This window comes from Staphylococcus sp. CWZ226 (genome assembly GCF_018986355.1).
Classification (GTDB): Bacteria; Bacillota; Bacilli; order Staphylococcales; family Staphylococcaceae; genus Staphylococcus; species Staphylococcus simulans.
Map to the genome: position 1 here is coordinate 1 of NZ_JAHMSB010000004.1, position 57671 is coordinate 57671.

Below are 57671 nucleotides of genomic sequence, written 5' to 3' on the forward strand. Positions count from 1 at the left end.
TCCACTTGAGGGAATAAATACTAAAATAAAGCTGATACAGAGAATATCTTTTGGTTATAGAAATTTTGGTAATTTACGCAGTCGTATCATTTTATGTACAAATCTTTTTGCAGCTAATCCAAAAAAAGAGATCAAGCAACTTTATGCTGCTTAATCTCTGTGTTTTAGCTCACCAGTCCTATTTGACAGAGAGCCAAAAAGAGTTGATACTTATTTTTGAATGAAAGTATCAACTCTTTTTCGTCTAATCTATCTTAACATTTAATTTTCTGCTGGATTGAAGTTCACTTTGAATTTCGTTAAAGGCCAGTAACGTAAGCTGACTTTACCGACAACTTGATCTTCTTTAATTAAACCGAATGAACGGCTATCTTTACTCACTTCACGGTTATCCCCAAGGACTAATAATTTTCCTTTTGGAATTTTATTTGTGCCATCTGAGTTAGGCAAGTTTTTAACTTGAAGCGTACCTGTGATTTCATCATAACTTTTATGTTTTTCATTATAATCTAAGTACGGTTCTTTTACTTTTTTACCATTTACATACAATACATCATGTTTGTATTCTACACTGTCACCAGGTGTTCCGATGACACGTTTTACATAGTCGCTGTTTTTATCTGCATGGAAGACAATTACGTTACCTTTATCAAGACCGCCCATTTTAAAGCCAATCACATTGACGATAACTTTTTCACCGTCTTTTAACGTCGGGAACATAGAATCTCCGCGTACAGTATAAGATTTAGCAACAAAATTATAAATCAATAAGATTAAAACCAATGCTATAGCTATGGCTATAATCCATTCTTTCAATTCTTTTTTCACTGTAAAAACACCTCAATTATTCATTAAATGAAATTTTAAAATCACGCCATGGATAATATCTTAAAAACACAGTCCCCACAATATCTTGTTGATGTATCGTTCCGAATTTTCTCGAATCGTTTAAATCAGAGCGATCATCATTCAATATTAAATAGTGTTTAGGTGCTAAGATATCTCCTTCTGAATGTTTAATATTGCGTAATGCTAGGGTTTGAGTAGGATGTTGTACCTGATAACTTTCATGTACTTGTTGGTCATCTCGATACAATTGACCCGCTTTTATTTCGACAGACTCACCAGGTGTCCCAATGACTCGTCCAAAATAGATACGTCCTTGATGACGATACATGATGATATCACTATTATGTATTTGGTTGAAAGTGGTTTGTACTTTACTGACCAAAATACGATCATCCTGATGCAATGCAGGTGACATCTGATTAGAATGTACCACTGCACCGATTAAGATAAAAGCTTGAATCAACATTACAATAATAATCGCAATTATCAAGGAAAGCAAATATTTTACAATTTTTCTCACTATTTATCTCCTTCGTTATTTTATGAAACGACGCTCCAACTTTCTGCTGATTATCCAAAGTCCAGCTAAAATCACAATCACTAACACGACACGAATCGGGCTTTCTAAAATGCTATGCATTTCTCTGCCTAAAATACCTGTTAAAGCCATCGCAATCAAGTTTGAGACAGCTAATATAATGAAGAAAGCCTGACGTTTCATTTGAGACAAGCCAGCCACCACATTCATTAAAGAACTTGGGGTAAATGGAAAGCACAATAAAATGAAAATAGGTGCCACACCTTGATGATTCACAAACCCCAAAAACTTTTGAACTTCTTTTCGTTCTTTGACTTTATCCATGAATTTAGTGTTCGCAAAATAACGTATGATTAAAAAAACAATGAAACTCCCTAAAAATGTGCCCAGCCATGAGATTATAATTCCTAAAAATAATCCGAATGTATCTACATTAACAAACACAAATACGAACATTGGTAAAATAGGAATAAATGATTCTAAAAACGGTAATAAAAACCCTAGTATATCCCCATAGTCCCCCATTGCTCGCATCCACTGTTCAATTTGATGTGCTGACATAACTCCACCTGTCTCTCATTCATCTTCGATTACTACTATTATATAGGGAACAGGTGTATTTTGAAACTAAAAAAAGAACTCCCATATTACTAGTCAGCAATATGAGAGTCTTATATTTATTTCAGAATTATAAACGTTCTTCTAATTCTTGTTTTTTATCTTCGTAACCTGGTTTACCAAGTAATGCGAACATATTTTGTTTATATGCTTCTACACCTGGTTGGTTGAATGGGTTAACACCTAATTGGTAACCGCTCATCGCACAAGCTAATTCGAAGAAGTATACTAAATAACCGAATGTTTCTGGATCAATGCTTGGCACTTTAACCACTAAGTTTGGTACTTCGCCGTCTGTGTGCGCAAGTAATGTACCTTCAAACGCTTTTGTGTTTACTTCATCAATTGTTTTACCAGCAAGGTAGTTCAAGCCATCTAAATCATCTGCATCTTCTTCGATTGTAATATCGAATTTAGGATTTTCAACTTTAACCACTGTTTCGAATAAGAAACGACGGCCTTCTTGTACGTATTGTCCTAATGAATGCAAGTCAGTTGTGTAGTTAGCACTTGAAGGATAGATACCTTTGAAGTCTTTACCTTCAGATTCGCCGTATAATTGTTTCCACCATTCATTGAAGTATTGTAATGATGGTTCATAGTTGATCAACATTTCAGTTGTATAACCTTTAGCGTATAAAATATTACGTAATGTCGCATATTGATATGCGATGTTTTCAGATAAGTCATCTGATTTCAATTCTTCACGCGCTTTAGCAGCACCATCCATCATCGCTTGGATATCAATGCCTGCAGCTGCAATTGGTAATAAACCTACTGCTGTTAATACTGAATAACGGCCGCCTACATCATCAGGTACTACGAATGTTTCGTAACCTTCGTTTGTTGCTAATTGTTTTAAAGCACCTTTTTCTTTATCTGTAGTCGCAAAGATACGAGATTTTGCTTCTTCTTTACCGTATTTATCTTCTAATAACTGTTTAAAGAGTCTGAAAGCAACAGCCGGTTCAGTTGTTGTACCTGATTTAGAAATAACGTTGACTGAATAATCTTTACCGTCAAGGTATTCAATTAAATCATGTAAGTAAGTTGATGATAAGTGGTTACCCGCAAATACGATTTCAGGATATTCATCACTTGTTCTGAATGCTGAACTTAACATTTCAATCGCAGCACGCGCACCTAAATAAGAACCACCGATACCGATCACAACTAATACATCAGAATGTTCTTTGATGCGTTTAGCTGCTTCTAAGATACGAGAGAATTCTTCTTTGTCATAATCTACTGGTAAATCTAACCAGCCTAAAAAGTCGTTGCCTGCGCCTGTACCTTCGTGAATAACACGATGAATTGTTTTTACGATTTCTTGTTGTTGTGTTAATTCGTGTTCGTCAACGAATTTTAAAGCTTTACTATAGTCTAGCTCAATATGTGTCATTTGAACTGCCTCCTGCTTTTTGATTTCACTCATATTTTACTAAATTTCTGATAATACAATCAATAAAACTGTCTATGAAATTGAAGGACTCGTCTTAATTGTGAAAAAATCGTCATTTTTTACTATTTTTCTAGGAAATAAAGTGTTGTACATTCTATAGTTTTTATGAATTTTGCATACATTTAGAACAAGCCTTGCTGTCATAGGGTATAAATGAGTGAGATTTCATCTTTTTGTATATTTATGTAAAATAATGGTTTATTTCTCATCTTCAATCTGCTATGATAATAACATGTTAAAAAATTCAAACTATTCTAACGAGGTGTAAAGATTATGAAGGATAAAATCGTATTAGCCTATTCAGGCGGATTAGATACTAGTGTGGCAGTAAAGTGGCTGATCGATAAAGGTTACGATGTAGTTGCTTGTTGTTTAGACGTCGGCGAAGGAAAAGATTTAGATCAAGTTTATCAAAAAGCATTAGATATGGGCGCAGTAGAATGCTATATCATTGATGCGACTAAAGAATTCAGCGATGACTATGTTGCTTATGCAATTAAAGGTAATTTAATGTATGAAAACACATACCCAGTTGTTTCAGCATTATCTCGCCCATTAATCTCTAAAAAATTAGTTGAAATTGCTGAAAAAACAGATGCAGTAGGTATTGCACATGGCTGTACTGGTAAAGGTAACGACCAAGTACGTTTTGAAGTAGCCATCAAAGCGTTGAACCCTAAATTGAAAGTATTTGCACCGGTACGTTCATGGGGTTGGAGTCGTGAGGAAGAAATTGATTACGCAATCAAAAATAACATTCCAGTGCCAATCAACCATGACTCTCCTTACTCTATCGACCAAAACTTATGGGGCCGTGCCAACGAATGTGGTATTTTAGAAGATCCTTACGCAGCACCGCCTGCAGATGCATTTGATTTAACTCGAGAAATCGAAGATACACCAGATACACCTGATGAAATCGTTTTGAAGTTTGAAAAAGGAATTCCAGTAGAAGTCGATGGAAAAGCATATCCATTAGATGATTTAATTCTTTATTTAAACGACTTAGCAGGCAAACATGGTATCGGCCGTATTGACCATGTTGAAAACAGATTAGTCGGTATTAAATCACGTGAAGTCTACGAAACACCAGGCGCTGAAGTGATTCTGAAAGCACATAAAGCTTTAGAAACTATCACATTGACAAAAGATGTGGCACACTTCAAACCTGTGATTGAAAAACAATTCGCAGAACAAACCTACAATGGTTTATGGTTCTCACCTTTAACTGATTCATTAAAAGCATTTATTGATTCAACTCAAGAACATGTCAGCGGTGAAGTACGTGTGAAATTATTTAAAGGTAATGCGGTTGTAAATGGCAGAAAATCTCCATATTCTCTATACAACAAAGAACTTGCGACATATACAAAAGAAGATGCCTTCAACCAAGAAGCAGCAGTAGGATTCATTGAAATTTACGGCTTGCCGACTGAAGTCAATTCTATGTTGCATGGAGGTTATTCACATGAGTAAAAAAGCCTGGGGCGGTCGCTTCCAAGCAGAACCTGAAGCATGGGTAGATGCTTTTAATGCTTCTATTCACTTTGACCACCTATTAATAGATGAAGATATTCAAGGAAGTATTGCACATGCGACGATGCTTGCACAACAAGGCATCCTTACTTCTGAAGAAAGCGACACCATTATTAAGGGACTCCAGGACATCCAACAAGATTACCACGATGGTAAAGTTGAATTTACAGAAGCTTTAGAAGATATTCACTTAAACATCGAACATGAATTAATCGAACGTATCGGCCCTGTCGGCGGTAAGTTGCACACTGGCCGCAGCCGTAATGATCAAGTCGCAACAGACATGCATCTCTATACAAAGAAAGCAGTCAAAGAAATCATTGAATTGATTCATTCTTTACAAGAGACGATTGTTTCACTTGCAGATAAACACGTCGATACGATTATGCCAGGTTATACGCACTTACAACGTGCACAGCCAATTTCTTTTGCACATCATGTCATGACTTATTTCTGGATGCTTGAACGTGATAAAGCCCGCTTTAACGATGCTTTAAAACGTATCGATATCAATCCATTAGGTGCTGCTGCTTTAAGCGGTACAACGCATCCGATTGATCGTCAGAAAACACAAGAACTGTTAGATTTCGCATCACTTTATGAAAATAGTTTAGACGCTGTAAGTGACCGTGATTATATTGTCGAAACAATCAATGCGATTTCGCTTGTCATGATTCATTTATCACGTTTCTCTGAAGAAATTATTTTCTGGTCAACAGATGAAGCAAAATTCATCACTTTATCTGATGCATTTTCAACAGGTTCATCTATCATGCCGCAGAAAAAGAATCCAGATATGGCAGAATTGATTCGTGGTAAAACTGGCCGTACTACTGGCCATTTAGTCAGCATGCTGATGACATTAAAAGGTTTACCATTAGCTTACAATAAAGATATGCAAGAAGATAAAGAAGGTTTATTTGATGCGGTGCATACAGTCACAGGCTCATTACGTATCTTTGAAGGGATGCTCGCTACATTGACTGTGAATACAGACCGTTTAAACGAAACCGTACACAAAGACTTCTCAAACGCAACAGAACTTGCAGATTATTTAGTGGAAAAAGATATTCCATTCCGAGAAGCACATGCGATTGTAGGACAAATTGTTTATTGGTGTATTCAACACGATTGCTATTTACTCGATGTGCCACTTGAAAAATATCAAGAATTCTCACCTACTATTGATGAAACGATCTATAGTTATTTAAAACCTGAAAATTGTTTGAAACGTAGAAAAAGTTACGGTTCAACAGGACAAGAATCCGTACGTCATCAAATTGAAGTCGCAAAAGCTTTATTATAATACGAAAAACCATTACCCGAGCGTTATCAGGTAATGGTTTTTTCATTCGTTATGATTTATAAAATTAAAAGTAAAAAAAGACCCTACCAGTTTTCACTGATAAGGTCTTAATTTCGTTATGAGCTATAAATTTAAGCCCAACCACGATAGCGTGCTGCTTCTGCAGTACGTTTAATACCGATAATGTATGCTGCTAAACGCATGTCAATTTTACGGTTTTGTGCTAATTCATAAATATCATTGAATGCTGTGATTAATTTATCACGCATTTTTTCGTTTACTTCATCTTCTGTCCAGTAGTAACCTTGGTTGTTTTGAACCCACTCGAAGTAAGACACAGTTACACCGCCGGCACTCGCAAGTACGTCTGGTACTAATAAGATACCGCGTTCGTGTAAGATACGTGTTGCTTCTAAAGTTGTAGGTCCGTTTGCTGCTTCTACTAAGATATCCGCTTTAATGTTTGGTGCGTTATCTTTTGTAATTTGGTTTTCAATTGCAGCTGGAATTAAGATGTCGCAATCTAATTCAAAGAGTTCTTTGTTAGAAATTGTTTCTTCAAATAAGTTTGTTACTGTACCAAAGCTGTCTCTACGGTCTAATAGGTAATCGATATCTAAACCTTCTGGATCAGATAATGCACCGTATGCATCTGAGATACCGACAATCTTAGCGCCTTTATCAAATAAGAATTTCGCTAAGAAGCTGCCTGCGTTACCGAAACCTTGAATTACAATTCTTGCTCCATTTAAATCAAGGTTTTTAATTTTAGCCGCTTGTTCAATCGCAATAACTACCCCTAATGCTGTTGAACGGTCGCGTCCTTCAGAACCGCCAAGCACAATCGGTTTACCAGTGATAAATCCAGGTGAGTTGAATTTATCTAATGCACTATACTCATCCATCATCCAAGCCATGATTTGTGAGTTTGTCATTACGTCTGGTGCTGGAATATCTTTAGAAGGTCCAACAATTTGTGAAATTGCACGTACATAACCACGAGATAATCGTTCTACTTCATGAATACTCATTTCACGTGGGTCACAGATGATACCGCCTTTACCGCCGCCGTATGGTAAGTCGACAATACCGCACTTCATTGTCATCCACATTGATAATGCTTTTACTTCATCTACGTTAACGTTCGGATGGAAACGAACGCCACCTTTAGTAGGTCCGACTGCATCATTATGTTGTGCACGATAGCCAGTGAAAGTTTTAACAGTACCGTCATCCATTCTTACTGGAATACGAACTTCTAAAAATCTTAAAGGTTCTTTCACTAAATCATACATACCGTCATCAAAACCTAATTTATGCAAAGCTTCTTTGATAATTTGTTGTGTCGATGCCACTAAATTATTGTTCTCAGTCATAATCCTTCTCGCCTCTTTTTCCTAACAATGATTTCGCTTTCATTTGTATTGTAACATAAGCGCTACCTTTTTAAAGGGTTTTCATTCCTTTTGTTACAACTTTTTGAACTCAGCTGAAAACCTTCTTAATTCTCTCTAATGCGTCATCAATTTCTTCCTTAGAAATAATCAATGGCGGCGCAAATCGAATCACCGTTTCGTGTGTTTCTTTGCACAATAATCCTTGTTCTTTTAATGCTTCAGCATATGGTCTCGCATTCTCTTTTAGTTCTAAACCGATGAATAAACCACGACCACGTACCTCTTTAATAGCTGGGTGATCAATCTTTCTTAATTCTTCTTGGAAGTAATCACCGAGTTCTCTTGAACGTTCTGCGAGCTTTTCATCTACTAACACATCTAATGCCGCAATAGAAACTGCTGCAGCTAATGGATTACCACCGAATGTAGAACCATGTGAACCTGGTGTGAAGACATCTAACACTTCATGATCAGCTGCTACAGCTGAAATTGGCAATACCCCACCGCCAAGTGCTTTACCTAAAATGTACACATCTGGTTTTACATCGTCCCAGTCTGTCGCAAACATTTTACCTGAACGACCTAAGCCAGATTGGATTTCATCTGCGATAAATAAGACATTGTGCTCATCCGCAAGTTCACGAATCGCTTTCATATAACCTTCAGGTGGTACATTAATACCCGCTTCACCCTGAATCGGCTCTACTAAAATCGCAGCTGTATTTTCGTTAATAGCTGCTTTTAATGCATCGACATCTCCGAAATCTACTTTTTTGAATCCCTCTAGTAAAGGACCATAACCGCGTTGATATTCCGCTTCAGAAGACAATGATACCGGCGCCATCGTACGTCCATGGAAGTTGCCGTTAAACGCGATAATCTCAGCTTTATCTGGATCAATACCTTTAACTTCATAAGACCAACGACGTGCAGCTTTAACCGCTGTTTCAACTGCTTCTGCACCTGTATTCATTGGTAAGATTTTTTCTTTGCCTGTTAATTCACTGACTTTCTCGTACCAGTCCCCTAAATTATCACTGTTGAACGCACGAGAAACGAGTGTCACTTTATCCGCTTGATCTTTTAGTGCTTGAATAATTTTAGGATGACGGTGGCCTTGGTTAACTGCTGAATAAGCCGCTAACATGTCCATGTATTTATTGCCTTCAGGATCTGTTACCCAAATACCGTCTGCCTCAGAAATGACAATTGGAAGTGGCGTATAGTTGCGCGCCCCATAGTGTTCTGTTTTTTTGATAATATCTTCTGTTCTTGTCATAAATGATTCCTCCTCTATATCCCTTTGTTTTTATTTTCTTATAGAATGTCACTCCATTGTATAGTTTCCACACTTTAAAATATTTTTGAAAAAAATCACATTATAGATACCGCATAATGCGACTAGAGCTATAATGTGATTTGTGTTGCTTACTTCAATCTTCTTTCAAGTTGTTTATATTGTTATATTTTATAGGTGTTCAGATACTGTACGACCTTGTAGGTGAAGCACTAGATAGTCTGGGCCACCTGCTTTAGAGTCTGTACCTGACATTTTGAAGCCGCCGAATGGTTGGTAACCGACAACTGCACCTGTACAACCACGGTTGAAGTAAAGGTTGCCGACCATGAAGTCGCGACGTGCTTGTTCGAGTTTGAAGCGGTTATTAGAAATAACTGCACCTGTTAAACCGTATTCAGTAGCGTTCGCATATTCAATCGCTTGATCGAAGTCTTTCGCTTTACTGAAACCAACAACAGGTCCGAAGATTTCTTCTTGCATCACACGGCTGTCATAAGCTAAGTCCGCAAATACTGTCGGATATACAAAGTTTCCGACTTCATCGTCTACTTTACCGCCAGTTACTAAACGACCTTCATCTTCGCCGACTTTCAAGTAACTTTTAATTTTCTTCAATGCTTTCTCATCAATAACAGGGCCCATAAAGTTATTGTAGTCTGAAGCATCACCGACTGTTAAAGCTTCAGTTGCTTTTTGAACACGTTCTAATAAGTCATCGTAAATATCTTCGACTGCGATAACACGTGAACAAGCTGAACATTTTTGTCCAGAGAAACCGAATGCTGAGTAAACAATCGCATCAGTCGCAACATCTAAATCCGCTTCACTATCAACCACAATTGTGTCTTTACCGCCCATTTCTGCAATGACACGTTTCAAGTGGTTTTGACCTTCTTGGATTTTAGATGCTTTCTGCATAATGCTTGTACCGACATTTTTAGAACCTGTGAATGAAATTAAACCGACATCTTTATTTTCTACTAAGAAGTCACCGATATCACTAGAATCGCCAGGAATCCAGTTTACTACCCCTTTTGGAAGTCCTGCTTCTTCTAATACTTCCATAAATTTGTATGAAATAACCGGTGTGTTTGATGATGGTTTTAATAATACCGTATTACCTGTTACTACAGGTGCTACTGTTGTACCTGCCATAATCGCATACGCAAAGTTCCAAGGAGAGATAACGACAGAAACCCCGATTGGTAAATAATCAAATTGGTTGTATTCTCCTGGACGAGAGTTGACAGGTTTACCGTCTTTCAGTTCTAACATTTGACGTCCATAGTATTCCATGAAGTCAATCGCTTCTGCAGTATCAGCATCTGCTTCTTTCCATGGCTTACCGCCTTCTTTTGTAAGCAATGCTGAAAATTCGTGTTTACGACGACGTGTAATCGCAGCAGCTCTGAATAAAATATCTGCCCTAACTTCAGGAGCTACAGTACGCCATGTTTTAAACGCTTCTTTCGCCGCTTCTAATGCTTTTTCCGCTAATTCTTTATTCGCCTTAGAGACATAACCGATTGTCTCTTCTCTATTCGACGGGTTAAATGATCTTACTTTATCGTCTGTATAGATACGTTCACCATTAATAATGAGCGGATACTCTTTACCTAAGTCTTCTTCGACTTTTTTGAGCGCTTTTTCATAAGCCTCTCTGTTCTCTGCTTTTTGGAAATCTGTAAATGGTTCATGTTTGTACGGAATCATTTTTAATCCCCCTTTGTTTAATATTAAAAATGGTATAAGAAAGCCCTTACATTTCTAATAATTACATAAAACTCCTATGATGTAAAAGGAAAAATGCTTAAAATTACGAAAATTTAAAATAGTGTGATTGCGCAAGACTGTCACGACAGGAAAAAGAAGATTCTACACAAAAATTAAAAAAGACCACACGATTAATACGTGCAGTCTTATATATAAATCTTAAACTTCCATATAATATGATTTCATTTCACTTACCAATAAATTAATGTTCACCTTTTTCTGGTAATGGATAGAAACCATTATCAAATTGTTTCCATAAGTTTGGTGGTAAATTATGATTATCTTCACGAGTCGGATCAAAGTAAGAAATAATATCTTCTGTACGTCCTTCTTTAATCTTCTCAATGAATTCAGCATCTAACAAGATTTCTCGACCTAGCGCAATGAATTGTACACCTGTATTTAAAGCGTCTAGGGCCTCATCAGCGTTGAAGATTGAACCGATACCTACTAATGGGATTTTATCGTCAATCCACTCACGAATGAGCTCAATACGCGTTTTACCTTCATATGTGCCCTCTCTAGTTTTAGAGTGGATGTCCATCAGTGAAGCATGAAGATAATCTAGTGGTTTGCTAGATAAGTAACCTAATAATTCTTTAGTTTGTTCCATTTTAATGCCGTCTTCTTCTGGATCTTCTGGTGAGAAGCGGTAGCCGACAATAAAGTCTTTATCTGCGAATTTACGAACTGTGTTCAGCACTTCATCTACCACAGCAAGCGGATATTTATAAAGCTTGCTCCACTCATCTTGACGACGATTGTAGTGTTGTGAAACGAATTGGTGAATTAAATAATGGTTCGCACCATGAATTTCTACACCATCAAAGCCTGCTTCAATAACACGGCGTGTCGCTTCACCGAAAGCTTTGATTGTTTCTTCTATTTCTTCAGGTGTGATTTCACGCGCATGATGTTCTTCTTGTTGGCCGAAACTCTTCAATGAAATCGGACTTGGCGCTACGACATCTCCTTCTGGTGTTAAGTTAGGTAGAGATTGCGCACCAGCATGATGAATTTGTACAAGTGCTTTTGCGCCATTTTTCTTCATGACTTCAGCTAATTGTTTTAATCCTTCAATATCTGAGTCATGCGCCACTGAAGGCTGACCTGGGAAACCTTTACCAATGTCTGTCACATTACTCGCAGCACTGACACTGATTCCTACATCTTTAGAACGTAACTCCATATGTTTCAGCTCATCTTCTGAGATGGTACCATCTTCATTGGATGATACATGTGTCAATGGTGCAAGCACAAAACGATTTCTAATCTCTACTCCATTTGGCAGAGTATATGATTCAAACAATGGTTCATATTTCTTATCCATTTATACGTGCCTCCTAATTTATCTTTGTGCATTCATTTTAAAGCACCGATAAATAAATTAAAAAAGAATCGCTCAAATCATTTTGAAGACAAAATAAATAAAAGACCAATATACCACATGCTTATCATGTCGTATATTGACCTTCATATGAGATTAGAGTTTATTTTCTCTAATCATTCTCTTAGACTGCGCAATCCAAACCGGTAAACGTTCTTCTAATGTTTGAAACCCGTATTTTTCGTTTTCTTTGATCTCATCCAAAACAGATTTTTTCTCTTTCTTACGTTCATAATTTTTAAAGTAGTCATTATCTTTTAATGACAAATTGAGTTTACCTTCTTCATCTATAGACAATATCTTGGCTTTGACAATTTGTCCTTCAGATAAGAACCGATTTAAATTATGGACATAATCATTCATGATTTCTGATATATGAATGAGTCCTTCCGTGTTGTCAGGGGTTTCTACAAATGCGCCATAAGGTTGAATACCAGTCACTTTAACTTTTACGTGTTGTCCTGATTTATAGTGATTATTCAACTTAATAACCCCTTAATTTCGTATTATTTCTAACAATAACATCATAGCATAAATTAAAGAGGCTCACTAACCGTAACGGTATGATATTTTCGAATTTTTTGATTTATAGCGCAAATTTCACTGAAATAAATAAGATAAATCTCTACCTTAAAATTCCAATAAAAACACAAAAGCACCCCTGCTTTCGATATCAAATCGATCGCAGAGGTGCACACTTACTTAATCATTCTTTTGAAAGAACGGATTATTTTTCAGTGTTATCTTTGTCTTCATTTTTACGTTTTCTGAAGAACATCATTAAACCACCAATCGCAAACATTAATGAAGCATATTGTGGGTCGATAGATGAAACATCTTGACCTGTTTCTGGTAATGCTTTTGCTTTATTTTTGCCTGCATTTTCAGCTTTAGCTTTAGTTTCTCCAGCTTTTTCAGCTTTTGTACCTTTTGTATCTTTTGTAGCTTTAGATGTTTGTTTATCTTGTGCTTTCACATCAGATTTTGTATCAGATTTAGCTGTACCTGGTGTAGATTCAGTTGTTTTTCCTGTTTCTTTCGCAGGAGCTTTAACTTTTTCTAGACCATTCAATGCAGTTTCAACAGCTTTAGTTGCTTCTTTAATATCTTGAACAGAAACATTATCTGCTTTTTCAACAATGACTTTTCCATCTACAACTGCTTGATCTAATTTTTCAACAGATTCTGGAGTGTATTTAGATTTATCAATTGTTTCAGTTTTATCTAATGCTTTTTCAAGTTCAGCTAAAGCGTCTGCTTTGGCTTTCGCAACTGCATCTGCTTTATCTTGAGCCGCTTTAGTTTCAAGTGCTTTTTCTAAATCAGATTGTGCTTTGTCCACAGATTCTTGAGTCGCATTTTGATCTGCTTCAACAGTCACTGCTGTATCTAATGCATCTTTTACAGCTTTGTCTTCTTTATCAGTTACATTCAAATCTAAACCTTCAGCAGTTTTAATCACTTTTTCAAGTTCTGATTTATCTGCTTTAGTTACTAAGCTTGATTGTGTTGATTTCAAGACTTCTGTTGCTTTGACAACTTGTTCCACTGTTACAGATTCTGGATTGTTTACGATACCTTGTGCCACCGCTTGTGCATCTTCGAATGGAGCAACACTGTTTGGTGTGAAGTTATCTTTAACCACTGTTCTTGAGCTTGCAAGTTGTACTTTCAATGCTTCAAGTGCTTTGTTGAAGGCATCTACTTTATCTTGAGTCACTTTATTTTCGATTGCTTTTTCTAACTCAGAAGTTGCTTTGTTCACAGACTCTTGCGTTGCATTTTGATCTGCTTCAACAGTTACTGCTGTATCTAATGCATCTTTTACAGCTTTGTCTTCTTTATCAGTTACATTCAAGTCTAATCCTTCAGCAGTTTTAATCACTTTTTCAAGTTCCGATTTATCTGCTTTGGTTACTAAGCTTGATTGTGTTGACTTCAAGACTTCAGTTGCTTTGACAACTTGTTCTACTGTTACAGATTCTGGATTGTTTACGATACCTTGTGCCACTGCTTGTGCTTCTTCGAATGGAGCAACACTGTTTGGTGTGAAGTTATCTTTAACCACTGTTCTTGAGCTTGCAAGTTGTGCTTTCAACGCTTCAAGTGCTTTGTTGAAGGCATCGACTTTATCTTGAGTCACTTTATTTTCGATTGCTTTTTCTAACTCAGAAGTTGCTTTGTTCACAGACTCTTGCGTTGCGTTTTGATCTGCTTCAACAGTTACTGCTGTATCTAATGCTTCTTTTACAGCTTTGTCTTCTTTATCAGTTACATTCAAGTCTAATCCTTCAGCAGTTTTAATCACTTTTTCAAGTTCTGATTTATCTGCTTTGGTTACTAAGCTTGATTGTGTTGATTTCAAGACTTCTGTTGCTTTGACAACTTGTTCCACTGTTACAGATTCTGGATTATTTACGATACCTTGTGCCACCGCTTGTGCATCTTCGAATGGTGCAACGCTGTTTGGTGTGAAGTTATCTTTAACCACTGTTCTTGAGCTTGCAAGTTGTGCTTTCAACGCTTCAAGTGCTTTGTTGAACGCTTGTACTTTTTCTTGATCAACTTTGTCTTGAGCTGCTTTATTTTCAAGCGCTTTTGCTAAATCAGCTTGAGCTTTGTCGACTTCTTCTTGTGTTGCGTTGAAGTCTTCTTGTACTTTGATTGCTTTATCTAAAGCATCTTGAACCGCTTTGTCTTCTTTGTCATTAACGTTCAATTCAGTATTTTCTGCTGTGTCGATCACTTTATCAAGTTCAACTTTGTCAGCTTTTTCTACTAAATGTTTTTGCGCTTCTTTCAAGTCTTGTGTTGCTTTATTGATTTCTTCAACTGTTTTACCAGCAGAATTTTTCGCGATAGCTTGACCTGTTGTTTCAGCATCTGTAACTGGTTTAACACTATTAGGAGTGTAGAAGTCTTTGTCGATAGTTTTTACTTTTTCAAGTTCTGCTTTCAATGCATCAAGCGCTTTGTTGAATGCGTCTACTTTATCTTGAGTTGTTTTAGCTTTTACTGCATTTTCAAGATCAGTTTTAGCTTTATCAACTGTTTCTTGTGATGCGTTTTGATCTGCTTGAACTTCTTTAGCAGTATTTAATGCATCTTGAACCGCTTTATCTTCTTTATCAGCTGGATTAAGCTCTAAAGTTTCTGTAGTTTTAACAACTTTATTCAATTCTTCTTTATTTGCTTTAAGTTCAAGTTTATTTTGAGCATCAGTAATTGTTTGTGCTGCTTGTTTCAACTCTTCAACAGTCTTAGTAGCATCAGCACGAGCTGTTTCACCAGCTTTAACAGCTTCTTCTAATGGAGTGACTGTATTTGGTTTGTATTCATCTTTAACTACTGAATTTGCTTCTTTAATAGCTTTTGTTAAAACATCTAAAGCATCTTGACGTTCTTTTGCAGCAATCGCATCGTTAATTTCTTTTGTTGCGTTAGCAACTTGTTCTTGTGTTACATTGTGATCTTCGTTAACAGCTTCACCTGCTGTTACTGCATCTTGAACGACTTTGTCTTCTTTGTCAGTTGCGACTAAGTCACCTAAAGTTTTTGCTTTTTCAAGAGCTTTCACAAGTTCTGTTTTATCTGCTTTTGAAACTAAGTTTGCTTGAGCATCTTTCAATGCTTTTGTTGCTTCCTCAATTTCTTGAGTTGTTTTATTAGCTGCATTATCAACTACATTTTGTCCTGCAGTTTCAGAGTCAGTTAAAACTTTTACGCTGTTTGTAGTGTAAAGTTCTTTATTAACTGTTTTTGCTTTTTCAAGCTCTGCTTTCAATGCATCTAAAGCATTTTGTTTTTCAACAGCTTCTTTAGTATCTTGTGCTTTTTTAGCATTTAACGCATTATCTAATTCAGTTTTAGCTGTATTCACTGCTTCTTGCGTTGCATTTTGATCAGCTTGTACTGTTTTAGCTTTGTCTAAAGCGTCTTGAACAGCTTTATCTTCTTTATCATTTGTATCAAGCGCACCTAAATTTTCAGCTGTTGTAACAGATGTGTTCAACTCTGTTTTGTCTGCTTTTTTATCTAATGCATTTTTAGCATCAGTGATAGCTTTTGTAGCTGCTTTTAATTCTTCAACTGTTTTAGTTGCGTCATCTTTCGCAGTTTCACCAGCTGTGACTGCTGTTTCAAATGGTGTTACTGTATTTGGTTTATAGTCATCTTTGTTGACTGTTTTTGCGTCTGTGATGGCTTTATTCAATTCATCTAAAGCATCTTGACGTTCTTTTGCGGCAACTGCATCGTTGATTGCTTTTGTAGCTTTTTCAACTTGTTCAACTGTTGCATTGTCATCAGCTTTAACAGTATTACCTGCTTCTACAGCATCTTGAACCGCTTTATCTTCTTTATCTGTTGCTGCTAAATCAGTGAAAGTATTCGCTTTATCAAGTGCTTTTTGTAATTCTGTTTTATCTGCTTTTTTCACAAGAGCATTTTGGGCATCTTTCAATGCTTGAGTTGCTTGATTAATTTCTTCAGTTGTTTTAGCTTCAGGTGCTGCAACAATATCATTACCAGCAGTCTCTTTTTCAGTTAATGTTGTGACTGTGTTTGGAGTATATACAGTTTTATCTACTGCTTTCACTTTATCAAGTTCTGCTTTTAATGCATCTAAAGCTTCTTGTTTAGCTTGTGCATCTTTCGCGTCTTGATCTTTCTTAGCATTGACTGCATTATCCAATTCAGTTTTAGCTGTATTCACTGCTTCTTGTGTTGCATTTTGATCAGCTTGAACTGTTTTTGCTTTATCTAAAGCGTCTTGGACTGCTTTATCTTCAGCATCTTTAGTATCAAGTGCACCTAAGTTTTCAGCTGTTGTAACAGATGTGTTCAATTCTGTTTTATCCGCTTTTTTATCTAGTGCATTTTTAGCATCAGTAATGGCCTTTGTAGCTGCTTTGATTTCTTCAACTGTTTTAGTTGCGTCATCTTTTGCAGTTTCACCAGCTGTGACTGCTGTTTCGAATGGTGTTACTGTATTTGGTTTGTAGTCATCTTTATTGACTGCTTTTGCGTCATTGATAGCTTTAGTTAATTCGTCTACAGCATCTTGACGTTCTTTTGTGGCAATCGCATCATTGATTGTTTTAACTGCGTTAGCAACTTCTTCAGTAGTCGCATTACCGTCACCATTTACTTTTTGACCTGCAGTAACTGCATCTTGTAATGCTTTGTCTTCTGCATCATTAGGATTTAAATCACCATATGCAATTGCTTTATCTAAAGCATTGCCAAGTTCAGTTTTATCTGCTCTTTCTTTCAAAGCATTCACTAATTCTTCAATTTGTTTTGCTTTCGCAAGTGTTGCTGGTGTATCAGCAGATGGAGGGTTGTTGATGATTTTTTGTCCTTCAGTCATTGCAGTTTTTAACAGTTCATACGTATTTGGTGTATATTTCGCTTCATTAAGTTGCTCAGCTTTATTTACAGCTGATTTTAAAGCTTCAATCGCGTCTGCTGCTTTTTTGTTATTGATTTCATCTTCAAGATTCCAAGTTGCTGTTTTGATTTCTTCAGGTGTCGCATTTGGATTATTTTTAACAGTTTCAGCTGCATTTAAAACATTTTTCAATAATTGATCTGTATTAGAATCAGTTAAAGGTTCTAAAGCTTTCGCTTCAGTAATTGCTGTATCTAATTTTGATTTATCTGGTACAAGTTGTGCAGTAGCATCTTTCACAGCTTTAGTCGCATTATTCAATGCTTCAACTGTTGATGTGTTATCGCCAGCTGCTGTTTTACCCGCTTCTACCGCTGTATCAAATGGTTTAACAGAATCAGCAGTATAATCTGTTTTATCTATTTTGGCAGCATCTTCTAATGCTTTATTCAATTGATCCAAAGCATCTTGATGCGCTTTTGTAGCAACAGCATCATTGATGGCTTTTGTTGCATCTGCCACTTGTTGTGGTGTTGCATTGTCATCTTTGTTGACTGTTTGTGCAGCATCAATAGCATCTTGAACTGCTTTATCTTCAGTATCAGCTGGATTTAATGGTAATGCTTCAGCTGTTTTAACTGAATTATTTAAATCGTCTTTATTAGCTTTTGGAACTAAAGCATTTTGAGCGTCTTTCAATGCTTTTGTTGCGGCATTGATTTCTTCAGTTGTTTTAGTATCCGGTGCATCAGCAATGGCTTGGGCTGCTGTTTGTTTTTCAGTTAATGGTGTCACTGTATTTGGTGTATATGTTGCTTTGTCTAAAGCTTTAACTTTATTCAATTCATCATTTAATGCATCAAGAGCTGCTTTTTTTGCAGCTGCATCTTTAGCGATTTGATCATCTTGAGCTTTTTTAGCTGTAATCGCAGTATTCAAATCATCTGTAGCTGTTTTAACTTGATCAGCTGTTGCATCACCATTTGTATTAACCGCATTTGCTGCTGCTAATTTATCTTGTAATGCTTTATCTACAGGATTATTTGGATTTAGATTGTTATAACCATTAGCTGTGTTAATTGCTGTTTTAAGTGCTGTTTTATCTGCTTGAGGAACTAATACATTTTGTGCATCCTCTAATGCATTTGTAGCTGCTTTAATCTCAGCAATTGTTTTAGAACCTGGTGAACCTAAAATAGTTTTAGCATTTGTCAAAGCTTCAGTAAACGCTTTCTTACTACTTGTTGTAAATATAGCTGGGTCAATAGCTTCAGCATACTCTAATGTTTGTTTTAATTCATCTAAAGCATTTTCTTTATCCAATTCATCTTGTAAATTTTTAGCTGCTATCGCATTATCTAAATCAGTTTTCGCTTTATTAACTGCAGGTTGATCGATATTTAAATCACCTTGAACAGTTTTAGCAGTTTCTATTGCTGTTTTAAGCGCATCATCTTCAGGATCTCCAGCTTCTAATGGTTGAAGAGCTTCTGCTGTTGTAATAGATTGATTCAATGCTGCTTTATCTGCTCTTGGAACTAATGCATTTTTAGCATCTTTAATAGCTTTTGATGCATCAGTAAATTGTGCATTCGAACCATTTTCAGGTTGACCAGCTAATGTGCCACCCGCTGTTACTTTTGCTTCATATGCTTCAACACTTTTTGGTGTATAGCTATCTTTATTTACAGTGGCTGCATCTGCTACTGCTGCTTTCAAATCTTTAAGTGCAGCATTAGGCTGAACAGTAATATTAAATGTTGAAGTAGCTGGTTCACTCGCTTCTTGTGTTGCTGTAACTGTAACATTAAATGTTCCTTCAGCTGTTGGCGTACCTGTAATTTGTTTTGTAGCCGCATCAAACGATAAACCTGCTGGTAGACCCGTTACTGCTACAGTTGGAGCTGGATTTAAATCCCCTTCAACATTTACAGCGATTGGAGTAATTGGTGTATAAGCTTCGCCTGTTTGTGCATTGATTGGTGTGATTGTAGGTGCTTGAGCTCCTGCTACAGAAATTTTAAATGTTTTAGTAGTTGTATTCCCAGCCATATCTGTTGCTGTTACTTCAACAGTTGCATCTCCAGGTGTTGTTGGAGTACCTGTAATTTGTTTTGTTGTTTCATTAAATGATAAACCAGTTGGTAAACCTGTAACTGCTATTGTGTCAAAGTGTCCACTATTATCCGTAATATCCAAAGTGATTGGTGTAATAGCTTCTGAAACATTTGTAGTAACATCTGTAACCTCTGCGATTGTAGGATTTTGAATATCAACGACTGTATAAACAAGTTGTTGTGCATCATTTTCTAAAATGACAGTTTCAGCAATTCCATCGTAACCATTTGCATGAGCTTCATCTCTGACTTTTTCGGGCCCAAATTCATAACCTTTCTCAGCTAAATATTCAGCGTGATCTTTTAATGTGATTTTTTCGTTAACATCGCCCGCAGTACGAAGAGGTTTATCAATTGCTTCTTCTGTATCGTCATCAATAAAGTATTCATCTAATACAGCTGAAGCTGTAAATCTGAACTCATCTAATTTGATTTGTTGTAAATTATAATGATCTGTAGTTGAAGCTACAATTGAAAAAGCAAATGAATCTTTACGTGAATAGTTAATATAGTCTTGAATGTTTTGAGTCCATGTTTGCGTACCATACGTAATTGTCATCACTTTAGTTGTACCATTATAATTAAATTTAAAAGGTACTAATTGATTGTTTGGTTGTTCTTTTAATAAAGCCGCATTTCCTGAAGCATTTGGATTTATTATTACAGTATTAACTAGACCTGTGTCTGTAGTGTAAATAAATGCGCCAAAAGCACCTTTATTCTCAAATTGAATAGTATCCGAAAATGCTTTGCTTTTATCATCATTAGCCTTGTTAACAAATGTATCTAATTTAAAACCAAAACTAGATGATTCGCCACCAATACCAAACCCTTGCCCTGTTAACCCAAGGGTATAGGTCTTACCTGGGTTGAATGTAATTGCTAGACCTTCTCCACCAGTTACTCCATCTTTTGGATGAGCTTCATATTTATCACCAAGATTAACCGCTCCAGAAAAACTGAAATCTTTAGTTAAATTTAGTTTAAAATCTAAAGACATAGCTCCACTTTTGTTCGCTTCATTAGTCGTTAATGTTACAACACCGCTTTGAGAATCATAAGTTGCATCATTTAATGTTTTAAAATATTCACCAAAATTTTCTTTAGTTACAACAATTTCTTGGCTTGCAGCTTCTTCAAGATCAAATGCTCTTGTTGAATAACCTGAAGCTTCTTCACCTGTTCTTGGTAAAGTTGCTTGAGGGCTAAATAAGTCTTTTTGAGCTGATGCTTCTTCAAGTAAGAGTCTTAATACTTCTGATTTTAATTGTTCTGGTGTTAAGTCAGTAGTATCAATAACTGCTAGAACTGCATCCACTTTGGCACTGTCATAGTCATTACTCAAGTCTGCTTTTACTTTTTCTACTTTTTGTTCTGGAGACAATACAGGTGTTTCAGTTACTGTTTCAACCGCTTTTTCGACTGCTGGCTCAGTTGCAGGAGTGACTACTGATTCAGGAGCTTCTTCCTTGTTTTCAGCAACAGGTTCTGATGCTTTCTCAACAGTTGCTTCTGCTTTCACTGGTTCAGCTTCAGTAGTAGGTGTTTCTTTTGTTTTTTCAACAGTTGCTTCTGTTGATTCTTTTGAATTTTCAGTTTTTTGTGTTTGAATTGACTCTTCTTTTTGTGCAACTGCTTGTGCTGCTGCTTTAGCTTTTTCAACTATAGCGTGGACAGTTGATTCTGAATCTGCTTGTTGTACTTCTAGAGTATAACTGTCAACTTCTTCTTTGTTTAAATTTTTAAGTGAAGTAATCTCTGTAGTAGCTTGTTTTTTTACTTCTTCTAATGCATTTTGCGTTTGTGCTTTATTATCAGTTTGCTGTTGTGTAGCATCAACTGTTTTTTCAAGTGACGTTTTGTTATTTTCCTCAGGTGCTTGTTGTGTCGTACTACTATCATTAGAAGCCTCTACAACTGTATTGTTATCGTTTATATTCTCTGCTGCTTTGGCTTCGCCGCTATGACCTAAGAATAATAGAGATCCGATTAGAATAGATGCTGTGCCTACAGTAAATCTTCTAATAGAGTATCTATTTCTTAAGTTAGGCAAAAAGTCCAATTTTTTCATATGATGTCCTCCGATACTAGTATATTTCTACTACATCTTTATTATAATATTGTATTGCCCAATTGTATATGATATAAATTTTATGTTTTAGTAGTAAAATATCGTTAAATTCATTCTTTTTTATTTGGGAAAACAATGCAAAATTCATATAGATTGTTGAAAACACAGGCGTGAATACATACCTCCGTTATCAAAACCGACCATTCTTCTCACATTTAAGGTTCTAAACCATATATTTTAACTCAGTTTTTTAATTTCATTTTTACAATTATGTAATGAGAACTTAATAGACAGAAACATAAATCTGTTAAAAGTACATAAAATCAATGTATCCTTGTCATATAAATAATTCATATTGATGCATTCTTCAAAACTTAATAAAAAGCAAACACCCCTAGCTGGAGATTATTCCAACTAGGGGTGAATACTATCTTAAATCTTTTACTGTTTAGTGCTCAAAAGTTGATTCGATTATTTTTCTGTATTATCTTTATCTTCTTTTTTACGTCTGCCGAACAATGCCATTAAACCACCAATTGCTAACATTAATGTAGCATATTTAGGATCTGCTGGAGTTTCTTGACCTGTGTTTGGTAATACTTTGGCTTTATTTGCTTTAGTTTGTGCTTTTGAACCTTCTGATTTCTTAACTGCTTTATCAGATGTTCTTACAACTGATTTACCTGTTGTTGATTTAACTTCGTCAGTTTCTTTTTCAGTTTTAGGAGATTTAATTACTTCTAAAGCTTTTAATGCATCTTCGATAGCTTTTGTTGTTTCTTTAATATCTTTGATTGATACTTCTTTAGAATTTTCAACAACCGCTTTACCAGTATTTACTGATGCATCTAATTTTTCTACTGATTCAGGTGTGTATTTAGTTTTATCTGTTGATTGTGCTTTATCTAAAGCTTTTTGTAATTCAGCTAATGCATCAGCTTTATCTTGAGTTGCTTTAGCTTCAACTGCTTTGTTCAATGCATCTTTAGCAGCGTCAACTTCTGTTTGTGTCGCATTAGCATCTGCTTGAACAGATTTTGCATTTTCTAATGCATCTTGTACTGCTTTATCTTCTTTATCTTTTGGATCTAATGTTAAACCTTCTGCATTATTGATTGCTTTTTCAAGTTCTGTTTTATCTGCTTTCGCAACTAAACCTGCTTGTGCATCTTTTAATGCTTGTGTTGCTGCTTTGATTTGATCAACAGTTACAGATTCCGGATTGTTCACAATACCTTGTGCGACTGACATTGCGTCTACTAATGGTTCAACACTATTAGGAGTAAACTCATTTTGATTGATTGCTTTGGCTTTTTCAAGTTCTGCTTTCAACGCTTCAAGAGCTGCATTGACTGCGTCTGCTTTGTCTTGAGCAGTTTTAGCGTTAATTGCATCTTCTAAAGCTGATTTCGCTGCGTCTACTTCTGCTTGTGTCGCATTTGGATCTTCTTGAACGGCAATTGCTTTGGCTAACGCATCTTGGACCGCTTTATCTTCTTTATCTGTTGGGTCTAATGTTAAACCTTCCGCATTATTGATTGCTTTTTCAAGTTCTGTTTTATCTGCTTTTGCAACCAATCCAACTTGTGCATCTTTCAACGCTTGTGTAGCTGCTTTGATTTGATCAACAGTTACAGATTCCGGATTATTCACAATACCTTGTGCCACAGCCATTGCATCTACTAATGGTTCAACGCTGTTAGGAGTAAAGTCCGCTTGGTTGATAGCTTTCGCTTTTTCAAGTTCTGCTTTCAACGCTTCAAGTGCCGCATTGACTGCGTCTGCTTTGTCTTGAGCAGTTTTCGCTTCGATTGCTTTGTTCAACGCATCTTTAGCTGCGTCTACTTCTGTTTGTGTCGCATTAGCATCTGCTTGTACTGCTTTTGCTTTGTCTAATGCTTCTTGAACGGCTTTATCTTCTTTATCTTTTGGATCTAACGTTAAACCTTCTGCGTTATTGATTGCTTTTTCAAGTTCTGTTTTATATGCTTTCGCAACTAAGCCTGCTTGGGCATCTTTCAATGTTTGTGTTGCTTCTTTGATTTGATCAACATTTACAGATTCCGGATTATTCACAATACCTTGTGCCACAGCCATTGCATCTACTAATGGTTCAACACTGTTAGGTGTGTAATCGTCTTTATTAATTGCTTTGGCTTTTTCAAGCTCTGCTTTCAACGCTTCAAGTGCTGCATTGACTGCGTCTGCTTTATCTTGAGCTTTCTTAGCTTCAACCGCTTTGTTCAACGCATCTTTCGCTGCGTCTACTTCTGCTTGTGTCGCATTAGGATTTTCTTGAACGGCAATTGCTTTGTCTAACGCATCTTGGACCGCTTTATCTTCTTTATCTGTTGGGTCTAATGTTAAACCTTCCGCATTATTGATTGCTTTTTCAAGTTCCGCTTTATCTGCTTTCGCAACTAAGCCTGCTTGGGCATCTTTCAATGCTTGTGTAGCTTTTTTGATTTCTTCAACAGTCTTATCTTTCGGAGCATCAACAATTGCTTGACCCACTGTTACAGCATCAGTTAATGGTTTCACACTATTTGGTGTGTATGCATCTTTATCTACTGATTTCGCTTTTTCCAGCTCTGCTTTTAATGCATCAAGTGCTGCTTGTTTTTCAGCTGCTTCTTTTGCATCTTGAGCTTTCTTAGCTTCAACCACTTTATTCAACGCATCTTTCGCTGCATCCACTGCTTCTTGTGTCGCATTTGGATCTTCTAAAACAGCTTTTGCTTTATCCAATGCGTCTTGAACTGCTTTGTCTTCTTTATCTTTTGGATCTAATGTTAAACCTTCAGCTTCAGTAATAGCTTTGTTCAATTCATCTTTATTCGCTTTCGCTTCAAGATTATTTTTAGCATCGTTAATTGCTTTAGCCGCTTCTTTTAACTCTTCTGGAGTTTTAGTCACATCTGCTTTTGCAGTTTCACCCGCTTTAATTGCATCTTCTAAAGGTTTCACTGTGTTAGGTTTGAAGTCATCTTTATTAACAGCTTTTGCATCTTCGATTGCTTTATTCAATTCATCTAAAGCATCTTGATGTTCTTTAGCCGCAATTGCATCATTAATTGCTTTCGTAGCATCTGCCACTTCTTGCGGTGTTGCGTTGCCGTCAGCTTTTACTTTTTCACCTGCTGCAACTGCATCTAAGATTGCTTTATCTTCTTTATCATTCGCTTCAAGATTATCAATTGCGTTAGCTTTATCGATAGCATTTTGTAACTCTGATTTATCTGCTTTTTGAACTAAACCAGCTTGCGCATCTTTTAATGCTTGTGTTGCTGCTTCTATTTCTTCTACTGTTTTGCCAGTTGGTGCATCGACAATTGCTTGACCCGCTGCTTCTGCATCAGTTAACGGTTTTACACTGTTTGGTGTGTAATCGTCTTTATTGATTGCTTTCGCTTTTTCAAGCTCTGCTTTCAATGCGTCAAGTGCTGCATTAACTTTGTCTGCTTTGTCTTGAACAGTTTTCGCTTCAATTGCTTTGTTCAACGCATCTTTCGCTGCATTAACTTCATCTTGAGTTGCATTTGGATTTGCTTGAACAGCTTTTGCTTTGTCTAATGCATCTTGTACGGCTTTATCTTCTTTGTCAGTCGGATCTAATGTTAAACCTTCCGCATTATTGATTGCTTTATCAAGTTCCGCTTTATCTGCTTTCGCTACTAATCCAGCTTGGGCATCTTTCAATGCTTGTGTAGCTGCTTCTATTTCTTCAGTTGTTTTACCATCTGGAGCATCAACAATTGCTTGGCCTGTTGTTTCTGCATCAGTTAACGGTTTTACACTGTTTGGTGTGTAATCGTCTTTATTGATTGCTTTCGCTTTTTCAAGTTCTGCTTTTAATGCGTCTAATGCTGCTTGTTTAGCATCTGCTGCCTCTTTAGCTTCTTTTGCATCCTGGGCATTTTTAGCATTAATTGCATCTTCTAAAGCTGCTTTTGCTGCATCTACTGCGTCTTGAGAAGCATTAGGGTCTGCTTGAACTTCTTGTGCTTTAGCTAACGCGTCTTGAACTGCTTTATCTTCTTTGTCAGTCGGATCTAATGTTAAACCTTCTGCATTATTGATTACTTTATTCAACTCATCTTTATTAGCTTTTGCTTCTAAAGCTTTTTGCGCATCAGTGATAGCTTTAGCCGCTTCTTTCAACTCTTCTGGAGTCTTAGTCGCGTCTGCTTTCGCTGCTTCACCCGCTGCAACTGCATCTTCTAATGGTTTCACTGTATTTGGTTTGAAGTCATCTTTATTGATTGCTTTTGCTGCATCGATTGCTTTTTGTAATTCATCTAAAGCATCTTGATGTTCTTTTGCTGCAATCGCATCATTAATTGCTTTTGTAGCATCTGCCACTTGTTGTGGTGTTGCGTTGCCGTCAGCTTTCACTTTTTCACCAACTGCTACTGCATCTTGAAGTGCTTTATCTTCTTTATCAGCAGCATCAAGGTTACCTAAAGCATTTGCCGCATCGATTGCTTTTTGTAATTCAGCTTTATCAGCTTTTTGAACTAGACCAGCTTGAGCATCTTTCAACGCCTGTGTTACAGCTTTGATTTCTTCTGTAGTTTTTGCATCTGGAATAGCTACAATTGCATTACCTTCGATTTCTTTATCTGTTAAAGGTTTCACACTATCAGGTGTGTATTGATTAAGGTCGATTTTTGCGACTTTCGCAAGTTCTGCTTTCAACTCATCAAGCGCTGCTTGTTTTGCGTCTGCTTTATCTTGAGCAGTTTTATCTTCAATTGCTTTGTTTAATGCATCTTTCGCCGCATTAACTTCATCTTGAGTCGCATTTGGATTTGCTTGAACTTCTTTTGCTTTTTCTAAAGCATCTTGTACAGCTTTATCTTCTTTATCAGCTGGATCTAAAGTCAATCCATCAGCAGTTGTGATAGCTTTATCAAGTTCTGTTTTATCTGCTTTTGCAACTAAACCTGCTTGAGCATCTTTTAATGCTTGTGTAGCAGCTTCAATTTCTGCTGTTGTTTTATTGTCAGGTGCATCAACAATTGCTTGTCCTGTTGTTTCTGCATCAGTTAATGGTTTCACACTATTAGGCGTGTACTCATCTTTGTTGATTGCTTTTGCTTTTTCAAGCTCTGCTTTCAACGCATCTAATGCTGCTTGTTTGGCATCTGCTGCTGCTTTCGCTTCTTTTGCATCTTGAGCATTTTTAGCATTAATTGCATCTTCTAAAGCTGCTTTCGCTGCATCTACATCTGCTTGTGAAGCGTTAGGATCTGCTTGAACTTCTTTTGCTTTAGCTAATGCGTCTTGAACAGCTTTATCTTCTTTGTCAGTTGGGTCTAAAGTTAAACCTTCTGCAGTAGTGATTACTTTGTTCAATTCATCTTTATTAGCTTTTGCTTCTAAAGCTTTTTGCGCATCAGTAATTGCTTTTGCTGCGTCTTTCAACTCTTGTGGAGTCTTAGTCGCATCTGCTTTTGCAGTTTCACCTGCTTTAACCGCATCCTCAAAAGGTTTCACTGTATTTGGTTTGAAGTCATCTTTATTAACAGCTTTTGCATCTTCAATTGCTTTATTTAATTCATCTAAAGCATCTTGACGTTCTTTCGCTGCGATGGCATCGTTAATAGCTTTTGTAGCATCTGCCACTTCTTGTGGTGTTGCGTTGCCGTCAGCTTTAACTTTTTCACCCGCCGCTACAGCATCTTGAACGGCTTTATCTTCAGCATCAGCAGGATTCAATTCACCTAAAGTGTTCGCTTTATCAATCGCTGCTTGTAAAGCGGCTTTGTCTGACTTAGCTTGTAATGCATTTTCTGCATCAATTAATGCTTGAGTTGCTTCTTTGATTTCTTCAGTTGTTTTCGCATCTGGATTTGCAACAATCGCTTTACCAGCTTCCTCTTTTTCAGTTAATGGTGCAACTGTGTTTGGAGTGAAGTTGTCTTTGTTAATTTTAGCGACTTTTTCTAACTCTGCTTTTAATGCATCTAAAGCGTCTTGTTTAGCTTTCGCTGCTGCTTGAGCTTCTTTTGCATCTTGTGCATTCTTAGCGTTCACTGCATTTTCTAAAGCTTCTTTTGCCGCATCAACATCTGCTTGAGAAGCATTAGGATCTGCTTGAACTTCTTTCGCTTTATTTAAAGCATCTTGGACTGCTTTATCTTCTGCGTCTGTTGGATCTAAAGTTAGACCGTCAGCATTTGTAATAGCTTTGTTTAACTCATCTTTATTAGCTTTTGCTTCTAAAGCTTTTTGAGCATCAGTGATTGCTTTGGCTGCGTCTTTCAACTCTTGTGGAGTCTTAGTCGCATCCGCTTTTGCAGCTTCGCCCGCTTTAACTGCATCTTCTAAAGGTTTAACTGTATTTGGTTTGTAGTCATCTTTATTGACTGCGTTTGCTGCGTCGATTGCTTTATTTAATTCATCTAAAGCATCTTGATGTTCTTTCGCTGCGATAGCATCGTTTAATGCTTTTGTTGCTTCTGCTACTTGTTGTGGCGTTGCATTATCATCAGCTTTAACTCTTTCAGCATCTGCTAATTTATCTTGAACCGCTTTGTCTTCTGGATCATTCGCGTCAAGGTTACCTAAAGTATTAGCTTTATCGATTGCTTTTTGTAACTCAGCTTTATCAGCTTTTTGAACTAAGTCTTTTTGAGCATCTTTCAATGCTTGGGTTGCTGCTTCAATTTCTGCTGTTGTTTTATTATCCGGTGCATCAACAATCGCTTGTCCTGCTGTTTGTGCATCAGTTAATGGTTTCACACTGTCTGGTGTGTACTCATCTTTGTTGATTGCTTTCGCTTTTTCAAGCTCTGCTTTCAACGCATCTAATGCTGCTTGTTTTGCGTCAGCTGCTGCTTTCGCTTCTTTCTCATCTTGTGCTTTTTTAGCATTAATTGCTTCATCTAACGCTGCTTTCGCATTATCAACTTCAGTTTGTGTCGCATTAGGATTTTGTTCTACTGCTTTAGCTGCTGCTAAGGCATCTTGAACGGCTTTATCTTCTTTATCAGTTGGATCTAATTGACCTAAACCTTCTGCAGTTGCAATTGATTTTTCTAGTTCAGTTTTGTCCGCTTTTGCGACTAAACCTGCTTGTGCATCTTTCAAGTCTTGTGTTGCTTTATTTATTTCTTCAACAGTTTTACCTGTTGGAGCATCAACAATTGCTTGTCCTGCTGTTTCAGCATCAGTTAATGGTTTCACACTATCTGGAGTGAATTTATCAGTTTGAACAGCTTTCGCTTTTTCAAGCTCTGCTTTTAATGCATCAAATGCTGCTTTGACTGCATCTGCTTGATCTTGAGCAGTTTTTGCTTCGATTGCTTTATTTAATGCATCTTTCGCTGCATTAACTTCTTCTTGAGTTGCGTTAGGATTTGCTTGAACTTCTTTTGCTTTATTTAATGCATCTTGAACGGCTTTATCTTCTTTATCATTTGGATCTAAAGTTAAGCCTTCTGCTGCAGTGATTGCTTTATCAAGTTCTGCTTTATCCGCTTTTGCAACTAAACCTGCTTGTGCATCTTTCAATGCTTGTGTTGCTTTTTCAATTTCTTCAGTTGTTTTATTTTCAGGTGCGTCAACAATCGCTTGTCCTGCTGTTTGTGAATCAGTCAATGGTTTCACACTGTCTGGTGTGTAGTTGTTTTTATCAACTTGTGCTGCTTTAGCCAACTCTTGTTTCAATGCATCTAACGCTGCTTGTTTTGCGTCAGCTGCTTCTTTAGCTTCTTTTGCATCTTGTGCTTTTTTAGCGTTAATTGCATCTTCTAATGCTGCTTTTGCTGCATCGACTGCTGCTTGCGTAGCATTTTGATCTGCTTGAACTTCTTTAGCTTTTGCTAATGCATCTTGGACCGCTTTATCTTCTTTATCGTTTGGATCTAAAGTTAAGCCTTCTGCAGTAGTAATTGCTTTGTTCAATTCATCTTTGTTAGCTTTCGCTTCAAGATTGTTTTTAGCATCAGTGATTGCTTTAGCTGCTGCTTTCAACTCTTCAGGAGTCTTAGTCGCATCTGCTTTGGCTGCTTCGCCTGCAGTAATAGCTGCTTCAAATGGAGCTACAGTATTTGGTTTGTAGTCATCTTTCTTAACAGTTTTCGCATCGTCTAATGCTTTTTGTAATGCATCTAATGCATCTTGACGTTCTTTTGCTGCGATAGCATCAGTGATTGCTTTTGTTGCTTCTTGAACTTGTTGTGGTGTTGCATTTCCGTCCGCTTTGACAGCTTCACCTGCAGTAACTGCGTCTTGAAGAGCTTTATCTTCTTTATCAGTAGGATCAAGTTGACCTAAAGCATTTGCTTTATCGATGGCTGCTTGTAATGCCGCTTTATCAGATTTAGCTTGTAACGCTGCTTCTGCATCTTTTAATGCTTGTGTAGCATCTTCAATTTCTTTAGTTGTTTTATTTTCAGGTGCTGCAACGATAGCTTTACCTGCATCCTCTTTTTCAGTTAAAGGTGCAACTGTATGAGGCGTAAAGTTATCTTTATCATTTTTAGCAACTTTAGCAAGTTCTTCTTTCAATGCGTCTAATGCTGCTTGTTTTGCGTCAGCTGCTGCTTTAGCTTCTTTCGCATCTTGTGCTTTCTTAGCATTAATTGCGTCATCTAATGCTTTTTGAGCTGCATCTACAGCATCTTGTGAAGCATTAGGATCAGCTTGAACTTCTTTCGCTTTGTTTAAAGCATCTTGGACTGCTTTGTCTTCTTTATCTGCAGGGTCTAATTGACCTAAACCTTCAGCTGTTGCGATTGATTTTTCAAGTTCTGCTTTATTTGCTTTAGCTTCTAAAGCTTTTTGAGCATCTTTGATTGCTTTGGCTGCTTCTTTCAACTCTTGTGGAGTCTTAGAAGTATCAGCTTTCGCTGCTTCACCAGCTTGAACTGCTGCTTCGAACGGTGTTACAGTATTTGGTTTGTAGTCATCTTTTTTAACAGCTTTTGCATCGTCTAATGCTTTTTGTAACTCATCTAATGCATCTTGACGTTCTTTAGCCGCAATTGCATTGTTTAATGCTTCTGTTGCTTGTTGAACTTCTTGAGGTGTCGCATTTTGATTATCATTAACTGTATTAGCTGTTGCTAAAGCATCTTGGACTGCTTTGTCTTCTTTATCTGCAGGGTCAAGTTGTCCTAAACCAGTTGCTTTATCGATTGCTTTTTGTAACTCAGCTTTATCAGCTTTTTGAACTAAATCTTTTTGAGCATCTTTTAATGCTTGAGTAGCCGCTTCAATTTCTTTAGTTGTTTTGCCATCTGGTGCATCGACAATCGCCTGTCCAGAAGTTTCTGCATCAGTTAACGGTTTTACGCTGTCTGGTGTGAAATTATCTTTTTGAACAGCTTTCGCTTTTTCAAGCTCTGCTTTCAATGCTTCTAAAGCTGCTTGTTTTGCATCCGCTGCTTCTTTAGCTTCTTTTGCATCTTGTGCTTTTTTAGCATTAATTGCGTCATCTAATGCTTTTTTAGCTGCATCGACTGCTGCTTGATCAGCATTTTGATCTACTTCAACTGCTTTCGCTGCTGTTAAAGCATCTTGAACAGCTTTATCTTCTGGGTCATTTGCATCCAATTGACCTAAACCTTCCGCTGTCGCGATTGATTTTTCAAGTTCAGCTTTATTTGCTTTAGCTTGTAATGCGTCTTGCGCGTCTTTGATTGCTTTGGCTGCGTCTTTCAACTCTTGTGGAGTCTTAGAAGTATCAGCTTTCGCTGCTTCACCAGCTTGAACTGCTGCTTCGAAAGGTGTTACAGTGCTTGGTTTATAATCATCTTTCTTAACTGTGTTAGCTGCATCTAATGCTTTTTGTAATTCATCTAATGCATCTTGACGTTCTTTTGCTGCGATGGCATCGTTAATTGCTTTTGTTGCCTCTGCCACTTGTTGTGGTGTTGCATTACCATCAGCTTTAACCGCTTCACCAGCAGTTACTGCATCTTGAAGTGCTTTATCTTCTTTATCTGCAGGATCAAGTTGACCTAAAGTTTTTGCTTTATCGATTGCTTTTTGTAATTCTGCTTTATCAGCTTTTTGAACTAAGTTATTTTGCGCATCTTTCAATGCTTGCGTGGCTGCTTTAATATCTTCAGTTGTTTTGTTGTCTGGATTAGCCACAATTGCTTTACCATCATTTTCTTTTTCATTTAATGGCGTAACTGAATTTGGCGTGAAACTATCTTTATCAAGTTTTGCAACTTTCGCTAGCTCTTCTTTCAATTCATCAAGCGCTGCTTGTTTTGCATCCGCTGCTTCTTTAGCTTCTTTCGCATCTTGAGCTTTTTTAGCATTAATTGCATCATCTAACGCTTTTTTAGCTGCATCGACTGCTGCTTGATCCGCATTTTGATCTGCTTGAACTTCTTTAGCTTTATTTAATGCATCTTGAACTGCTTTGTCTTCCGGATCATTTGTGTTTAATTGACCTAAACCTTCAGCTGTCGCGATTGATTTTTCAAGTTCAGCTTTATTTGCTTTCGCTTGTAATGCATTTTGCGCGTCTTTGATTGCTTGTGCTGCTTCTTTCAACTGTTCTGGAGTTTTAGAAGTATCAGCTTTGGCTGCTTCACCAGCTTGAACGGCTGCTTCGAACGGTGCTACAGTGCTTGGTTTGTAGTCATCTTTCTTAACTGCGTTAGCTGCGTCTAATGCTTTTTGTAATTCATCTAATGCATCTTGACGTTCTTTTGCTGCTAAAGCATCAGTTAATGTTTTAGTTGCTTGAGCGACTTGATCAGGTGTTGCATTGGCATTATCATTTACAGTTTTAGCTGCTACTAAAGCATCTTGAACTGCTTTGTCTTCTTTATCTGCTGGATTTAAATCTTTTAATGCTTCTGCTTTGGCAATGGCTGCTTGTAATGCTGCTTTATCTGCTACAGGTTGTAATTGATTTTGTGCATCAGTAATTGCTTTAGCTGCCGCTTTTAATTCTGCAGGTGTTGCATTTGTATCTGCTGCTTTCGCTTTACCATCATTTAAGGCTGTTGTGAATGGTGCAACTGAATCTGGAGTAAAGCTATCTTTGTTAACAGCTTCTGCTGCTTTAATTGCTTTATTCAATTCATCTAATGCGTCTTGACGTTCTTTCGCTGCTACAGCATCGTTTAATGCTTTTGTAGCTGCTTGAACCGCTTGAGGTGTAGCATTAGCATCTTCTTTAACAGTTTTAGCTGCTGCTAAGGCGTCTTGAACTGCTTTATCTTCTTTATCCGCTGCATCTAAGTTTGGTAAGGCTTCTGCTTTTTCAATCGCAGTTTGTAATGCAGTTTTATCCGCTCTATCTACTAAACCGGCTTCTGCTTCTTTAAGCGCTTGCGTTGCCGCTTTAATTTCTTCAGTTGTTTTAGCTTCTGGTGCTGCAACAATGGCTTTACCATCTGCTTCTTTTGTATTTAAAGGCGCTACACTGTTTGGTGTGTATTGATCTTTATTAAGACCAGCCACTTTTGCAAGTTCTGCTTTTAAAGCATCTAATGCATCTGAATGTTCCTTAGCTGCTATGGCATCATTTAATGTTTTTGTAGCTGCTTGAACTTCAGCTTGTGACGCATTTGGATTATCATTCACTTTTTTAGCTGCTGCTAAAGCATCTTGGACTGCTTTATCTTCTGCATCTGCGGGATTTAAACCTGTTAATGCTTCTGCTTTATCAATTGCTGCTTGTAATGCTGCTTTATCAGATTTAGCTTGTAATCCTTTTTCAGCATCTTTCAACGCTTGTGTTGCTGTTTTAATTTCATCAACTGTTTTATTTTCAGGGTTAGCAACAATCGCATTGCCTGCTGTTTCTTTTTCAGTTAATGGTGCAACGCTATCAGGTGTAAAGTTGTTTTTATCAATTTTAGCGACTTTTGCAAGTTCTGCTTTTAACTCATCAAGTGCTGCTTGTTTTAATGCATCTGCTGCATCTTGTGTTTGTTTTGCTTTAATTGCATTGTCTAATTCGACTTTCGCTGCATCTACAGCTGCTTGGTCAGCGTTTTGGTTCGCATCAACTTGTTTTGCTTTGTCTAAAGCTGCTTTAACTGCGTCATCTTCAGGATCTCCTGCTTTTAATGGTTGTAATGCTTCAGCCGTTGCGATTGATTTTTCAAGCTCTGCTTTATTTGCTTTTTGTTTTAACGCATCTTTCGCAGTTTTAATTGCTTGCGCCGCTGCTTTAAGTTGTTCTGGTGTTGCATTTGAATCTGCTGCTTTTGCTTTACCATCTGTAACTGCTTTTTCAAATGGTGTCACAGTTTCAGGTGTGTAATTAGCTTTTGTAACAGCTTCTGCATCTCTAATTGCTGCATTTAATTCATCCAAGGCATCTTGGTAAAGTTTTTTGTCGATTGCTTTATTTAAAGTATCTGTTGCTTCTGCCACTTGTTGTGGAGTTGCATTACCATCTGCTTTGACTTGGTTTGCTTTTGCTAAAGCATCTTGAACTGCTTTGTCTTCAGTATCAGCTGCATTAAGTTGACCTAAAGTACCCGCTTTTGCAATAGCTTTTTCTAATTCTGTTTTATCTGCTTGTTTCACAAGTGCTTTTTGTGCATCTGTTAATGCTTTTGTTGCTGCTTTGATTTCTTCTGTTGTTTTAGATTTTTCAGCTGCAACTACTGCATCTCCAGCTGTCACTTGTGCATTTAAAGCATTCACACTATCAGGCGTGAATGGTGCTTTATCTAACGCTTTGACTTCAGCTAATTTTGCTTTTAAAGCATCTAATGCATCTGCATGTTCTTTAGCTGCAATTGCATCATTAATAGCTTTTGTCGCATCAGCTACCTGTTGTGTTGTTGCGTTCGCATTGTCTTTAACACCTTCACCTGCTGTTAGGGCATCTTTGACTGCTTTATCTTCAGCATCTGCTTCATTTAACGCACCTAATGCTTTGGCTTTATTAATTGCCGCTTCTAATGCTGATTTATCTGCATTATGTTGTAATTGTGCTTTTGCATCAGTGATTGCTTTTGCTGCTGCATCTAATTGTTCAGGTGTAGCTGTTTTATCTGCTGCTTTCGCTTCACCTGCTTTAATTGCTGCATCAAATGGTGTCACTGAAGCTGGTGTGTAATCTGCTTGGTTTACACCTTTCGCATCCTTAATTGCCGCATTCAAACGATCTAAAGCATCTTGATAAAGTTTTTGATCAATCGCTTTATTTAAATCAGCTGTCGCTTGATCAACTTGTTCTTTTGTGGCATTGCCATCTGCTTTAACTGTGTTTGCTGCTGCTAATTTATCTTGAACAGCTTTATCTTCAGTATCTGCTGGATTTAATGTACCTAAAGTACCTGCTTTATCGATTGCTTTTTGTAATTCTGTTTTATCTGCTTGGCGTACTAAACCAGAAATACTATCATTGATGTCTTTTGTCGCTTGTTCGATTTGTTCAATAGTATATTGTTTACGTACTGTTGGATCATCAGACATAGACGCTGTTACTAATGGATTTACTTTTTGAATCGTATCTTTAACGGCTTGTAAGCTGTTTGGTGTATAACCATCTGTTTTTGCGACTTGTACACCTCTCATCACAGCTTGTTGTAGTTTTTCATATGCATCCGCTCTTAATTTTTCTTGGATAGCGTTATTTAAACTATTTTTACTGTCGTCTACTGCTTTTTGAGTCGCATTTTGATCTGTATCTGTATTTTTCGCATTAGCTAAAGCTGTAATTAATTGTTGATCCATTGGTTTAGTTGGATCTAAGTTTGTATATTTACTTGCTTCTGCAATAGCTTTTTCTAAGTCTGTTTTATCTGCTTTACGCACTAATTGATCTTTTGCTTGTTTAACCTCTTGAGTTTTCGCATTAAATTGATCTGTTGAACCATTTTCAGGATGAGCAATTAATGCTTCTGCCTCAGTTAACTTCGCATCTAATGCTGCAACACTATTTGGTGTGTAGTCATTTTTATTTACAGTTTTCGCATCTGCGACTGCTGCTTTTAATGCTTCAAGCGCTTTATTAGGCGTTACTACAATATTAAATGTTGAAGTACCAACATTTGTTGAACCATCAGTTGCGCTAACTGTTACTGTAGATGTACCAACAGTTGTCGGTGTACCTGTAATTTGTTTTGTTGTTGGGTCAAATGATAATCCAGTTGGTAAACCTGTTACTGCTAATGTCGGTGCAACTTTAGAGTTATCTTCAGCATTTACAGTAATTGGTGTCATCGGTGTATATGCTTCAGTTGTTTGATCTACAACCAAAGTAACATCTGGCGCTTTTGTATCTACTACTGTATACGTAAATGTTTTAGTAGTGCTTAAACCAGCATGGTCAGTTGCAGTTACAGTTATTGTTGACGTACCCACTGCAGTCGGTGTACCAGAGATTGTATTTGTAGCTTCATCAAATGTTACACCTGCAGGTAAACCTGTCACTGTTTTCGTTTTAAGATGCTTACTATTATCAGTAATATCTAAAACTAACGGTGTCATTGCTGTATTAACATCAACTGTTGGCGCTTCTATATCACCAATTTTCGGTGCTTCAATATCTTTAACATAGTAAACAAGAAATTGACTCGCATTAGTTAATTTAATTGTCTTTTTAGCTGCATCATAAGTCGGCGCATATGATGTATCTTCACTTACAAACTTATAACCTTTTTCTGCTAAATATGCATTGTGGTCTTGTACAGTAATAATCTTATCAACATCACCTGATGTACGGAGTGGTCTATCGATTAATTCTTGTAAATCTGTATCTACAAAATCTTCTTCTAATAAGGCAGCTGCAGTATATGTGAATTTTTCAAGTTTTACTTGTTGTAGGTTATATGCCCCACCTGTTGTAGCTGCAATAGATAATGCATACTCATTTTTATGCGTATATTTAAAGTAATTGTTCATATTTTGTTTCCAAGTTTGACCTGCATACGTGATGGTCATATCTTTCGTATCACCACTATAGTCAATAGTAAATCGTTGGAATTGGTTGTTTTCTGGTTGAACATCTAATAATGCGGCCTTCCATCCAGTTAAACCTGGTTGTGTTGATACAACACCTGTTGAATCCGCAAATACAAACGCACCAAAGGCACCTACTTTATTAAATTGCGCTGGGTCAGGTTTAGCTTTACCTTTTGGATCATACTGAGTATTCACATAAGTATCTAATTTGAAACCAAAAGCATATTTAAGTCCGCCGACACCTAATGCTGAACCGTATAATCCTAACTCATGGGTGTTACCAGGGTTGAAGATAAAGGCAATCCCATCACCACCTGGAGCACCTACTTTAGGATGTCCTTCATATTTATCACCAAGATTAATCCATCCAGAAAAATGGAAATCTTTATTAACATTCATTTTTGTATCTAGAGAGATTGAACCTTTTTGACTTGGCCAGTTTTGCGTAAGTGTTGCAGTACCTGAAGATGGATCATAGTATGCGTCATCCACTAAAAAGAAGTATTGATTAAAGTTCTCAGGCGTTACAACGACTTCATTTTTTAAAGATGTATCAACTGAAAATGTTCGTACTGCTGTCGTTGGTTCTTCTACTGCTGATCTTAATTTTGTCGCTTGTGGGCTGTATAAGTCTTTTTGTGCTGAACCTTGCTCAAGTAAAAGTTTTAACACTTCTGCTTTAATTTGGTCCTCTGTTAAATCTGTAGTATCGATAACAGCTAATGCTGCATCTACTTTTGAACTGTCATAATCTGAGGCAAGTTCAGTTTTCACTTTATCTACCTTTTGTTCGGTAGATAGTGGTGTTGATTCTATTGTTGGTGTTGCTTGGTCTGTTGAAGTCACTGTTTTAGCTTCTGAAGTATTGTTTGTTTCAGAAGTTGTTGCTGATGTTGTATCAGCTTTAGTTTCTTCTTTAACTGACTCAGTTGTTGATTTAGGAACTTCAGTAGTAGCTGCTGATTGTTCTTTTGTAGAATCAACTGTTTTCGTTTGTTCGGCTTCAGCTTGTTTCACTGCTTCAGCTTCTGCTTTTTGTGCTTTGTCAACAACTGCTTGAACGTCAGCTTCAGTTTGAGCTTGTTTGACTTCAGCAGTATATTGTTTAACTGTTTCTTCAGTTAAATGTGTAAATGTAGAAAGTTTAGACAATGCGTCTGTCTTAACTGTCTCCAATACATTTGATGTAGTTTGAGTGTTTCCAGCTTGTTGAGTAGTGTCTGTTGTTTTATCTTGTGGCACTGTGTTCTCTACCGGTTCTTGTTGGGATGTACTTGTATCTTTAGATGCCTCTACAACTGTGTTATCGTTTGTGCTCTCCGCTGCTTTGGCTTCGCCATTGTGACCTAAGAATAAAAGTGATCCAATAAGAATAGATGCTGTACCTACAGTAAATCTTCTAATTGAATAGCGATTTCTTAAGTTAGGCAAAAAATCCAACTTCTTCATTTGATGTCCTCCGATATATTAAATTTTGAACTACTTTATAATTATAAAACAGAGTGACGCAATTGTATATAAAATAGGTTTCATGAAGTTTTAATGGTATTTTATAGTATTCAGTTATGTATTTTAAAAATAATGGTGCATAATACATATAAACTACGGTTGCATCTACTATTACCGGCATATTTTAATGTGCACAATAAGACTTTCAACATTATAGTTTATAAGCATCAACATAATTTCTACATGTAAAATTTACAAAAACGTAACATAAACGTAATAAAACAAAGCGAGATTATAGTATACTTTAAGGGTTAAACCTTATAGCACTCTATAATCTCGCTTATTTTTAATAAATATAATGTTTTTTAGTTTAAGCTTACTGTCTATTTATAACCCGCATGTACCTTCTAATGACAATGCCGCTTCAGCTTGTTTCTGACATTCTTCTATAGGAAGTTTTTCTTCAAATGAATACATAAAGATATCCTGGAACTTTTGTGCTAATGCCTGTGTATCGTCAATTTGATGAACTGCATCCATCATTTCATACACTTCAGCATCCCCCATCGTTTGATCCTGAAAGTTCATCGGATTCCAATCTGCGAGTTGTTGATATAACGCAATATTGACCTCGTTCTTTTCCACTGAGAATTAACCTCCTTTATCTTTTCTTAAAATAAGCCCGATTTGCGTCACCACAAATCGAGCTGCATCATCTATTTGAAATGCTTGTCTACTTATTTTTCTTCAACATCAATTGATTCAATAACTACATCATGAACTGGTTTGTCTTGAGGACCTACTTTAGTATTTGCGATATCTTCTAAAGTATTTTCACCTTCAACAAGTTGACCAAATACTGTGTGTTTTTGGTCTAACCAAGGTGTTCCGCCTTTTTCACCGTATGCTTCTACGATTGGTTTTGGCCAACCGCCATCAGCTAATTGATTCAACATGTTTTCAGGTACTTCTTTCATTTGTACGATGAAGAATTGTGAACCGTTTGTGTTAGGACCAGCGTTCGCCATTGATAATGCGCCATATAAATTGAATGCTTCCATAGAGAATTCATCTTCAAACGCTCCACCGTAAATACTTTCACCGCCCATACCAGTTGCTGTTGGGTCGCCGCCTTGTACCATAAAATCGTTGATAACACGGTGGAAAGTAATGCCGTTATAATAACCATTTTTAGCATGTGTCACAAAGTTTTCAACAGTTTTTGGTGCTAAATCAGGAAATAGTTTAAAAGTCATGTCACCTTTATTTGTGTGCATTACGACTTTAATTTCATTATCTTGGATTTCTTTATTTAATTGAGGATAGTTTGCCATAATTAATACTCCATTCATGTTAAGATTGATGTATCTCAATATTAACATATACCACAGAAAGGAAGTATTAAAATGTTATATCGTTTTTCACATAAAACAGGAAGCTATGGTGTTTCAATTGTAGAAGAGAAAGACAACGGTGAAGTCTTAGTTCAAGTTGAACAAGTCATCAAACATCCTAAACAAGGTGATTTACATGATCCAACAGCAACAGAGGGCGTCTTCTTCCATGAACGTCGCGCACTCAGTCATTATGAAAAAAGATTCACACCTAAATCAAAATTACGCGAATTCAATGTTGAACCTTTAGATTATGTAGATTCTTTACAACAAGCGATTACAAATTATGAAGAACAATTAAAACAAGAAAATACTGAACATGCGAAAATGTCTTTACACAATTTAAATACGCTAAAGAATGATTATGGCATTCAGTACAAACAAAATTTTAAATAATTTATTATGGGTTTCTTCTTATTTAAAAGACCCCCGAAATGTAAGCGTGTTACCGGAAAACAAGGTTTTTACACACTTCACATTGATGTATAATGAGGTTATCTTATATTCAAAGGAGGACAAATAATGAGTTGGTTACATGCAGCGGTATTGTTGCCGTTCATTTTTGCACTCATTATCCCTATTGTTTATCGTTTCATTAAGCGTATACATATAGGATGGTTCACATTACCTGTCCCCGTCGTTTTATTTATTTATTTCTTAACTTATATTTCGACAACGATGTCAGGTAAAACACGTTTTGCGGAATTACCATGGATGCCGCAAATTGGTATGAACTACAATTTATATGTTGATGGATTAAGCTTATTGTTCAGTTTATTGATTACAGGTATCGGTGCTTTAGTTACCTTCTATTCAATTAGCTATTTAAGCAAAAAGGAACAATTGGGTAATTTCTATTGTTATTTATTACTCTTTATGGGTGCAATGCTAGGCGTCGTGTTATCAGATAACGTCTTTATGCTGTATTTATTCTGGGAAATGACATCATTTTCTAGTTTCTTATTAATTTCATTTTGGCGCACTAGAGAGGCTTCACTCTACGGTGCTCAAAAGTCATTATTAATTACAGTATTTGGCGGCTTATCTTTACTCGGCGGCTTTATCTTAATGACACTTTCAGGACATTCAACAAGTATTCGCCATCTTATTGCACATGCCTCTGAGATTCAATCAAGCCCGTTCTTTATCTTGGCTATGATTTTAATACTCTTTGGTGCAATGACAAAATCAGCGCAATTTCCATTTTATATCTGGTTACCAGATGCAATGGAAGCACCTACGCCAGTCAGTGCTTATCTGCACTCTGCAACAATGGTCAAAGCGGGCATTTACTTAGTTGCACGACTTACACCAATCTTTGCATTATCACAAGGTTGGATTTGGACAGTCACTGCAATTGGATTAGTCACATTATTCTGGGCATCTTTAAATGCGACAAAACAGTCAGATTTGAAAGGTATCTTAGCTTTCTCAACTGTTTCACAACTCGGTATGGTCATGTCAATGCTTGGTATCGGAGCTGTCAGCTTCCACTTCCAAGGTTCACAAAGCCAATTTTATGCAGCCGCGTTTATCGCAGCAGTCTTTCATTTAATTAACCATGCCACATTCAAATGTGCACTCTTCATGGTCGCAGGTATTATCGATCACGAAACCGGAACACGTGACGTACGTAAACTCGGTGGTTTAATGACAATTATGCCGATTTCATTTACAATTACAGTCATTTCAGCGTTAAGTATGGCTGGTGTGCCGCCATTTAACGGTTTCTTATCAAAAGAGAGCTTCCTTGAAGCAATGATTAATGTTACACAAGCACCTCTTTTCAGCTTGAACACGTTAGGTGTCTTGATTCCAATTGTTGCGATTTTAGGTAGTATCTTTACATTTGTATATTCAGTCAGATTTATCGGTCAAATTTTCTGGGGTTCATACAAACCTGAATCTTTACCACATAAACCACACGAACCATCAGTGTTAATGTGGATTGCTCCTGCTTTCTTAGCAGTATTAGTAGTGGTATTCGGTTTATTCCCAACATTATTAGCAAAACCGATTATTGATCCGGCAAGCCAAGCAATACGTAATGCGAAGTTGCCAGATGCAGAATTCCATTTATTCCATGGATTCACACCTGCATTCTTCTCAACTTTAGTTATTTACGCAATCGGTATTCTATTAATCTTCACTTATCATAAGTGGGTTAAAGTTCTAGAGAATATCCCAGAGCGTCTCGAACTAAATCATTTCTATGATCGTTCAGCAGACAACTTACCGGTATTCTCTAAACTAGTGACACATACTTATATGAGCGGATTTATCCGTAATAAACTTGTTGTCATTATGGGCAGTTTAATCGTATTAACTGCTGTTACTGTACTTGCATTGCCATTTGCATTTGATTTCAGTCATGTCAGTCGTGTACGTTCATATGAAGTTATCATTGTTGTGATGATTTTAGCAGCTGCAATTATGTTAGTCTTTGCATGTTCAAGACTGTTCAGTATTATCATGCTGAGTGCTGTGGGTTATTCTATGGCGATATTCTATATCTTCTTTAACGCACCAGACTTAGCATTAACACAATTCGTAGTTGAAACAATTTCAACCGCATTGTTCTTATTATGTTTCTACCATTTACCAAACTTGAACCGTTATAACGAAACGACTTCATTTAAAGTAACAAACGCCGTAATCGCGACTGGTGTCGGTATCGCAGTAACAATCCTTGGTTTAATCGCATATGGTAATAAACATTTCGATTCTATTGCGGCTTACTACAAAGAAAATGTCCATAGTTTAGCACATGGTAACAACATGGTTAACGTTATCCTTGTTGACTTCCGTGGTACCGATACTTTATTCGAATCATCTGTATTAGGTATCGCTGGTCTAGCAGTTTACACGTTAATTAAATTACGTTCTAAACATAAAAATGGTTATGAAAGGGTGGATGAAAATGAACAAACAGAAAAATGATATTATCTTTCAATACTCAACGGTAGTCATTTTCTTCTTAATTGTCATGTTCGCCTTTTCACTATTTCTAAATGGACATTACCAACCCGGTGGCGGATTCATTGGAGGTTTACTTGTTTCAAGTTCATTAGTACTCGTTGCGGTGGCCTTCGATGTGAAAACAATGCGTAAAATTTTCCCGTGGGATTTTAAGAAGCTGATTGCGATTGGTCTTACATTTTGTGTTATGACACCTGTTGCAAGCTGGTTCTATCACAAAAACTTCTTTACACATAAAGTATTCGAAGTACCGCTTCCACTCTTAAAACCTATGGAAATCCATACAGCATTATTCTTTGACCTAGGCGTATTATTAGCCGTTGTCGGTACAGTAATGACAATTATTTTAGCGATTGGAGAGAATGAGTAATGGAAATAATTATGATTATTGTTTGCGGTATCTTAACATCAATCAGTATCTATCTCATTTTGTCTAAGAGCTTGATTCGAATCATTATTGGTACCGCAGTTCAAACACATGCTGCAAACTTGTTTTTAATCACAATGGGCGGCTTAGGTGAAGGCTCTGTTCCAATCTTTAAATACGGAACAAAAAGTTATGTCGACCCTATCCCGCAAGCGTTAATCTTAACTGCGATTGTTATTTCATTCGCGGTTACAGCGTTCTTCTTAGTACTTGCTTTCAGAAGCTATAAGGAACTTGGAACTGACAACGTAGAACAAATGAAGGGAGTGCCAGAAGATGATGATGCTAGATAACTTAATCGCTGCGATGTTGATTACACCTATGATTACTGCAGTGATTCTTGTATTTATCGGCAAGCGTCCTTTCATTAAACGTTATGTCGCTTTAGGCGGATCTTTAATCGCATTAGGTCTTGCCATTTGGAACTTTATCAACGTATGGCACCATGGACCTTTGAAATTAGAATTAGGTTCTTGGAAAGCACCATACAGTATCGTATTTGTACTTGATTTATTCAGTGCAACATTAGTAATTACTAGTTTAATTGTAACTATATTGATTATTTTGTTCTCATATCAATCAATCGGTTTACACCGTGAAACATATTATTACTATTTCGCAGTCATGTTCATGGAAACAGGTATTATCGGTGCATTTATCACAGGTGATATCTTCAACATGTTCGTATTCTTCGAAGTATTCTTGATTTCTTCATACTCCCTACTCGTTATTGGCGGTACGAAGATACAATTACAAGAAACAATCAAATACTTACTTGTGAACGTGGCATCTTCAGCCTTCTTCGTAGTGGCTGTCGGTATCTTGTACGCAGTAGTCGGAACATTGAACATGGCAGATATCAGTCAGAAATTAGGACACTTATCTGATACACAAAGCGGACTTGTCAGCATTGTATTCGTGATGTTCCTCTTTGTATTCGCAACAAAAGCCGGTGCCTTCCCTATGTATGTATGGTTACCTGGGGCTTACTACGCACCTCCGTTTGCGATTATCGCATTCTTTGGTGCCTTGCTTACGAAAGTCGGCGTTTATGCGATTGCGAGAACATTAAGTTTATTCTTTGCACACACACTGACATTCTCGCACTACACAGTACTGATCTTAGCGTTATTAACGATTATCTTCGGTTCTATCGGGGCAATCAGCTTTAATGATACGAAGAAAATCATTTTATATAACATCATGATTGCGGTTGGTATCATCCTAGTTGGTGTAGCAATGATGAATGAAGCTGGTATCATCGGCGCGTTATATTACACAGTCAATGACATGTTGATTAAAGCAGCATTATTCTTCTTAATCGGTGTCATGCTTAAAATCACTGGTACCACAGATATCAGAAAGTTCGGTGGATTGATAAAACATTATCCTGTTTTAGGATGGACATTCTTTATCGCATGTTTAAACCTTGCAGGTATTCCACCTTTCAGCGGTTTCTACGGTAAAATGTATATCGTTCGTGCCGCATTTGAACAAGGATTTTATATCAGCGGTATTGTCGTCTTATTATCTAGTCTCTTAATTTTATATTCTGTGATGAAGATTTTTATCAGAGGATTCTTCGGAGAGTCAAAAGGTTATACATTTAATCCGCATTTACACTACCGCGGCCTATTAAGTGTCGCAATTCTAGCTGTTGCGCTATGTGTGGTCTTTAGTTTCGCAGCGGAATGGTTGTATCCATTCGTTAAAGAAGCAGCTGTCACATTCTATGATCCTAAAGCATATATCGACAGCGTACTGGGGGTGAAATAATATGGCAATTCAAGTACTCGTGAATCTATTACTTGCTATATTTTGGCTGTTCGTTAATGACAGCTACACTCTTAATAAATTTGTATTAGGATACGTCTTCGGTTTATTACTCGTATTCTTAATGCGTAAGTTACTACCTGGACGTTTCTATGTGGTTACACTTTATTACGTAATCAAATTGATGATTATCTTCTTAGTTGAACTCATCAAAGCGAATATTGATGTAATCCGCATTGTCATTAAACCGAAAATGGATAACGAACCTGCATTCTTTGTCTACGATACAGATTTAAAAGAACCATGGGAAGTTGTCGTATTAAGTACACTCATCACCCTTACACCAGGGACTATCGTTCTTGGCGTCAGTGATGATAACAAGAAAATCTATATTCATTGTTTAGATTTCAGCACGAAAGAAGAGGAAGTTGAAGGTATTAAATCTTCCTTAGAAAAAGCTGTCAGAGAGGTGGGAGAAGCATAATGTTTGCCTATAATGTCGTTATTATAATCGCATTGATTGTCGTTGCACTTTCGATACTCGGTATGTTGGTACGTGTGATTCTCGGCCCTTCTCTTGCCGACAGAGTCGTAGCTTTAGATGCGATCGGTATTCAATTTATGGCGATTGTTGCTCTGTTCAGTATCTTCCTAGATACTAAATACATGATTGTAACAATCCTGTTAATTGGAATCATCGCATTCTTAGGTACAGCTGTCTTCGCGAAATACATGCAGGAAGGTAAGGTGATTGAACATGATCGACGCGATAATGATTAGTTTGTCATTATTCTTTGTAATTGTCGGTGCGATTATCAGTGCCCTTTCTGCCATTGGTCTTTTACGTTTGAAAGATGTTTATGGCCGTGCACATGCTGCTGGTAAAGCAGCAACCTTAGGTTCAATGAGTTTATTATTAGGTGTCTTCTTATTCTTTATTGGCCATGATCATTATGTGAATCCACAATTGATTATTGGGATTTTATTCATCTTGATTACTGGACCTTTATCCAGTCACTTAATTATCAAAGCATCTTATAAAATTAAAACACCTTACTCACGTTCGACTAAGTTAGACGAAATGAGTGAATTACAAAAAGATAAGCCAAAAGCAGCTGACAAATCTTAATGGATTCAGACGCCGTAAAGTACTGTGACAACAGTATATTACGGCGTCTTTTCTTTTGACTTCAGCTTGTGATGCAAAAAGAAATGTGCTATATTAATTAAATCGAAACTATTACGATTTAAGAAGGTGACGCTATGTCTTGGACAATTATCGGCGGTGGTATTCACGCCGTTACTATTGCGATTAAACTCCGTGCTTCAGGTTTAGCAGCTGAAGACTTAACAATTATAGATCCTCATAATTCACTATGCGAACAATTTGATGATTTCTCTTGCCGTATCGGTATGCCGTTTTTACGCTCACCACATGTACACCATGTTCATCCTGACCCTTTCCACTTGAAACATTTTGCGAAAACAAATCAATATACAGGTGCCACTTATGGCAAATATCAACGTCCACAACGCGATATGTTTATGGACCATGTGCATAAAATGCTGCATGAATTTGATTTAAACAGTCGTCATATTAAAGATGTGGCTGTTAATATAGACCGTGTTGATGGTCAATGGCAAGTCGATATGAAAGCACACGACACTGTCACAAGCGATTATCTCCTTCTCGCTATCGGCAGTAACAATATTCCGCATATTCCAGATATGTATATCAATCAGCCTGATGTGAAACATATCTTTGATGATGAAACAATTCCTTATCAAGATGCCTCACATGTCATAGGCAGCGGTATTTCAGCAGCCCATTTAACATTAAAATTGATTGAAGAATCAAAAGCTGAAACGGTTCACTTATGGATGAATAAGCCCATTGAAGTCTATGACTTCGATGCAGATCCAGGTTGGTTAGGCCCTAAAAACATGACACGCTATCGTGAAATCGATTCATCTAAAGAACGATTAAGTATTATTGCGCAAGAACGTCATAAAGGTTCTATGCCTAAAGAGTTATATTTACGTCTAAAAAAACACGTACAAGATGGACAACTTCAAATCCATGTGAATGAAATTCAAGCAGTAAAAAATCATAGAATTATTACTGAAAATGAAAGTTATGAATATGACCATATACTGCTTGCGACAGGCTTCAAAAATAACATTATGCAAATGCCTGTCATTCAAAGCTTTGTGGAAAATACACAAGCACCTTTAACAGAAACAAAACATCCTGTCTTAAATGAAAGTTTAGAATGGTTGCCAGGTGTATTTGTTTCAGGCGCACTCGCTGATATTGAATTAGGTCCATTTGCGAGAAGTTTTGCGGGAGGCAGAGAAGCTGCAAGCCGTATTTCAAAAGCATTTATCAATCAAGAAGAGAAAGTTTCTTAATATAAAGAAAAGGTTCCCTCGTCATTTGACCAAAGGGAACCTTTTTCTATCTATTTATCTTTATAATCACGCATCGCGTTTTTATATTTCCTTACACACTAAAAAAGCAGTAAAGTTACGCTTCTCAAAGTAACTTTACTGCTTAAATATAGTCATCTATTTACGTGGTTTCAACATCATCGTTCCACGCATGACACTAATTAATTTGTCTTGATCATCTACAAGGTTGATATTCCAAACTTGTGTCGAGCGACCTCCATGAATCAATTCCGCAATCGCATATACATAGCCGTCTATAGCTGAACGGATATGATTCGTATTCATTTCAAGCCCTACTGGAATGACCTTATCCGTATCTACCATGTGTGCAGCACCAATAGAACAAGCTGTTTCACCGAGTGCCATGGTTGCGCCACCATGAAGGTAGCCGAAAGGTTGTTTTACTTTATCACTGACAGGCATTTTCATTTTAACGTAACCTGATTCGACTTTAAGCACTTCCATTTCTAATGTTTCTAATAAATTCGTCATCCCATTCTCTCCTATCGACTAGATTACTTCTATAATATCATAGCCGCAATCGTACCGAAGACCATTAACGGTATGTTATAGAATACGAAAGTCGGAATACATGTATCTCTAATGTGATCGTGTTGGTTATCTACATCAAGTCCTGCAGTCGGTCCTAAAGTTGAATCACTGGCTGGTGAACCTGAGTCACCTAAGGCACCTGCTGTACCGATGAGTGCGATTAATGCCATTGTGCTCATACCAAGTTGTTCACCTAGTGGAATAAACAGTGCTGCGATAATTGGAATCGTCGCGAATGATGAACCGATACCTAATGTGACGATTAAACCAATTACATACATTAAAATAATCGCGATTAATTTATTATCTCCAGTCATGTTGGCGATACTTTCTACTAAACCTTTAACATCGCCTGTCGCATTCATAATCCCTGCGAAACCATTCGCAGTTAAAATAACGACACCAATGTAAGCCATGATTTTAATACCTTCTGTAAATTGTTTGTCCAATTCAAACCATTTGAATGAACGAGAAAGGAACAAGACCATCACACCGGCTAACGCACCGAAAATCATTGACTCAGTGAATGTTTGAACTAAGAATGTTGCTAAAATCGCTACAATTGTTACACCTAAAACATATGGTTTTAATTCCTTAGGCGCATTTTCAATTGCTTTATCTTTTTTATATTCACGTGGTTTTCTGTAATAGAACATACCTAAAGCTAAACCGACGATATATCCTAATGATGGAATCAATAATGATTTCCAGATCATGTCAAATTCAATTTGGTGGTGTGCTTTGGTAAATCCAGTTTGAATAATTTGGTGATAGATTTGACCAAATCCATAAGGAAGTAATAAATATGGAAAACACAAACCGAAACTGATAACTAAGGCAATTTGACGTCTATCAATATTTAATTCATTAAATAAACTTAATAACGGTGGAATTACAATTGGGATGAACGCAATATGTACAGGAATCAAGTTCTGACTACTCATACTTAATAATAATAAAGCAACAATTAAAATAACTTTAATCGTAGAGCGAGAAACTTTCGTATTCTCTGCTTTGATTAAGTTGATGATTTTACCTACTAAGTAATCTGTAATGCCACTATAAGAAATTAATGCCGCGAAGCCTCCTAATAAAGCATAGCTTAAGGCTACTTCTGCCCCATCTACGATGTTATCCGTAAAGACATGGATGACTTTTTCTACTGACATCCCTGCGACTAGACCGCCAACTAATCCGCTGACGAACAGACTTAAAACAACGTTCAGTCTGAATAAACATAAAACAATCATTAATAAAACTGCGACTACTACTGCGTTAACCATTTTGCGTTACCCCTTTACTACATTATCGAACTAAAGTGTTATGTTAGTATAATAACAGTCCACTTTAGAGATGTCAATACAACATTATGTATTTCTAACACAATATAAAATACCCATCTCAATCAAAATTGAGACAGGCATTTTATGGTAGTTTAAATTTTAAGATTGTCTTAACCAATCTACTATACTATGGATTAAATAACCCGTTGGCCCTTTAGGACCATTGTAGTCTGATTTAGATGTCGTTGCTGGACCTGCAATGTCAAAATGCAAGTGCGGTGTACCAGCACTGAAGTGCATAATAAATGCTGCCGCAAAGAGCGCTTTGCCCATGCCATTTGTATGATTGACTAAATCAGCGACTTCACTGCGTTTGATTAAACTGCGCTCAGTAGCCGTAACAGGCAATTCATAAGTCCATTCCCCATTACGTTGTGTCAGTGCTGTAATAGCATCTAACGGTGCGTTGTTATTATTTTTAAAGACAGCTGCTTTATCAAAGCCGAGTGCCGCAATAGCAGCTCCAGTAAGTGTCGCAAAGTCTAATATGACTTTAGGTTCATGTTGTACTGCTTGGAAAACAGCATCGCCTAATACGAGACGCCCTTCAGCATCAGTATTTAATACCTCTACAGTTTCTCCGCTCATAGCTGTAAAGACATCATCTGGTTTCATAGCCGCTTCATTAATCATATTTTCAGCAGATGCAATAATACCTACGATATTCACAGGTAAAGCTAATCGATGTGCCGCTTCAATCATCCCTACTACATTTGCCGCGCCACACATATCAAATTTCATCTCTTGCATACCAGGTTTAGATTTAATAGAGTACCCGCCTGAATCATAAGTGATACCTTTACCGACCAATACGATTGGTGCTGCGTCAGGGTCATCTGCACCTTGATAAGTCATTGTGATTAATCTAGGACCATTTGCGGAACCTTTACCGACAGCATGGATTAAACCGAACCCTTCCGCTTGTAACGTTTCTGCGTCTTTCACATCAACTTCTACTGCCGTTTCTGCGAAATGACCTGAAATAAGTTCTGCAAAATAAGCAGGAGTTAAAATGTTAGGCGGAATATTACTTAAATCTCTCGCAATTTTAATGCCTTCTCCAACTACTTCACCATCTTTAATGGCAGTAATTTCGTCTGGTTCTGCTTGATGTAATTTTAGATTTAAGTGATACGGTACTTTCTTATCTGATTTATAATTATCAAAAACATATAATGCTTTTTTACCTTGTAGGCCGAATAATTCAGCCATTTCATTTTTAGAAATCGCTTTTGATGCGAATGTTGAGAATAATACATCCGCTTCTGTTACATGTTCTGCTTTTAAATACTGCAGTAAGTTTCCGTATACTTTCATTGTTTGAATACGATCTAACTGCTTCAAATTGCCAAGTCCTACCGTAATCAAACGAACTTTAATGTCTCCTGTTTCAAAGAACGTCGAACTGACTTTACCCACTTCACTATGAATCATATGATGGTGCTTATATGTATCTAAAGCATCCGATAAATCATGACCTTGAACTGTGACTGTTCCTAATTGATTCAAGTGATCTGGCAAGCCGAGTACTAACGTGTTGCTGATTAATTCATTTTGTTCGTCAAATGTTATTTGTATTGGCATAATGTCTCCTCCATAAGATACAAAAGAGGTTGGTAAAAGCTGTTTATCAACAGTTTTGCCAACCTCTTAAAGTCTATATTAGCCGGCTTTTATGCATATAGCCGTATTATCATATTAGGTTAATATTAGAATTTACCTTTTTTGAATGCTAAGCCGATACCGCCAAGTTTGAAGATTGAACGAGTATCGATAACTTTTTTCATGAATGCTGCTTTTTTACCTACGATATTTTTACCGTAAACAACACCAATACCGTCATTAGCGCCTAATGAGCATACTGTACCACGGTTTACGTAGTTGAATGGCTCTTTAGGTTGACCATGTAAGATATTTTTGATGTTTTGAGCAACGTTTTCACCTTGTTGCATTGCGATTTGTGCAGTTGTTGGTAATGGACGTTCTTCACCTTCAGGAATGTAAGCTGATACGTCACCGATTACGAATGTTTCGCTATAACCTGGTGCAGTTAAGTCTTGGTTTACAACTAAACGACCACGTTTAACGCCATCGAATGATTCTTCCATTAATTTGCTTCCGCGTACACCAGCAGCCCATACTGAAGTGTTCGCTTCTAATTGTTCTTCTTTGTCGCCGACTTTAACTACGAAACCTTTTTCGTTTGCGCCAACAATCGGTGTACCGATTTTGAATTCAACGCCGCGTTCTTCTAAGTAGTTAACAGCGTGGTTAACTAATTCGTCGTCGAACATTGGAAGCATTTTAGGTGCTGCTTCAACACAAGTGATTTTAACTTTGTCACGGTCTACACCGTATTTGTTTGATAATTCATCAACGCGTTCAGTTAATTCACCTAAGAATTCGATACCAGTGAAGCCTGCACCACCTACTAAGAATGCAAGATCTTTAGGATCTTTTTCTTTTGAAGATGCATAGTTCGCAAATTTATCTTCGATGTGACGAGATAATTCACGTGCAGTGTGGATGTTTTCGATTTGGTAAGCATGTTCTAACATACCTTTGATACCGAATGTTTCACTGATGAATCCTAAACCAACCACTAAGATGTCATAGTTGAAACGACCATTGTTTGTTTCTACTACTTTAGCTTGTGGATCGATTTTTGTTACTTCTGCTTTAAGGAATTTCACTTTATCTTGCTTGATTACACTTTCGATTGGGAAGATAATATCTTCATAGTTTACAGTACCTGCTGATGCTTCATGTAAAAGTACTGATTCATAGTGATAATCATCTCTATTGATTAAAGTGATGTCAGCTTCGCCAGCTGGTAAAATCTTTTGTAATTTTGTTACAGTTTGCAAACCTGCATAACCTGCCCCTAAAACAATAACTTTTTTTGTTTCAGCCATTTTATTCACCTATGCTTTCTTAAAATTTTTGTTAGTATACGCTATCTTAATATATACCCCATTTGATTGAAAAAATGTCAAAATAAAGACAAATGCCATTCCTCTTAATTCTATAATTAACCAAACACTTTTTCAAGGTAATACTAAGAAAACAACTGATAATTTCAGAATTTACTGATTCTCAAGTACCTTTATTATGGTCATAGTTAGTTGGAATTTTAAAGTAAAAACATTTTCCAACTAAAAAAGAGTTGAGGAATATCCCCAACTCTGAATTGTATAAATGAAAATTGATTAACAATCTTCAGGTTGTCCAGCTACTTTCGCTGTTCTAAATGAGCTGCCGCAACCGCATGATGCAATCGCATTTGGATTATCAATTTGGAATCCGCCGCCCATTAATGATTGTTTAAAATCAATTGTTGTACCTTCAAGTACTGGTTTATCATATTTGTCGACTAATACTTTAAGACCGTAGAATTCGATAACTTCATCGTTCTCCCCTGGTTCTTGTTCTGCTGACATGCCGTAAGTTAAACCTGTGCAACCGCCGCCGTTCACTTTAATTTTCAAGTATCCATCTGGCATATCGTTGCTTTCTAACATACTTTTGACTTCATAAGCTGCAGCTTCTGTCAAAATCACTGTAGACATATTATATTCCTCCTTGTAACACGTCTTTCTATTGAATAAAACTTAGAAAATCCAAGTTTCCTCTATATGCTTATAAATATTTTGCAATAAATCGTCTGGTGAATCTCCTTCAACAATATCACCATTCACTAATGCATACAAGCCACTCGAACATACACCACAGTTTTGCAGACAACCATATTCTAAGACATCTACACCTGGGTCTTGGTCCAACTGATTGTATACATAGTCTCCGCCTTTTGCCATGTTTGAAATGCAAAATTCTACAATTGGATTCATAATGCACCTCTTCATATTTTTGAGTCATACAATTATAACATATTTCACTGACTTTCTCTTGGGTTTGAACAGATTTTTTCCTTTTAGAACATTGTTTGTCTGAAATGTGAAAAAAGATTATAATAAATGAAAGCGTATTTTTAGAGAAAGCTTCTAAAATGACGTTGGTTACAATTCAACATAGCTTTCAGTCATCAAGCAGTGATGCAGCGTTATATAAATCTTGATAAGAGGGGTTATCGGAATGAAGAATTTAGTAATGTTAGGTGGCGGTTATGGTAACATGCGTGTTTTATCGCATATTTTACCAGATGCATTACCAAAGGACTACACTATCACTTTGATTGATCGTATGCCTTATCACGGTTTGAAACCAGAATATTATGCTCTGGCAGCGGGGACCAAATCAGATAAAGATGTACGATTACAGTTTCCGGAATCTGAGAAACTTAATGTTGTTTACGGGGAAATCTCAGCTATTGATTTAGATGACCAAATTGTTTCTGTCGGTGATACCAAAGTAGATTATGATGAACTTATTATCGGACTTGGGTGCGAGGATAAGTATCATAATGTACCAGGTGCTGATGAATTCACTTACAGTATTCAAACACTATCTAAATCTCGTAAAACTTACCACACGATTAACGAATTGCAAGCGGGGGCAAAAGTCGCAATTGTGGGTGCTGGACTTAGCGGTATTGAGCTTGCAAGTGAGTTGCGTGAAAGCCGTTCAGATTTAGACATCAAACTTTACGATCGCGGAGAACGTATTTTAGCACGTTTCCCAGAAAAATTAAGCCGCTTTATTGAAAAGTGGTTCCGTAAGCATAACGTGACAGTCGTACCAAATTCAAATATCAATAAAGTAGAACCAGGTCTGATTTATAATCATGATGAACCTGAAGAAGTAGATTTAGTCGTATGGACTGCAGGGATTCAACCTGTTTCAGTGGTGCGAAATTTACCTGTAGATGTAAATAAAAACGGTGCAGTGATTATTAACCAATATCACCAAGTACCGACTTATCGCAATGTCTATGTCGTTGGTGATTGCGCAAACTTACCGCATGCACCAAGTGCACAACTTGCTGAGGTTCAAGGAGACCAAATTGCTGATGTGTTGAAGAAACAATGGCAAGGTGAAGCATTACCTGATAAAATGCCTGAACTTAAAGTACAAGGCTTCCTAGGGTCACTTGGAGACAAACAAGGTTTCGCTTATGTGATGGACCGTCCACTCACAGGACGCATCGCCTCTATTTTGAAATCAGGTGTCTTATGGTTGTATAAATATCATAACGGTTAATAAAAAGATGATTATAAACAAACGCTCAAGTACTGAAATACATGTACTTGAGCGTTTTCAAACTAAAACAAGCCCTCTTTTGTTTTAGCTGTTGATTCTATTGTGCTACAAAATGTTCATCAATGAATCTTGTAATTGGTTTAAGTTGTACATAGCCGTCTGCCACATACATATCGTTCATTGTAACTAATGGATAAAATAATTCATCATTTTCAATTTGTTCGATAAATTGTTGATCGTGATCAGTTAAATTTTCAGTATCTTTTTCAAAATCAATATATGTGTATTCAAAGTTGATATCAGGATATTTACGTTCTAACAAGGCTTTCAGCCAATCATACGTGTCTTGAGATGTTGGCGCATTCACACAACTTGCGCATACTACATCTGCCCCATAAACTACTACGCTAACTTTAGTCATTTGGTTCCCCTCCATAGATTTTTTTCTCTAAGTCTATTATAATAAATAAACAAGCAAAATATGAAATTATATACTTGGAAGGAGATATATCCATGCCAACTGAAAATACAACAATGTTTGATCAAGTCGCAGTAGTAATCGAGCGTTTACGTCCATTCTTATTAAGAGATGGCGGAGATTGTACATTAATCGATGTGGAAGACGGTATTGTTAAATTACAATTACACGGTGCATGCAATACATGCCCAAGTTCTACAATCACATTAAAAGCAGGTATCGAGCGCGCATTGCTTGAAGAAGTACCTGGTGTAGTTGAAGTAGAACAAGTCTTCTAATCAACTTAAATAAATCGCATGACGAGATAGGCACAGTCTGTTTTAACAGCTGTGCTTCTTTTTTATTCTGTATAAGCTTTAATAATCTGACTTAGGCATTCTGCTGCGTCTTGTTTACCTACTAAATCATCATAATATTTTTTGAATCTATCATCTGTTATATAAAGCTCAGCCATAGCTTGATGATAACCTTCACTATATTGACCACTCATCAATTTCAACCATTGACGATGCGCGTTAAATACCGCTTCAGCATCTGAACCTTGTACATCAATTTGATTATGTTCTAATAATTGATTTAGTTTTTCTTTGATAATTTGTTCTTGCTGTTGTGCTTGTTCATATTCTAATTCTGAAAGATGACTCAAGTGATGTTCTGCCTTATCTAACGCTTCCTCACCATAACGTTCGATCACTTCTTCACCATATTGTTCACGATTGTCGGTTATTTCCTTTTGTTTAAACACTTCAAACTTTTCTTTATCTGGCATCATAACTTCCTCCTGTTCTATTTTATTAATCCACTGAATTAAAGATTGAATTTCCTGTTGTTTCTCCAATAACTGTCTCTTTTGTTCTGCTAAAAGCTGTTGTGTATTTGTATTTTGTGCTAATACTTGTTGAATCTTCGATAACGGAAAGTCTAATCGACGTAGCAACATGATTATAGACAATGTATCTAAATCCTCTGATTGATACACACGGTAGTCATTCTCTTTTATTCTACGTGCTTTAAACAAACCAATATCGTCATAATACCGTAACGTCCGTTTGCTTAGTCCTGTTAATTCAGACAGCTCACTTACTGTATACTGCATGTTTTTCACCTCCTGATACTTACATTAAGGGTTGACGTAACGTGAAGGTCAACTCATTTTCCAATATTTTTCACATTTAACAATCAATTTCAACATTTTTAACAAACTAAAAAACGCAAATGATATTCACATACCATTTGCGTTTTGATTCATTATTTTTCCTTCATGTGTTGTGCGATACGCTCGTCGATGTAGACCCAGCCTTTCCAGCCGATGTGGACTGCATCTGTGATGACATAAGGTTCATAGTCCTTATCTGTCAGGTCATAAATTTGGCCACCGTTTTCAGTAACGACACGGTTGATTTTTTCATAAACAGGTTTACGTTTCTCTAAATCAACACCGATGTGATCATACCACTTTCCATTTGCGGGAATACTGATATATTCAACATCTGCCCCTGCTTCTCTCATTGTATCTACAAGTAATTTCAAGTCATTAAACTCTGGTGAGTTGATATTGAATTCATAGTCACGTTTAACACGACGTTTATTCGCTTGAATTAATTTCCAATACTTATCTCGGATATGGTATTCATTCGATTTCGAATGCGCTTCGCCATATTGTGTCGCAACATCTCTCATTTCTGACCATGATGCTTTTTCACTTGTTACAGGTTTTACATGTTCTAAAGGAACGTCTTTAAAATTAGCTAAACTTTTGATTGCTTCAATTTTAACTAATTGATTCTCTTTAAAATTAGAAATATAATTGCCATCCGTTTTGCCATTATGCTTTACTGTTGCTTTTAAAAAGTCTTTATTGTGGACGTGTTTGAATTGCAGCAATCGTTTCGCATAGCGTTGTTTCAGTTCATCACTCATATTTTTTTGGTGGAACAATTGATTGATTTGGTTTTGGGAAACACGTGCATCAAAGTTTTGATTCGTCAAACCATGATTTGTGAACCATTGCGGTGAAATAATGAAAGCAATTTTCTTTCCTTTTAATTCATCATAATTTGATGCAAGTTCAATACCATTGACTAAATCTGTATTCCCACCGGTACCGATTAAGAAAGGTTTACGTGATGCATTATGTGAATTTAATGCAATCGCCGGGTTGAATGGATCATCTTTCTCTAATTCACTTGAACCATAAATCGGGTAAAATTCATCGTTGTGTTTAAATAAACGCTGCTGTATTAAAGTTCCTTTTAATACTTGGTCAGTCAATGACACACGATTTTCAGCAAGTGTTTTTTGATTAACGAGTCCAGTAAACCAGCTCGCTGGCAGCAATACAAAGATAATAAAAATGGCACCGCTGATTAATATCGGCAAAAATGGCTTTATTTTTGAACTCATTTAAGTTCTTCTAAAGCTTCAACAATTTTATTAGGAGTCGCCCACTCATCACGATCAAAGTCCATAATTGAAACTTCGATACCTAATTTATTTTGAATTTCTAATAGTAAGCCTACTGTTTGGAATGAATCGATAATACCTTCTTCAAAAATTTCAACATCTGGATTTTCTTTAACGATATCGTTCTCTGCTACTTCTGCTAATAAGTCTAAAACTTGTTCTCTAAATTCCATAATATTATTAAATCTCCTTTATTAAATCAATTTACCTGAAAAGATTAAGAATCCGAAAGTGACAAAGTGGAATGTGATAATAACACTGAGTGCTGTTGTGAACTTGTTATTAAAGCGAGGCGGATGTGTCTTACGCCAACGTTCATAATAACCATAACCAATAAAGCCTGCCGCATGGTATAAACCATAAACAATGTAATAAATTTCGATGCCATGCCAGATACCCATGATAAAGAAGTTGATAAAGAACGCGACATTCGACATTGCGAATTGACTCTTTAATAATTTCTTTTTAGACATGTAGAAGAGCGATCTCATATAAATACAATCACGGAACCAGAATGATAACGTCATATGCCATCTGTTCCAGAAGTCTTTAATATTC

Annotated in this window: 38 protein-coding genes (1 of these 38 running past the window's edge); 14 read left to right on the forward strand and 24 right to left on the reverse strand. The window is 36.8% G+C overall.

Annotated features, from left to right (window positions below; all coding sequences use genetic code 11):
- Positions 1-154 (forward strand): transposase (locus tag KRR19_RS04285; RefSeq protein WP_207021333.1); only part of this gene is annotated, 154 nt, incomplete at its 5' end.
- 107 nt (positions 155-261) lie between these two features.
- On the opposite strand, the gene lepB (KRR19_RS04290) is transcribed toward KRR19_RS04285, so the two are convergent.
- The 4 genes from lepB (KRR19_RS04290) to KRR19_RS04305 all read right to left on the reverse strand — a co-directional run bounded on the left by lepB (KRR19_RS04290) (position 262) and on the right by KRR19_RS04305 (position 3407).
- Positions 262-828 carry a signal peptidase I gene (gene lepB, locus KRR19_RS04290; protein WP_002481872.1) on the reverse strand — a complete coding sequence of 189 codons (567 nt, stop codon included), beginning with the start codon at positions 826-828 and terminating at the stop codon, positions 262-264.
- Positions 829-844: 16 nt separating this feature from the next.
- Positions 845-1369 carry a signal peptidase I gene (lepB, locus tag KRR19_RS04295; protein WP_070625802.1) on the reverse strand — a complete coding sequence of 175 codons (525 nt, stop codon included), beginning with the start codon at positions 1367-1369 and terminating at the stop codon, positions 845-847.
- A gap of 15 nt (positions 1370-1384) precedes the next feature.
- Complete coding sequence (locus KRR19_RS04300) at positions 1385-1948, reverse strand: TVP38/TMEM64 family protein (protein ID WP_156666736.1); 564 nt, start codon at positions 1946-1948, stop codon at positions 1385-1387.
- 127 nt (positions 1949-2075) lie between these two features.
- Complete coding sequence (locus KRR19_RS04305) at positions 2076-3407, reverse strand: glucose-6-phosphate isomerase (RefSeq protein ID WP_002481869.1); 1332 nt, start codon at positions 3405-3407, stop codon at positions 2076-2078.
- A 333-nt stretch (positions 3408-3740) separates the two neighbouring features.
- Here KRR19_RS04305 and KRR19_RS04310 point away from each other — a divergent pair, with 333 nt between their 5' ends.
- Positions 3741-4943, forward strand: a complete 1203-nt coding sequence (locus tag KRR19_RS04310) for an argininosuccinate synthase (protein WP_002481868.1) — start codon at positions 3741-3743, stop codon at positions 4941-4943.
- Positions 4936-6309: an argininosuccinate lyase gene (gene argH / locus KRR19_RS04315; protein WP_156666737.1), complete on the forward strand. Its 1374-nt coding sequence runs from the start codon at positions 4936-4938 to the stop codon at positions 6307-6309. Before KRR19_RS04310 ends, argH begins: the two co-directional genes overlap by 8 nt.
- Positions 6310-6440: 131 nt before the next feature.
- On the opposite strand, the gene KRR19_RS04320 is transcribed toward argH, so the two are convergent.
- The 9 genes from KRR19_RS04320 to KRR19_RS04360 all read right to left on the reverse strand — a co-directional run bounded on the left by KRR19_RS04320 (position 6441) and on the right by KRR19_RS04360 (position 39430).
- Positions 6441-7685: a Glu/Leu/Phe/Val family dehydrogenase gene (locus KRR19_RS04320; protein WP_002481866.1), complete on the reverse strand. Its 1245-nt coding sequence runs from the start codon at positions 7683-7685 to the stop codon at positions 6441-6443.
- Positions 7686-7794: 109 nt separating this feature from the next.
- The gene (locus KRR19_RS04325; protein WP_023015791.1) at positions 7795-8985 is read right to left on the reverse strand and encodes an ornithine--oxo-acid transaminase; all 1191 of its coding nucleotides are present in this window, start codon (positions 8983-8985) and stop codon (positions 7795-7797) included.
- Between the two features lie 189 nt (positions 8986-9174).
- Positions 9175-10719, reverse strand: coding sequence for an L-glutamate gamma-semialdehyde dehydrogenase (gene pruA, locus KRR19_RS04330; protein WP_002481864.1), 1545 nt, complete (start codon positions 10717-10719; stop codon positions 9175-9177).
- A 262-nt stretch (positions 10720-10981) separates the two neighbouring features.
- Entirely contained in the window at positions 10982-12109 is a 1128-nt protein-coding gene (locus tag KRR19_RS04335; RefSeq protein WP_156666738.1) for an NADH-dependent flavin oxidoreductase, read from the reverse strand.
- A 153-nt stretch (positions 12110-12262) separates the two neighbouring features.
- Positions 12263-12649, reverse strand: a complete 387-nt coding sequence (gene ygs / locus KRR19_RS04340; RefSeq protein WP_002481862.1) for a S1 domain-containing post-transcriptional regulator Ygs — start codon at positions 12647-12649, stop codon at positions 12263-12265.
- 244 nt (positions 12650-12893) lie between these two features.
- The gene (locus KRR19_RS04345) at positions 12894-21746 is read right to left on the reverse strand and encodes a lectin-like domain-containing protein (RefSeq protein WP_216733466.1); all 8853 of its coding nucleotides are present in this window, start codon (positions 21744-21746) and stop codon (positions 12894-12896) included.
- Between the two features lie 471 nt (positions 21747-22217).
- Entirely contained in the window at positions 22218-38096 is a 15879-nt protein-coding gene (locus KRR19_RS04350; RefSeq protein ID WP_216733470.1) for a lectin-like domain-containing protein, read from the reverse strand.
- Between the two features lie 387 nt (positions 38097-38483).
- Positions 38484-38741, reverse strand: a complete 258-nt coding sequence (locus KRR19_RS04355) for a DUF1871 family protein (protein ID WP_002481859.1) — start codon at positions 38739-38741, stop codon at positions 38484-38486.
- A gap of 92 nt (positions 38742-38833) precedes the next feature.
- Entirely contained in the window at positions 38834-39430 is a 597-nt protein-coding gene (locus tag KRR19_RS04360) for a peptidylprolyl isomerase (RefSeq protein ID WP_002481858.1), read from the reverse strand.
- A gap of 72 nt (positions 39431-39502) precedes the next feature.
- On the opposite strand from KRR19_RS04360, the gene kapB reads away from it, so the two are divergent.
- From kapB to KRR19_RS04405, 9 genes are all read left to right on the forward strand, one after another.
- Positions 39503-39886 carry a sporulation phosphorelay system protein KapB gene (gene kapB / locus KRR19_RS04365; protein ID WP_002481857.1) on the forward strand — a complete coding sequence of 128 codons (384 nt, stop codon included), beginning with the start codon at positions 39503-39505 and terminating at the stop codon, positions 39884-39886.
- A 126-nt stretch (positions 39887-40012) separates the two neighbouring features.
- Entirely contained in the window at positions 40013-42430 is a 2418-nt protein-coding gene (locus tag KRR19_RS04370) for a Na+/H+ antiporter subunit A (protein ID WP_216733472.1), read from the forward strand.
- Positions 42411-42839: a Na(+)/H(+) antiporter subunit B gene (locus tag KRR19_RS04375; RefSeq protein ID WP_002481855.1), complete on the forward strand. Its 429-nt coding sequence runs from the start codon at positions 42411-42413 to the stop codon at positions 42837-42839. Before KRR19_RS04370 ends, KRR19_RS04375 begins: the two co-directional genes overlap by 20 nt.
- A complete protein-coding gene (gene mnhC1, locus KRR19_RS04380; RefSeq protein WP_002481854.1) occupies positions 42839-43189 on the forward strand; it encodes a Na+/H+ antiporter Mnh1 subunit C in 351 nt (116 codons plus the stop codon). Before KRR19_RS04375 ends, mnhC1 begins: the two co-directional genes overlap by 1 nt.
- Positions 43176-44672, forward strand: a complete 1497-nt coding sequence (locus tag KRR19_RS04385; protein ID WP_031262781.1) for a Na+/H+ antiporter subunit D — start codon at positions 43176-43178, stop codon at positions 44670-44672. Before mnhC1 ends, KRR19_RS04385 begins: the two co-directional genes overlap by 14 nt.
- 1 nt (position 44673) lies before the next feature.
- Positions 44674-45153 (forward strand): Na+/H+ antiporter subunit E, encoded by a 480-nt coding sequence (locus KRR19_RS04390; protein ID WP_216733473.1) that lies wholly within the window; start codon positions 44674-44676, stop codon positions 45151-45153.
- The gene (locus KRR19_RS04395; protein ID WP_002481851.1) at positions 45153-45449 is read left to right on the forward strand and encodes a Na(+)/H(+) antiporter subunit F1; all 297 of its coding nucleotides are present in this window, start codon (positions 45153-45155) and stop codon (positions 45447-45449) included. Before KRR19_RS04390 ends, KRR19_RS04395 begins: the two co-directional genes overlap by 1 nt.
- Complete coding sequence (locus tag KRR19_RS04400) at positions 45427-45798, forward strand: Na+/H+ antiporter subunit G1 (protein ID WP_002481850.1); 372 nt, start codon at positions 45427-45429, stop codon at positions 45796-45798. Before KRR19_RS04395 ends, KRR19_RS04400 begins: the two co-directional genes overlap by 23 nt.
- A gap of 134 nt (positions 45799-45932) precedes the next feature.
- Positions 45933-47081 carry an NAD(P)-binding domain-containing protein gene (locus tag KRR19_RS04405; RefSeq protein ID WP_216733474.1) on the forward strand — a complete coding sequence of 383 codons (1149 nt, stop codon included), beginning with the start codon at positions 45933-45935 and terminating at the stop codon, positions 47079-47081.
- A gap of 156 nt (positions 47082-47237) precedes the next feature.
- On the opposite strand, the gene KRR19_RS04410 is transcribed toward KRR19_RS04405, so the two are convergent.
- From KRR19_RS04410 to KRR19_RS04435, 6 genes are all read right to left on the reverse strand, one after another.
- Positions 47238-47612 (reverse strand): PaaI family thioesterase, encoded by a 375-nt coding sequence (locus tag KRR19_RS04410; RefSeq protein WP_070848740.1) that lies wholly within the window; start codon positions 47610-47612, stop codon positions 47238-47240.
- A gap of 29 nt (positions 47613-47641) precedes the next feature.
- Positions 47642-48955, reverse strand: a complete 1314-nt coding sequence (locus tag KRR19_RS04415) for a Na+/H+ antiporter family protein (protein ID WP_216733476.1) — start codon at positions 48953-48955, stop codon at positions 47642-47644.
- Positions 48956-49114: 159 nt separating this feature from the next.
- Positions 49115-50599 carry a leucyl aminopeptidase family protein gene (locus KRR19_RS04420; protein ID WP_156666743.1) on the reverse strand — a complete coding sequence of 495 codons (1485 nt, stop codon included), beginning with the start codon at positions 50597-50599 and terminating at the stop codon, positions 49115-49117.
- A gap of 125 nt (positions 50600-50724) precedes the next feature.
- Positions 50725-51930, reverse strand: a complete 1206-nt coding sequence (locus tag KRR19_RS04425; protein ID WP_002481845.1) for an NAD(P)/FAD-dependent oxidoreductase — start codon at positions 51928-51930, stop codon at positions 50725-50727.
- Between the two features lie 294 nt (positions 51931-52224).
- Positions 52225-52584 carry a HesB/IscA family protein gene (locus KRR19_RS04430; RefSeq protein WP_002481844.1) on the reverse strand — a complete coding sequence of 120 codons (360 nt, stop codon included), beginning with the start codon at positions 52582-52584 and terminating at the stop codon, positions 52225-52227.
- A gap of 42 nt (positions 52585-52626) precedes the next feature.
- A complete protein-coding gene (locus tag KRR19_RS04435) occupies positions 52627-52863 on the reverse strand; it encodes a YuzB family protein (RefSeq protein WP_002481843.1) in 237 nt (78 codons plus the stop codon).
- Between the two features lie 244 nt (positions 52864-53107).
- Here KRR19_RS04435 and KRR19_RS04440 point away from each other — a divergent pair, with 244 nt between their 5' ends.
- Positions 53108-54172 (forward strand): NAD(P)/FAD-dependent oxidoreductase, encoded by a 1065-nt coding sequence (locus tag KRR19_RS04440; RefSeq protein WP_002481842.1) that lies wholly within the window; start codon positions 53108-53110, stop codon positions 54170-54172.
- Positions 54173-54269: 97 nt separating this feature from the next.
- Here KRR19_RS04440 and KRR19_RS04445 read toward each other — a convergent pair whose 3' ends face one another.
- A complete protein-coding gene (locus tag KRR19_RS04445) occupies positions 54270-54593 on the reverse strand; it encodes a YuzD family protein (RefSeq protein ID WP_002481636.1) in 324 nt (107 codons plus the stop codon).
- Between the two features lie 92 nt (positions 54594-54685).
- On the opposite strand from KRR19_RS04445, the gene KRR19_RS04450 reads away from it, so the two are divergent.
- Entirely contained in the window at positions 54686-54928 is a 243-nt protein-coding gene (locus KRR19_RS04450; protein ID WP_002481635.1) for a NifU family protein, read from the forward strand.
- A 62-nt stretch (positions 54929-54990) separates the two neighbouring features.
- Here KRR19_RS04450 and KRR19_RS04455 read toward each other — a convergent pair whose 3' ends face one another.
- From KRR19_RS04455 to dltB, 4 genes are all read right to left on the reverse strand, one after another.
- Positions 54991-55746: a MerR family transcriptional regulator gene (locus KRR19_RS04455; protein WP_156666744.1), complete on the reverse strand. Its 756-nt coding sequence runs from the start codon at positions 55744-55746 to the stop codon at positions 54991-54993.
- A gap of 152 nt (positions 55747-55898) precedes the next feature.
- Positions 55899-57053: a D-alanyl-lipoteichoic acid biosynthesis protein DltD gene (gene dltD / locus KRR19_RS04460; protein WP_023016015.1), complete on the reverse strand. Its 1155-nt coding sequence runs from the start codon at positions 57051-57053 to the stop codon at positions 55899-55901.
- The gene (gene dltC / locus KRR19_RS04465; protein WP_002481632.1) at positions 57050-57286 is read right to left on the reverse strand and encodes a D-alanine--poly(phosphoribitol) ligase subunit 2; all 237 of its coding nucleotides are present in this window, start codon (positions 57284-57286) and stop codon (positions 57050-57052) included. The genes dltD and dltC overlap by 4 nt, the downstream gene beginning before the upstream one ends.
- A gap of 21 nt (positions 57287-57307) precedes the next feature.
- Positions 57308-57671: the 3' portion of a D-alanyl-lipoteichoic acid biosynthesis protein DltB gene (dltB, locus tag KRR19_RS04470; protein WP_023016016.1), read on the reverse strand. The gene runs 851 nt beyond the window's last position; the window shows 364 of its 1215 coding nt (coding positions 852-1215); its start codon lies beyond the right edge, outside the window — the gene reads right to left on this strand; it ends in the stop codon at positions 57308-57310.

Coding starts and splice junctions, on each gene's coding strand:
- KRR19_RS04320 (WP_002481866.1), bottom strand. CDS start 7,685: ATGACTGAGAACAATAATTTAGTGGCATCGACACAACAAATTATCAAA.
- KRR19_RS04450 (WP_002481635.1), top strand. CDS start 54,686: ATGCCAACTGAAAATACAACAATGTTTGATCAAGTCGCAGTAGTAATC.
- KRR19_RS04420 (WP_156666743.1), bottom strand. CDS start 50,599: ATGCCAATACAAATAACATTTGACGAACAAAATGAATTAATCAGCAAC.
- KRR19_RS04360 (WP_002481858.1), bottom strand. CDS start 39,430: ATGGCAAACTATCCTCAATTAAATAAAGAAATCCAAGATAATGAAATT.
- dltD (WP_023016015.1), bottom strand. CDS start 57,053: ATGAGTTCAAAAATAAAGCCATTTTTGCCGATATTAATCAGCGGTGCC.
- KRR19_RS04425 (WP_002481845.1), bottom strand. CDS start 51,930: ATGGCTGAAACAAAAAAAGTTATTGTTTTAGGGGCAGGTTATGCAGGT.
- KRR19_RS04415 (WP_216733476.1), bottom strand. CDS start 48,955: ATGGTTAACGCAGTAGTAGTCGCAGTTTTATTAATGATTGTTTTATGT.
- KRR19_RS04325 (WP_023015791.1), bottom strand. CDS start 8,985: ATGACAAGAACAGAAGATATTATCAAAAAAACAGAACACTATGGGGCG.
- KRR19_RS04335 (WP_156666738.1), bottom strand. CDS start 12,109: ATGGATAAGAAATATGAACCATTGTTTGAATCATATACTCTGCCAAAT.
- KRR19_RS04345 (WP_216733466.1), bottom strand. CDS start 21,746: ATGAAAAAATTGGACTTTTTGCCTAACTTAAGAAATAGATACTCTATT.
- KRR19_RS04350 (WP_216733470.1), bottom strand. CDS start 38,096: ATGAAGAAGTTGGATTTTTTGCCTAACTTAAGAAATCGCTATTCAATT.
- dltC (WP_002481632.1), bottom strand. CDS start 57,286: ATGGAATTTAGAGAACAAGTTTTAGACTTATTAGCAGAAGTAGCAGAG.
- KRR19_RS04430 (WP_002481844.1), bottom strand. CDS start 52,584: ATGTCTACAGTGATTTTGACAGAAGCTGCAGCTTATGAAGTCAAAAGT.
- KRR19_RS04400 (WP_002481850.1), top strand. CDS start 45,427: ATGATCGACGCGATAATGATTAGTTTGTCATTATTCTTTGTAATTGTC.
- pruA (WP_002481864.1), bottom strand. CDS start 10,719: ATGATTCCGTACAAACATGAACCATTTACAGATTTCCAAAAAGCAGAG.
- KRR19_RS04375 (WP_002481855.1), top strand. CDS start 42,411: ATGAACAAACAGAAAAATGATATTATCTTTCAATACTCAACGGTAGTC.
- KRR19_RS04455 (WP_156666744.1), bottom strand. CDS start 55,746: ATGCAGTATACAGTAAGTGAGCTGTCTGAATTAACAGGACTAAGCAAA.
- KRR19_RS04410 (WP_070848740.1), bottom strand. CDS start 47,612: ATGACGAATTTATTAGAAACATTAGAAATGGAAGTGCTTAAAGTCGAA.
- mnhC1 (WP_002481854.1), top strand. CDS start 42,839: ATGGAAATAATTATGATTATTGTTTGCGGTATCTTAACATCAATCAGT.
- KRR19_RS04405 (WP_216733474.1), top strand. CDS start 45,933: ATGTCTTGGACAATTATCGGCGGTGGTATTCACGCCGTTACTATTGCG.
- KRR19_RS04310 (WP_002481868.1), top strand. CDS start 3,741: ATGAAGGATAAAATCGTATTAGCCTATTCAGGCGGATTAGATACTAGT.
- KRR19_RS04385 (WP_031262781.1), top strand. CDS start 43,176: ATGATGCTAGATAACTTAATCGCTGCGATGTTGATTACACCTATGATT.
- KRR19_RS04305 (WP_002481869.1), bottom strand. CDS start 3,407: ATGACACATATTGAGCTAGACTATAGTAAAGCTTTAAAATTCGTTGAC.
- KRR19_RS04300 (WP_156666736.1), bottom strand. CDS start 1,948: ATGTCAGCACATCAAATTGAACAGTGGATGCGAGCAATGGGGGACTAT.
- KRR19_RS04390 (WP_216733473.1), top strand. CDS start 44,674: ATGGCAATTCAAGTACTCGTGAATCTATTACTTGCTATATTTTGGCTG.
- KRR19_RS04395 (WP_002481851.1), top strand. CDS start 45,153: ATGTTTGCCTATAATGTCGTTATTATAATCGCATTGATTGTCGTTGCA.
- argH (WP_156666737.1), top strand. CDS start 4,936: ATGAGTAAAAAAGCCTGGGGCGGTCGCTTCCAAGCAGAACCTGAAGCA.
- KRR19_RS04435 (WP_002481843.1), bottom strand. CDS start 52,863: ATGAATCCAATTGTAGAATTTTGCATTTCAAACATGGCAAAAGGCGGA.
- kapB (WP_002481857.1), top strand. CDS start 39,503: ATGTTATATCGTTTTTCACATAAAACAGGAAGCTATGGTGTTTCAATT.
- KRR19_RS04370 (WP_216733472.1), top strand. CDS start 40,013: ATGAGTTGGTTACATGCAGCGGTATTGTTGCCGTTCATTTTTGCACTC.
- KRR19_RS04445 (WP_002481636.1), bottom strand. CDS start 54,593: ATGACTAAAGTTAGCGTAGTAGTTTATGGGGCAGATGTAGTATGCGCA.
- KRR19_RS04440 (WP_002481842.1), top strand. CDS start 53,108: ATGAAGAATTTAGTAATGTTAGGTGGCGGTTATGGTAACATGCGTGTT.